This is a genomic window from Acinetobacter sp. YH12152, assembly GCF_013418285.1.
GTDB lineage: Bacteria > Pseudomonadota > Gammaproteobacteria > Pseudomonadales > Moraxellaceae > Acinetobacter > Acinetobacter amyesii.
Genome location: NZ_VPCH01000035.1, coordinates 1 through 42,367, shown reverse-complemented (window position 1 = coordinate 42,367; position 42,367 = coordinate 1). Strand labels below are relative to the sequence as shown.

The window sequence follows — 42,367 nt, the reverse complement described above, 5'->3', positions numbered from 1 at the left end:
GAGCGACAATTGATGTAATTCGAGAATACATCCAAAACCAAGAAAGACCCGACTGAAAAGGCGTGCTATCCATCTCCATCTAAATCACAGATTATAGATGGAGAATTCCGCACATTTAGTTAAAAAGTAATTATTCTGCCATTATTAAAACGAGAACAATGATGACGCAAATAATACCGTCGGACACTGCATTGACACATTTACCGCCTTGGCAACTGCGTGGCGATGCTTTTATTTTGAATTATTGGATCTCTCCGAGTTTTATCCAACAAGCGCAGATGTTCCGTTTAGCGACATCGCCTTTAGGTCGTGTGGTTCAGGTGTTATTGGTCCGATACCATGATTCACCTGTGGGCCCTTATGACGAATTGCTAATTTTAGATCACCCTTTATGGAGTAAGAAAAGGTTAAGTTCGATTCCTAAGATTTATGTTTCGACAGATATCTCTGTCATTCATGGTCAAAAACTCTGGGGTATTCCTAAAGAGTTGGCAAAGTTTGAATGGCAACAACATGACAATGAAGTGGTCTGTACTATAGAAGTTGAACAACACAAAATGCAGATCCGTTTAAAAAAATCACGTTCACAGCGTTCTTTCTATATTAATAGTCATCATATCCCTGCAGCGATGTTGCAAATCAGACAAGCGTGGGAAGGTAAGCGTTATCAATTTTCACCGAAGTTTCGTGGACGGCTCTCTAAACTGAAACAGGTAGAATGGCACAACACACAGGACATTTTTCCAAATTTTTCTGAAGCACGATTATTGCAAAGCTTTTATATCCCAGAATTTAGCCTCGTTTTTCCTGCTGCAAAAATCCAAGATAAATAACCCAATAAATAAAAACCCAGTGTTTCACGTGAAACACTGGGTTTACTTTATATAAAGGAATGATTAGCTACGTTTATCCCAAAATTTACGGAACTTCGTACTGATCTCGATCACGTATTTTTTAGCTCGGTGCGAAACCGGGGTTAAGTTAATAAAGCCATGGGTTTGATCGGTATATTCTTGATAAAACACTTTCACCCCTTGCTGACGGAGTTTATGCGAATAAATTTCACCTTCGTCATGTAAAACGTCATGCCCTGCTGTCACGATATACGCGGGTGCGATACCTGCCAATTTTCCATAGGTTGGTGAAATTAATGGATCATCTAAGGCCACTGCATGTTGTTCTGCATATAAAGCCGTTACGACATCAATATCTTTTTCAGTCAGAACTAGACCATCTTTATAAGCATAGAAAGATGGGTGGCGACTCTTGAAATCCACTACTGGGTAAATTAATAGTTGAGCTTGCGGGGCAAAAACTTTTTGAGCACTGCGCTGTGCAACCGCAGTAGCAATATTGCCGCCTGCACTATCCCCTGCCACCGCAATTCGATTTTTTAGAATTTTAAACTGACGACTATTTTGATAAGTCCAAGCCAATGCATCTTCACAACTTTGCATTAATTGAGCTGGGCTGGCTTCTGGTGTTAAAGGATAATCAATACTTAAAACTTGTGTTTTGGCATGCACAGCCAATAAACGACAAACTTCATCATGCGTGTCTAAACCACCCACCACAAAACCACCACCATGATAAAACACGATCATCGGTAATTTTTTATTTGGAGCAGGATGATAATGACGCGCAAACAGCGTTGCACTTTGTAAAGGTAGACGTATATCTTGCACTTGTTTCACAAAGGTCGGCTTGGTCTTGATCGACTCCATCTGTAAATCAAATAATTTACGAGACTTCACATAGTCTTCGGTCACAAAGCCTGACTTACCTTGCTTGAGTTGAGCCGCCATCATGCATTTCACCAGCGGATCTAATTCTGGAAAAATAAACGGATAATCGAGACGTTTTGCGAGGCTTTCTTTGGCAAAGTTAGGAAGACGATCAAGTAACCAAGCAGCCGTACCTTGGCCTTTATCTTTCATATTTTTAAGTGATTCATTCAATGCAAACATGCTCTATCCTTCGAATTATGCTCTTCATACTTTCTACATGATCTAGGTCAAATGTGACCATATTCACATATAAGTCTCAACATCGACATACATAGTACAGACCTAGTTAAGCTAATCTTCTTTTATAGAGTTGTCATTGACAATTTACCCAAGTTTTATGGGTTGATTATGCTAACCCATTCTCGATAAAGGATACTCACCATGGCTAAAAAGATCATCCTTCTGTCTTTTGCGACTGCTTTTTTGGCTGTAGGCTGCGTAGCATTCCCTGAAGATGGTTACTACGATGGACGTTATGACCGCCGTTATGATAATAATGATCGACGCTATGACAATCGTTATGATCGCCGTTATGACAGTCGTTATGAACAAGACCGCCGTACATGGGAACGTCAGCAACAACAACGTAATCGTTTAGAGCTCGAACGTAGAAAGCAGCAACTTGACCAGCGTAACTGGGAACAAAATCGTAAAAATCAACAAGAGTGGGATCGTCGTAAAAACGAACTCGAACGTCAACGTCTAGAACAACAGCGTAAATACTCTGAAGCTGAACGTCGTAAACGTGCTGAACAAGATCGTCAAAAAGTCAGCAAAGAGCGTCAGCGCTTAGAAGAACAGCGCCGTAAAGCCAGTCAAGATCGTAGAAAACAAATTGAGCAAGAGCGCAAAAAAAATATTCAAGATTTAAGAAAGGCATCAGATCAACAACGTAAAGCGGCTGAAGAACGTCGTCGCGCGTGGGAAAATCGCCGTTAATTGTTGTTTTTGCAGATCGGTTAAAAGTAAAAAGCTCATCTACATGATGGGCTTTTTTTTCGTTCACTAAAAATAGAAAAGGTAAAAAAAAGCAATAGAAAAGAAAATAGACAGAAGAGGCATCCTATCTTCTGTCTATTCTTGACTGCCTGTTGTTACAGGTCAGAGAGCATGAAACAATCTTATTGCTGAACTGTAGGTTGTGGTGCAGATTGAACTTCAGCACCTTGCGCTGATGGATCTGCTTGAACCACAGCACCCGATTGTTCTGTCGTAACAGATGCTTCAGTTGCAGATGTTACTTGTGCAGTTTCTGGAGATTCTACAGTTTCTTGAGAAGTACAACCTACCGCAGCTAAACCAAAACCTAAAACTGCGACAGTGAATAAACCAATTTTTTTCATCTTCATTATTTCCTTCATTGAATCATTAAAAGCAAAGCTCAACTTTGCCCGAGTCATAATGGAAAATAATTCTGTGAAGTTCCCACCTTCTAAGTTGTACTTTGTACGAGGCACGGTACAGCTTATGAAATGTTTTATTAATCAGGCAATTTTCTTTTATTTTTAGACTTTACATCATTTATTTAACTCAAGTCCTTTGTTTTTTATTAATAAAATAAATATAAATCGTTTTGAATAAGACCTAATTTCAGATTTTTAATACAACAAAGTCCAACAAAACTTGCAGCTCAGTTACTTAAGTGGCTGTTTTTATAAATTTCATGCAAAAAAAAGCCTGCTTATGAGAGAAGCAGGCCATGAAAAACACATTTGAAATAAATTAAGAAACTACAGCGATAGAATCTGAAACAAAGAATACTGTGCTGATCATTTTTTGTGAAATATTTAATAAAACTGATACTAAGAGTTTTTATGTATAAATATTAACCAGCATTTTTGAGGCAAAAAAAATGCTGATTCTTGGGAAATCAGCATGGAAAAGTGTTTCTAAAATCTAGAGGTAGTCACCATATCCCTCTCTCCAGTGGATATGGTCACTTCCGATAGATAAATTATGCAAATTTTCAGGTACAAAGAGAAACCGTTAAAATTTATGATAAAAATCTATAAATCCGATCAAAACATGATTATACATTCAAATCAATAATTTATATTTTTACAGAATATAATTTTGCAGTCGATATTTGGCTGAAAAACCGTTTTTTTGAATAAAAAACTGCATTTAATCGCTGACTTCGCTTGAATTTTTATCCCCCGCCCCGATTTCTTCTATTAATCATGAATTCAAAACGCATGGCAGTTACGCATCGATGTCGTTTGAACGCACAGCTATAAGGACTGAACATGTTTAAGAACCCATTTAAACGGAGTAAATCAATGGCGACTGAGCAAAACCAAGACGCTCAAGATCTTCAACAAGAGCAAGCAGAACAGCAAACTCAAGCTGAAAACGAGCAAGCTGAAGTTTCAGTTGAAGATTTACAAGCACAAATCACCAATTTAGAAGAAAGCTTAAAACTTGAAAAAGCACGTACTGCAAATGCCGTATATGAAGCGCAAAAAAGTGTAGAGCGTATTCAACGCGAATCTGAAAAACATAAAGATACTGTGCTGGAAAAATTTGCAAAACAATTGCTTGAGTCAGTTGATAACCTTGAACGCGCGATTGCTGCGGCAGGTGATGAAAAATCAGGTTTATCTGAAGGTGTAGAACTTACACTGAAATCATTGCTCAGCACTTTAGAAAAATTTGGTGTGGTTGCTGTGGATACTGCAAATGGTTTCAATGCAGATCTTCACCAAGCTGTGGGCATCGATCCAAATGCCAAATCGAATGAAATCGGGACAGTATTGCAAAAAGGCTATAGCTTAAACGGTCGTCTATTACGTCCAGCTATGGTTATGGTTGGTGCATAAACCCAAATTTTCTGAGACGAATTAAAAATTTTAACCAATATTACTTGAAAATTTTTGATTGGCTCTCATATCGGATAACAAGTAAATCCCTTTTTATTTCCCTTTGAGAAAGGGAAGAGTTTGGGAATAAAAGAATTTTAGAGGAAACATCCAAATGGCGAAAATCATTGGTATTGACTTAGGTACTACAAACTCTTGCGTAGCAGTACTTGAAGGCGACAAAGTAAAAGTAATCGACAACGCTGAAGGCGCTCGTACAACTCCATCTATTATTGCGTATAAAGATGGCGAGATCCTTGTCGGTCAATCTGCTAAACGTCAAGCAGTGACTAACCCTAAAAACACTTTATTTGCAATCAAACGTTTGATCGGTCGTAAGTACCAAGACCAAGCTGTGCAAAAAGATATCGGTCTTGTACCTTACAAAATCATCAAAGCTGACAATGGCGATGCTTGGGTTGATGTAAACGACAAGAAACTTGCACCACAACAAATCTCTGCTGAAATCTTGAAAAAGATGAAAAAAACAGCTGAAGACTACCTTGGTGAAACAGTAACTGAAGCGGTAATTACTGTTCCTGCGTACTTTAACGATGCTCAACGTCAAGCGACTAAAGATGCAGGTAAAATTGCTGGTTTAGATGTTAAACGTATCATCAACGAACCAACGGCTGCTGCACTTGCGTTCGGTATGGACAAAAAAGAAGGTGACCGTAAAGTTGCGGTTTACGACTTAGGTGGTGGTACTTTCGACGTATCAATCATTGAAATCGCTGACCTTGATGGCGACCAACAAATCGAAGTATTGTCTACAAACGGTGATACATTCCTTGGTGGTGAAGACTTCGATAATGCATTAATTGAATACTTGGTTGAAGAGTTCAAGAAAGAACAAAGCGTAAACTTGAAACAAGATCCGCTTGCACTTCAACGTTTAAAAGAAGCTGCTGAAAAAGCAAAAATCGAGCTTTCTTCTTCGAATGCAACAGAAATCAACCTTCCATACATCACAGCAGATGCGACTGGTCCTAAACACTTAGTGATCAACGTGACTCGCTCTAAACTTGAAGGTTTAGTTGCTGAATTGGTTGCTCGTACGATTGAGCCATGTAAGATTGCACTTAAAGATGCAGGTCTTTCAACCTCTGACATCTCTGACGTAATCTTGGTGGGTGGTCAGTCTCGTATGCCACTTGTACAACAAAAAGTACAAGAGTTCTTCGGCCGTGAGCCACGTAAAGACGTGAACCCAGATGAAGCTGTAGCGATGGGTGCTGCGATTCAAGGTGCAGTACTTTCAGGTGATAAAACTGACGTACTTCTTCTTGACGTAACTCCATTGACTCTTGGTATCGAAACAATGGGTGGCGTGTTAACAGCAATCATCGAGAAAAACACCACGATTCCTGCGAAGAAATCTCAAGTGTTCTCAACTGCTGCTGACAACCAACCTGCTGTAGACATTTCAGTTTACCAAGGTGAACGTAAAATGGCTCAACAAAACAAATTGTTAGGTAACTTCCAATTAGGCGATATCCCACCTGCTCCACGTGGTGTGCCACAAATTGAAGTATCTTTCGACATCAACGCTGATGGTATCTTGAAAGTATCTGCGAAAGACAAGAGCACTGGTAAAGAGCAATCAATTCAAATTAAAGCAAACTCAGGTTTGAGCGATGCTGAAATTGAAGCGATGATCAAAGATGCTGAAGCGAATGCTGAAGAAGACCGTAAATTTGAAGAATTAGCGAAAGCACGTAACGAAGCTGATGCACTTGTTTCTTCTGCCCAAAAAGCAGTAAAAGATCTTGGTGAACAGGTAACTGCTGATGAGAAATCTGCAATCGATGCTGCTGTAGCTGAGCTCGAAGCAGCGACTAAAGAAAACGATGTAGATGCAATCAAAGCGAAAACTGAAGCACTTCAAAACATCATTATGCCGATCACTCAACGTGCTTATGAAGCTGCACAAGGTCAAGGCGGTGCTGAAGGTTTTGATCCTAACGCTTTCCAAGGCGCTGAAGGTCAAGCTCAAAAAGCAGATGACGGCGTTGTAGATGCTGAGTTCACTGAAGTTAAAGATGACAAAAAATAATTTGCCGCTTTAACCGAGTTTTTCAAAGCTCAAAAAGACCGCGCGAAAGCGCGGTTTTTTTTGCAGATGATTTTATCTGCATCAGGCGATATTCAAATAACACACTAACGTTCAAACAGCCACATTCATCTCGACTCACCATCAATCTAAACTTAGATTTGCATAGCGCTAAATTTCAGTTAAATTAATGCAAAATAATCAAGTTTTGCGACGCTATGCGTTTGATTTTAATTATTGTTGTCATCGTTTTGAGTACTTGGTGGATCTATCAAACCAAGCAGCATCCTCAACTGAAATTTAATTCAATTTCAGATCGACTTTTACACCCTCTCGATACCCGATTGCGTTATCGGGTTGCTGATGTCGATCCGCGTTTTGGATTAAGCCAACAACAAGTCATTCAACTTAGCCAAGAGGCTGCAGAGATATGGCATAAAGGGACGCTCAAACCGTTATTTATCTATGACCCAGATGCACAACTGGCGATCCATCTCATTTATGATGATCGCCAAAAACAATACAACGCCTATAAGCAAGTCCAAAAGACCTTAGCCGCAGATAAAGCTCGTAATGATTTATATGCCGAGAACTTAGCAAATTCGAGAAAAGGTCTGGAGATGAATGAGCAACAGCTCCGATCAAAACAAGCCATGATCCGTGTGGAAATCGCACAGCTGTCGCAAGAACGTATGAGTTGGAGCCGAATCGAGCATGCGCAAGGCCCCAATATGCAACGCGTTGAAAGAGAACTTGCGCAAGTCAAAGCACAAGCGATGCAATTAGACCAAGAAATAGATCGATTTAATCAGCAAAATGATCAATTTAACCAACAAGTCTCAAGCTATAACCAGCAAATTGATCAATATAATGCAGGCGTGATACAAGCCAGTCAGCGCTTTCCTGCACGAGAGTTTCATAAAGGTGTCTTTATGGGCGATCAGATTCAGATTTATCAATTTGATGCGGATGATGATTTACGCCTCACCCTTGCCCATGAACTCGGACATGCTCTCGGCTTATCTCACCATAATGACCCTACTGCATTAATGTACCCAATCTTGGGCGCGCAACAATTAGAAAACTTTAAACTGATGCCAGCAGACCAAAGCTTACTGTATTATCGCTAGTGTGCCCTGAGCATAAAAAACCATACAATTTATAAGGATATTGTAGGATTCACCAACAAAAATCAGCATTTCATGTTATTGTTGATCTGCAATAATCCCCTTATATCAATGACATCTTCCGTGGAGAGCAATGTGAGTTACTACCATATCTTAATTGAAGTGAATGACCACATCAGCACGATTGAACAAACCCGTGATATTGAGCTTTTTGATATTACCGAAATTCAACCTTATCTCCATGCGGTACTTTTACCATTTTTTAATGAGCAATTAATTGAACTCGAAGACGAAAATCTTGAGTTTAAAGATGTCTTGCATTTACAAGTCAAACAAACCCTTTTGCCGATCCGTGACCTCATCGAAGAAGAACAACGCCTGCTTCCGAGTGATACCGATATCACCATTACGGCTTATGAAATTTTTAATAATTATCAATTGAGTCAAGACGTGACCACAGTGATTTTAGATCTGTTAGAAGCGCTAAAATTTGAAGCCTAATATCGATTTTAAACATTAAAAAAGCCCTCAAAATGAGGGCTTTTTTATGGCTCAATTCATCATCGTGATTAGATCGAGAATGAAGATCCACATCCACACGTGGTTGTCGCATTCGGGTTTTGTACCACAAAACGAGAACCCTCTAAACCTTCAATATAGTCGACTGTTGAACCAACTAAATATTGATAACTAAGTGAATCCACCAACATTTTCACGTCTTCATTGATAAATTCAGCATCATCTTCGTTTTGGCTTTCTGCAAAATTAAATCCATATGAGAAACCTGAACAACCACCACCAGTCACATATACACGTAACATGAGGTCTTGATTACCTTCACTGTCACGCAATTGGCGTACTTTATTGGCAGCATTGTCAGTCAGCACAAGTGCTTGAGCATTCATGATGGATTCCTCTGAGTCATTGGGGTGTCTTTAAAAAGAAAAGACCATATTTCAAGTATAACATACTCAATATATGGTCAGTCTTCACAGTTTAAAGTTAAATCAGAGTATTTTTCTCAAGATTCATTTAAAACTTATTTATAGTTTTCTTCCTGTAATGCGCATTCGAAGTTTTTAGGGTCTTGTTTACAGCGGAATTGCCATAATAGTTTCATCATTCGCTTGTCGTAGATACCACGTTTAGTCAAATCGATACGCGCTTCACGCATCATTTTTTGATAACCAGCTTTGTCTGCTGTTGGAACATCCATCCAATATTTGGCTGGAATTTCTGACTTCATTTTGCCTAATATCGTGAATGCACGCGGTAATTGTGTTTTGACCCAATCACGTGATTTTTGCCCATACCCCGCTGGGAATTTATCTGGGCGAATAATAATATTTCCCGTCACTTGTAAAATTGGATAATTAACAATTGCACCTTTACTACCTAAACCTTTATGTAACTCCAAGGGTTTAAACACCGCTGCAGGTGCACCAATAATATCCACCTGACCATTGTTAAATTTAGAGCCAAAATTGGTCACGTCAGCACTGACCGCTTGAGCCCCCACCTGTTGCACCATAATTTTCTGCGCTTCATCATAATCAAGCACCGCAATTTTTTTACCTGCTGCTTTAGCGACAGTATTGATACTACGGTCATTCACCAACAGGTAGGCATCACCTACAGGAATCACACCTACCACTTCATATTTACTATTGACCATGCTCTTTGCAAACGTTGGACTCGCAAGGCCTTGCATCACTTTAACCGCAAGTTTCAAATCTGGAATTGCACCAATCGCATCTAAAGAACCGGTAAAATTATTAAATTGACGACCACGCATACCTGTGACACTGATCCCATCACATTTACCGGCTTTAAAATCTTCCGCAATCACCGCTTCATTTTGACTGACGCGGAGCTCAATGTCTGCGCCCCAGTTTTTTGCCGCCAATTGGTAATCTCTCATCAGGGTAAAAACATCACCATTTTTACCCACCAAATCAAATACACACACCACTTGCTTTGCTTGAGCTACGCCATTCACCGCCATTAACGCAGCAGCAATACTCAATGCCTTTGTCCATTGTTTCATACTGACTTTCCTTGTTTTTTACTGTTTTTGTTTTAACCATTTTTTGATTTTTGGGTCATGCGGAGTATGATTAAATATACTCACAGCCCTCGATTTCAATTTAGATTACCTGAATATTTTGCTGACTCAATGGCGAAAATGACCTGTGCATTTGCGAAAAAAAGCCCGGATAAATCCAGGCTTTTTTCTTTAAATATCAGTTTATTCGCCGCTAAGTGAACATTCAAAATTGGCTTTATCGACAGAACAACGTGCCTTTTTCAATACTGACATCATGCCCGCATCATAAATGCCACGTTTCGTCATATCCATACGACCTTCACGCAATAATTTTTGATATTTGGTTTTATCTTCTGCACTTAAGTTAAGTTTATATTTCGCAGGAATACCCGCCTCTAAACGGTTAATCATCGCAATACTCTTCGGTAAATGTTTCACAAACCAATCACGAGATTTTTGACCAAAGCCTGCTGGGAACTGATCAGGACGAATAATAAAGTCCGCGGTCACTTGTAAAACTGGGAAGTTAAACATCGCACCATTGGTACCTAACCCCTTATAAATCTCTAATGGTTTGTAGGCATACGCAGGCGCACCCACCATATCGACCTGACCATTATTAAACTTCGCCACAAAGTTAGATACATCTGAAACCACAGCTTGAGCGCCGACACGTTGCACCATAATTTTTTGTGCTTCGTCATAGCCTAATACTGCAAACTTTTTACCTGCTGCTTTTTCAATTGAGTCAATTTTTTTGTCTTTGACAAAGATGAATGCTGAACCCAGTGGAGCAATACCCGCCACTTCGTATTTCTTACCACCTAGGTTGCTGACCATTTTTGCAGCATTACGTTGGTCTAATGCAAAGGTAATCGCACGTTGCGCAATTGCATTGCTCGGTGCGCCACCAAGCGCATCAATCGAACCTGCAAATTTATTGTATTGACGAGCACGCATTGCCGTCATAAATACGCCATCACATTTACCCGCTTTAAAATCATTGTCGGCTACTGCTTCATCTTGACGCGGAATTAAGTTAATTTCAGCACCCCAGCCTTTTGCTGCAAGCGCCCATTCCTGAGCCATTTGGTATGACTCACCTGACTTACCCAGTAAGTCAAATACACAGATATCTACTTTTGCTGCCTGAGCTGAACCAGCAAAGCCAATTGCAGCAAATGTAGCCAATGATAGGAGCGTTTTTTTCATTCTATTTTCCTTTCAAATCTTTTTATGGTTCAGAGGTGTCCTTACACAACGCCGATATTAAGCAAGTTAATTTAAAAAAAATAGAGCATTTACTCCATTTATTTATGTCATTTTGGCACATTCTGTTTTTTTGTGATTAATATCACTTTTTTATTTAAGGCAAAATTATAAATATAATCATCATGTTGTATGCAAAAAAGGCTTTTTGCATTTACAGCCTTTTTATGAAACTTTACAAAGAAATACAGAAAAAAGCTTATTCACCCGCCACTGAACACTCAAAATTGGTTCGCTCAATCGTACAACGTGCTTTTTTCAGTACCGTCATCATGGTGGAGTCGTAGATTCCTTGTTTGGTTAAATCCATCCGTCCTTCACGCAAAATTTTCTGATATTTCAACTGATCATCTTTGCTGAGATTCATCTTATATTTGGCAGGAATTTCAGCTTCCATGCGTTTTACCATGGCAAAACTTTTCGGTAATTGTTTAACGAACCATTGCCGAGAGGGTTCAGCAAAACCATCTGGGAATTTATTGTTACGAATAATCAGGTCTGCCGTGACATTCACCACAGGAAAATTCACCATCGCTCCAGTAGTGCCTAAGCCTTTTGAAATTTCGAGTGGCTTAAAGGCATAAGCCGGCGCAGCCACAATTTCAACTTCGGCCTGATTAAATTTGCGAATAAAATTGGAAATTTCCGACATGACTGGCACAGCGCCGACACGGTCGACCATCTCTTTTTGCGCATAGTCATAATGCAAAATGGCAAATTTTTTACCTTCAGCTTTTTCTAAATTATTGATATTGCGATCACGGACAAAAATATAGGCTGAACCAATTTGCCCAATCCCTGCCACTTCATAACTATCTTTACCTGAATTGGTAATCAGTCGCTTACTGTTCCGCTTATCTAAGACATAGGTAATGGCTTTTTGTGCGATGGTATTGTTCGGTACACCGCCAATGGCATCAATCGAACCAGCAAATTTGTTATACGCACGTGCCCGCATCGAGGTCATATAAAATGCGTCACATTTCCCTTCTTTAAAATCTTTATCGACTTTGGATTCATCTTGATATGAAATCAGTTGAACTTGTGCTCCCCATGCCTTACTGGCTAGAGACCACTCTTCCATTAGCTTATAAGATTCCCCTGCTTTTCCAAGTAAATCGAACACACAGACCTTCTGATTGGCATAGCTTTGTGCAGACATCACACCTGAAAGAAGCGATAAAATTAAAATTCCTTTTCTCATTTCTTATATTCCCAATATGTTTTATTAATCCATTTAAAACAACAACTTGAAATATTTTTTTAATACTAAAGCCAGTTCAATATACCTAAATACGTGGAATCTGTCACATTTTTTCAGATGGTTGCGATGCTTTGTTTTTTCTTTTGCAAAGCCATCCATTAGAATAGCCTCACATTCTTCTTGTTTAGTTAGTTCCATGATTCAGTTAGACCAACTTTCCATTCGTCGCGGTGGGCGTGTTTTATTTCAAAAAGCATCTATGCAATTGCATCCAGGCTGGAAAATCGGCTTAACCGGTGTAAATGGTGCGGGTAAATCGACTCTTTTTTCTGCACTTTTAGGTGGAATGGAATCTGATGGTGGTTCATTAACTCGTCCTGCGGTATGGACCGTCGCGCATATGGCGCAAGAAATCAAAGCACTCGATATGAAAGCGATTGATTTCGTTCTATCAGGCGATGAAGAATATTGGGATATACAACATAAACTTGAACATCCAGAGCAATTAGACAATGAAGCGTTGGCACACTTATATGGCCGATTTGATGAAATCCATGGCTATACAGCACCATCCAAAGCCTCACAGCTGATGGCTGGCCTGGGTTTCTTTGAACACCAGTCCCAGCTCAATGTTTCAAGCTTTTCAGGTGGTTGGCGTATGCGTTTAAACCTTGCGCGTACCCTGATGAGCCGTTCTGACCTTTTATTACTCGATGAACCAACCAACCACTTAGACTTAGATGCGATTTTGTGGTTAGAAGATTGGTTAAAAGCTTATGAAGGCACACTGATCTTGATTTCACATGACCGTGATTTCTTAGATGCGGTGACTGATCATATTTTACACATCGAAAATCAAGAGCTGACGCTTTACACCGGTAACTATTCAACCTTTGAACGCACCCGTTCTGAGCGCTTGGCACAACAACAACAAGCCTATGAAAAACAACTCGAAACTCGTGCGCATCTCCAAAAATTTATTGACCGTTTTAAAGCCAAAGCGACTAAAGCTAAGCAGGCTCAAAGCCGTATTAAACAATTAGAACGTATGCAGGAACTTTCTGCCGCGCATGTCGATACGCCATTTACCTTTAGTTTCCGTGAGCCAACCAAAATGAGCTCGCCGCTGTTACAAATGGAACATGTCGATATTGGCTATGGTGACAAACTGATTGCCACCAATGTGAATTTACAGATTACCCCAAACAGTCGCATTGGTTTACTCGGGATGAATGGTGCGGGTAAATCAACCTTAATTAAATCCTTGGTTGGTGACCTTCCCTTATTACAAGGGACGCGCAAAGCCTCGGAACTGTTAAATATTGGCTATTTTGCACAGCATCAAATGGATGCTCTAGATGGCAATGCCAGCCCAATGTTGCAATTATCTCGAATCGCTGACAAAAAAATCAGTGAAGCGGTATTACGTTCATTCTTAGGTAGCTTTGGTTTTAGTGGCGAACGCATGGATACGCCAAGTGAAGGATTTTCAGGCGGTGAACGAGCACGATTGGCTTTAGCTTTGATTGTTTGGCAGCGCCCCAATGTTTTAATTCTAGATGAACCGACCAACCATTTAGACCTTGATATGCGTCATGCGCTAACTATGGCATTACAAGACTTTGAAGGCGCTGTGGTTTTGGTTTCGCATGAACGTCAATTGATTGCCAGTGTTTGTGACGAATTATTATTGGTACATCATGGGAAATGTCGCGAATTTGATGGTGACCTCGTGGCTTATGCCGATTGGCTGCGTCAAGCACGGATCGACATGATGAAAAATAGTCAACAAGCCCCGACTCCCATCAAATCTCAAGTTGAAACTAAACCGACGATTTCCAAAGTCGATAAAGAAGCGCAACGTAAAGAAGCTGCACGTCAGCGTGAATTGACCCGCCCGATTCGTAAAAACATTGAAAAAAATGAAGCGCAAATCAGCAAAATTCAGCCACGCTTAAACGAAATCGAGGAATTATTAGCAGACAGTGCTTTATATGAAGCCAGTCGTAAAGATGACTTACTCAAACTAATGAATGAGCAAACAGAATTAAAAGCCAAACTTGAATCTGTCGAAGAGCAAATGCTTGAATTAATGATGGAATTAGAAGAAATGGAAAGTAGTTTTGAAGCTTAATTTAAAAAGCAAAACCCTAGATTTGCATTATTAAGAAAACCTAACTTAAGCTCAAAAAATCAATCGCCGTGAAATTTAAATGTTCCACGGCGATTTTTTATTTAAACTTCACAATAATAATCGCACTATAAATCTAAAAAATATTTAAAAAATCGAATGTTCATATCCAACTGGTTATTGCATCGTTAAGGCATTTCTATTCGGAAAGAATCTAAAAATTCAGCGATCGCTTTTACCCTAATTTTGTAAATGAATTCAAAAAAATATACTTCACATCAAACTCATTACCACAGTTATCCACAAAAGCCATTTTTAAATTCAAATCTTAGTTTTAAATTCATTTTTTATTTTTTAAATTCAAAATATCGAACCACCTTTTTTATGGATAAATATTTTTAAATGATGTTATCCACAATTATAAATGACTTTGATGTTGAACACTATTAAATGTGAAAATTCACAAAACTTATCCACATTTATAAGATGGATGCATTTTATCTCCACTGACTACATCAATTTAAACTTTTTATTGTTTAAGATAAGGCAGAAGGATGGACTTTTTTTGCCTTTAAAAAGCGTAATTCTTGTATTTTCCAGGTTTGATCAAAATGCCAGATTTCCTGTATTTGCTGCTGTGTTTCAGCTAAACCAATTAAAATTTTGCACTCAGTTTGGTCACGATTAAACTCATATTCTTCAAATTCTACGTCTGGTTTTTGTGGTTTCCAAACCCCATTTTTCACTGCATGTGCAATACGTTCATAGCGGATATAATTACTTTCGACACGCCCGTCTTGCTCATAAACCACCTTAAAGTGCTCATCTTCGTATTCGGCAAGAACGGTATAATTTCCGGTAAAAAATGCATTTACCCAGATGTCACGAATGTGTTCAAGTTGATTGTCCATCATATATAGACCTCTTATTTTTAGCTGCTAAGTTCAATTTGATTTGAGCTTAGCATCAGAATAAGTCAATTTTATAAAACACAAATTGGCGATTTAATATTCAATTTTATTTAAGATAGCACAAAAAAAAGCACTCCGAAGAGTGCTTTTTTAAATGATTCTGTAATCAGAATTTAGGCATCAATATCCGCATTTAACGCATTTTCTTCAATGAAAGCACGACGTGGTTCCACATCATCACCCATCAAACAAGAGAACATACGATCAGCTTCAATCGCATCCTGTACCGTTACTTGCAGCATGTTACGGTTCTCAGGATCCATTGTGGTTTCCCAAAGCTGTTCAGCATTCATCTCACCCAAACCTTTATAGCGCTGAATCATCATGCCACGGCGTGAGTCTTGTAGGATGTTTTGCCAAACCCGATGGAAGCTATTTACTGGAATTTTGCGCTCACCTTTTTGTAGGTAAGCACCTTCTTCCAATAAGGTGAACCAACTCTTCGAATTTTTGAGTAAACGTGCATATTCACCTGAACCCAATAGACCTGAATCTAACAAGTATTGGTGCGGTAAGTTATGAACATAGATGGTAATACGCGGGAAATAGGTCGCTGACTTATTGCCTTCGGTATCTTCATGCTCAAAAGTTTCTAAGCTTAATTCAGGACGTAAGCTAGGTTGAGTTTTCTCAATATTGGCACGTAGTTGCTCACCCCAAGTCTGTACATAGTCTTGGTTATTTGCGTGATCTAACTTAAAGCCTTCTACTGCCAATAAACCATCCAACACACTTGCAGGATAACGTACAGTCAGACGATGCAAGCTCTTTTGAGAGGTTTGATAATCCGCAATCACACCCGCTAAAGCCTCACCACGAATGGCTGGTGCTTCTGCACTGATGTGTAATTCAAGCTCATCAATTGCATTTGAAATCAGGTAAGTCTCAAGCGCATCATTATCTTTGATGTACTGTTCTTGCTTGCCTTTTTTCAGCTTATACAACGGTGGCTGTGCAATATAAATATATCCACGTTCCACAAGTTCTGGCATTTGACGGAAGAAGAAGGTCAACAGTAGCGTACGAATGTGCGAACCATCGACGTCGGCATCGGTCATGATGATGATTTTGTGATAACGCAGTTTATCTGGGTTATATTCCTCACGGCCAATACCACAACCCAAAGCAGTAATCAGTGTTCCCACTTCTTGTGAAGAAATCATCTTGTCAAAACGTGCACGTTCCACGTTGAGGATTTTACCTTTCAGCGGCAAAATCGCTTGCATCTTACGGTTACGGCCCTGTTTTGCAGAACCGCCCGCAGAGTCACCTTCGACTAAGTAAAGTTCAGACAATGCAGGATCTTTTTCCTGACAATCGGCCAATTTACCTGGCAGGCCTGCAATATCAAGCGCACTCTTACGACGAGTCATTTCACGTGCTTTACGTGCTGCATCACGCGCACGTGCTGCATCAATAATCTTGCCTGCAATCGATTTAGCGGCTTGTGGGTTCTCTAAAAGATATTCAGCAAATGATTTATTCATCGCTTGCTCAACCGCAGTTTTCACTTCGCTCGACACCAATTTTTCTTTGGTTTGCGAAGAGAATTTTGGATCAGGCACTTTCACCGAAACAATCGCAGTTAAACCTTCACGTGCATCATCACCAGAAACTGCTACTTTCTCTTTTTTGAGTAAGTTTTCGCTTTCCATGTAGCTGTTTAAGCCACGAGTTAATGCAGCACGGAAACCCGCTAAATGCGTGCCACCATCTTTTTGTGGAATGTTGTTGGTAAAGCAACGAACATTTTCCTGATAAGAATCATTCCACTGCAATGCAACTTCTACACCAATGCCATTATCCGCTTGAGTAGTAAAGTGGAAGATATCATTCAGATGGGTTTTGCCTTGGTTAATATATTTTACAAACTCAGACAAACCACCTTCATAGTCATAAACGTGCTCTAAATTGATACGTTCGTCACGTAGCACAATTCTCACACCTGCATTCAAGAAAGATAATTCACGTAAACGACGCGCCAAAATATCGACATTAAAAATCGTTTGACTGAAGGTTTCAGCACTTGGCCAGAAACGTATACGTGTACCTGTACGATCTGTCTCACCCACCACCTTTAATGGATACACGGAATCACCGTGTTTATATTCTTGCTGGTGGATTTGACCCGCACGATGAATAGTTAATTCGAGCTTGCTTGAAAGCGCATTCACCACGGATACGCCTACACCATGTAGACCGCCTGAAACTTTATAGCTGTTATCATCAAATTTACCGCCCGCATGCAGAATCGTTAAAATCACTTCTGCTGCAGAAACACCTTCTTCTGGGTGAATGTCGGTAGGAATACCACGACCGTTATCCGATACGCTTACAGATTCATCTTCATGAATGGTGACTTGAATTTCGTCACAATGACCTGCCAACGCTTCATCAATTGAGTTATCGACAACTTCAAACACCATGTGGTGTAGGCCAGTACCATCGTCAGTATCACCAATATACATGCCCGGACGCTTACGTACAGCGTCTAGACCACGTAATACTTTGATGCTAGAGGAATCATAAGCTTTTTCTATGGTTTGTTCTGTTTGAGAAGCAGCTTGATCTTCTGAACTCATGGTTTCTCCCTAGTGAAAAATAGGTCTATCCAAAGGTGGTATTTCATTGCACAACAGCCTGCACCGTACCATTTTCAACTTTGAATAATTGATAAGAAATAGATAAATCATGTAAGTGTTTTTGCACTGAATCATGGTCTAAAGTGGTAATAAAAACTTGACTACCAAGATGGCTTAAACGCTCAATTAAACGCTGTTGTGCGGTTAAATCTAATTCTGCTGTCAGATCATCTAATAATACCACAGTTTCCTTATTACAAGCATGTAGCATTGCAATCTGTGACAGTTTTAACGCCATGATCAATAACTTTTTTTGCCCACGAGAGAGCACAACATCTGCATCACCCATAGCGGTTTTCAACCTTAAATCTGCACGGTGCGGACCATACTCAGTATAGCCACGTTCGCAGTCTTTAAAGTGCTGATTGGTCAGATCATTCAGCAGTCCTGTTTCAGCATGAAAGCCTGCACTATATTCCAATGTCACTGTTAAATGCGGCAATAATGCTTGGAGATCTTGTTGGAAATATCGCGTCCACTGTTCCACCACATTACTGCGCAGACTATGTAATATCTCACCATAATCACTGAGCATTTTGTTCCACGGTTCTAGGTCAGACAAACTCAAATGACGTCGTGATTTCAGCAAACTATTCCGCTGTTTTAATGCCCGCGCATAATATTGCCATGCATGGTAAAACTCCGGTTCCACGTGGAACATCAACCAATCTAAAAGTTGACGTCGTGGCTTCGCACCATGATCAATAATATCGGTACTTTGTGGGTCGATGAGTTGTAGTGGTAAAATCTTAGCCAACTGCCCTTGTGTCCCCACAAGGTCGCCATTGACTTTAATCACTTGCTCGCCCGACTGCATTTTTTGCATACCAATGCGGTCTGTTGCAGACTGCGCAAAGACAACAGCGTCAGGGCTATTATTTTGAATATAGTTTTTCGGAATATGGGTTCGAAAAGAACGGCCGGTTGCCAGCAAATGTACTGCTTCTAATACAGAAGTTTTGCCAGAACCATTTTGCCCATAAAAGACATTAAACGGCTGCAACCCAGAGAGTGCAACCGTCTTTAAATTTCGAACACGTTCTACATGTAAACGCGTGATATGCATAATAATTGAGACGTCAGTCCGAATTAAACACGCATTGGCATCACAACATAGGTTTGATCTTGTTGCTGTGGATCTTGTACCAATACCGACTGGTTCGCTTCTGTCATGGTCATTGCAACATCATCACCATCCAATACATTCAGAACTTCCAATAAGTACTGTGCATTAAACGACATTTCCATCGGTGCATCTACATATTGAATCGCAAGATCTTCGATCGCTTCATCTTGCTCAGGGTTATTGGCACGAAGTTGTAAAGTGTCCGCATCAAACTTCAAGAATACGCCGCGCAATTTTTCATTACTTAAAATCGCTACACGTTGTAGTGATTGTTTAAATACATCATGTGCAATGCGCACGTTTTTATCGCCACCACGTGGAATCACACGGCGGTAGTCAGGGAATTTACCATCAATCAATTTTGTGGTGAAACGTACGGTAATATCACCCTGCTCTTTATCACGGCTGGCAATGGTAATTGTTACATTTAATAATTCACGACCAATCAACAACGATAATTGCTCATCTTCAACACTCAATAAACGCTGCAATTCACCTACGGCTTTACGTGGAACAATCGCTTGCATTGCTTGTGTCGCATTCGAGCTTGCCGCTGTTTCACACATCGCCAAACGGTGACCATCGGTCGTTACTGCACGCAATTGATTTTCATCAATTTCAAGCAAAGTACCCGTCAAATAAAAACGTACATCTTGAACCGCCATGGCAAAAGATGTTTTTTCAAATAAACGCTTTAACTCACGCTGAGTCACACCAACTTGAGTGCCGTGAGTATTTTCAGTGGTTAATAATGGATAGTCTTCAGCAGGCAAAGTACCCAATACAAAACGACTGTTTCCAGATTTTAAAATACAACGTTGGTCTTCAGTAATTTGCAAATCAATCAATGCCGCTGACGGTAATGATTTACAGATATCCATCAGTTTACGCGCAGGAACTGTCGTCACCCCTGCTTGTAAACATGCACCTTCAGTAAGTGGTGTACTTGCAACCAGTTCAACTTCAAGATCTGAACCGGTAATGGTCAAAGCTTGCTCTGTTACCTGTACTTTTACATTAGATAAAATATTTAAGGTATGGCGACGCTCAACCGCTCCTACGACATGTGATAGAACATTCAGTAAGCTTTCTTTCGCGATTTTTAAACGCACAATACATTCCTCTAAAAACTGAAGACAGACAAAATTAATTAATTTTTTAGCAGTGTACTATGCGGCAGAATATACCGCATTGCAAGAACAGAATTTGAACAAAAAGACTTAACTTTGCAGCAGACGTTGCAAGTTTTTATAGTCCTCATTGAAGATTGGATCTTCTTCTCGCAGGCTTTGTACTTTTTCACACGCATGCATCACCGTACTGTGATCACGATTACCAAAAGCCATACCAATTTCAGGGAAACTATCCCCTGTCAGCTCACGTGCTAGCCCCATAGCCAACTGACGTGGACGTGCATAAATGCGTGTACGTTTTGGACCAACCAATTCTTTCAGTGGAATACGGAAATATTCACTCACCACACGCTGAATATTTTCAGTACTAATGGTGCGCGCACGAATCGCCAACACATCTTTTAACGATTCACGCACTACATCTAGATCGATTGGGGTACCTTTAAAACGAGAAATGGCTACAACTTTATTCAGCGCACCTTCTAGTTCACGAACATTGGCAACCACCTGTTGAGCAATAAACAGCGCACAATTACGTGGAAGTTCCACGCCATTGCTTTCCGCTTTTTTCAGTAAAATTTCAATACGAGTTTCGATATCTGGTGGTTCCACACCCACCGATAAGCCCCACGAAAAACGTGAAACCAAACGTGGATCCAACTCAGTCAGTTCTTTTGGATAACGATCCGAAGTTAAAATGATTTGCTTAGATTCATCTAATAACGCGTTGAAGGTATAGAAAAACTCAACCAAGCTGGCCTCTTTACCCGCCAACAAATGAATATCATCCACCAATAACAAATCTAGCGAACGACAATTTTTCTTAAATTCTTCGACCTTACCTTGCTGTAACGAGCTCACAAAGTCTTGTACAAAACTTTCAGCCGTCATGTACATCACACGTGCATTCGGCTTCGCTTGTAATAATGCATTACCTACGGCTTGCATTAAATGGGTTTTACCTAAACCAGTCGGTCCATATAAAAATAACGGGTTATGCTGTGAAGCACCGGGCTGCGTCAAAACTTTACGACAGGTTTCTGCCGCCATCTGATTGGAACGGCCTTCAACAAACAAGGAAAAGGTAAATAATGGGTTAAGCTGACGCTTACGGTTATTTTTTGAAGACGTCTCTTCTTTTTCTTTTTTAGGACGATTCGGTGCAGACACTTGCGGCGTTGACTCTAATGCTGCGGTGGTTGTTGCAGGTTGTTCAGCTGCAGATAAAATTGCACCAGGCCGTGAATCAACCAAAATCTCGACTTTACGTACCCGACCTTCAGACAACTGTTCCGCTAAAATAGAGATCAGTTCTAAATGGTGCTCTTGAATATAGCGTGTCCAATACGGATTCGGTGCATAGAGTTTTAAAGTATCACCTGCATCTTCTGCCACTAGTGGGCGTATCCACATTGTATAGACATTTCCTGAAAGCTCTTGTCGCAAGCGAGTTAAGCAGTCTGTCCAAAGCATGTGAAACCCCTATTTCAGTCCATTGTACGAAAAAAATAATTCAACCCCGCCTAAGCGGGCAGCCATTCTAACCATCTTATCCACATCTGTCATGAACAAATCAGTCGAAATCGATCAAAAAAACGCAAATTGAGTTTAAATTTAAATTTAAATCACGTGTGGATAAGTTTATCCGCAAGCTGTGGATAAATTGTAGCACAAAGTTATCCACAAACTATCAAAATTATAAAAACATCGTTATCCACAATTTAATTATTTGTTTTTTAAATCTAAAAATGCGTTTTCCACAGAAAATATCAACACTAATAGTAATAAATTTAAATTTTAAAATTTGAATTTATTTATAAGATCGACCCATTCTGGGGATAACTTGATGGTTGGTTTAAATTCAAATTTAAATTCATAAAAACCAATTCACAAATTTGGGATTGTGGATAAATCTGTGAGTAAACTTGAAGATAACTTAAATAATTAACATATACAATGATTTAGTTTGTGAGTATTTTAATTTAAACCTTTATAACTGATTTCTAATCCTTATATTATCTTGATATATCACAGCCTAGATTTTGAAAGAAAGCGTGTTTTTCATTGACAGCTCAAGCAATGAGCACTAAAATCGCGAACCTTTACTGAAAGATCATTTTTGGAGTTTCGATATGAAACGTACTTTCCAACCTTCTGAGTTGAAACGTAAACGCGTTCATGGTTTCCGTGCTCGCATGGCTACTAAAGCTGGCCGTCAAGTATTAGCGCGTCGTCGTGCGAAAGGTCGTCACAGCTTAACTGTTTAATTTCAGTTAAGACTGTCAAGACTTGGGTGTTATGACAACACTTTACGGCTTTAGCACAGATGTGCGAATACACTGTGCTGCCGATTATAAAAGTGTGTTCGATGGTGCGCTTTTTAAAGTGCATCAACCCCATTTCTTATTTCTAGCAAAAATCTCCGAACAGCCGAATAGCCGTTTGGGTATTGTTGTTGCTAAGAAAAAAGTGCGCCGCGCACATGAAAGAAATCGAGTAAAGCGACTTGCACGCGAAAGTTTTCGCCTGCATCAACAGCAGTCTAATGTATTAGATATTGTCGTTATGCCAAAAATGGGCATAGAGGCGGTACCGAATGCAGAGTTGCATCAGCAATTACAATTTGCTTGGCAAAAATTGCAGCGCCTTGCAAATAAGCATAAAAAAATAGCTACCTCCCCACAAGCGTAGAGATGACCAATGGTTCGTTTACTGCATTGGCTCATTCGTTTCTATCAGATTGCGATTAGTCCTTTATTGGGACCACGCTGTCGTTATATTCCAACATGTTCTCAATATTCTTTGGAAGCAGTCCATCAACATGGTGCTGTACGTGGAGTGTGTCTAGCTGTTCAGCGTATTTGCCGTTGTCATCCTTGGGGCGGTTCAGGCTATGATCCTGTTCCATCAAAAGCAATTCGTTTTATTTCATTTCAGCAAATAGATTCTCAAACGCTTCACGTTGCTGTACCCTTTCGTGAACGTTTATTGAACCAAAATCACTCTAACCACTTGGGGTAATACCTATGCAACAATGGGCCAGGATTGCAATTCTAGGGGCCATGTTTGTTGTCGCATATTTGCTCATTTTGGCTTGGCAGAAAGATTATGGAAATGCGGAACAAAAACCTCAGCAAAATGCTGCGGTGGTAACGCATGAAGTATCTGCCGATTTACCAAATGGCCAGACAGCTACGGCTGCTACTGATGTGCCGCAAGCAAATAATGCTGCTACACAACAAACAACAGATGCCACTGCACCTGTTAGTCAACAGTTAATTTCAGTACAAACTGACCTTTACCATCTTTGGATTAATCCAAAGGGTGGCGATATTGTTCGTATTGAATTACTCAATCATGACAAAAATAAAGACAGCGATGAACCGTTTGTAATGCTTGAAAGCGATACAAAACGGACTTATGTTGCTCAGTCTGGCTTAATTGGTCTTAATGGCCCTGACAGCAATCCGAAAGGACGTCCGACCTATGAGATTGAAAAATCTTCATATACGTTAAATGACGCAAAAGCTGTGAAGGGTAAAGATGGCCAAACAGCAAAAGTTTTGTCAGTACCAATGGTTTATAAAACAGCAGATGGTGTAGAGGTTATTAAAACCTTTAACTTCACTGAAGGTGAATACCCTGTTGTTGTGAATCATAAAATCGTGAACCGCAGTGCTCAGAACTGGCAAGGTCAGATGTTTGGTCAGCTTAAACGCGACAACTCTGAAGATCCAGGTAAATCTGATCAAGGTATTTTCACTTTAGGTACATTCCTTGGTGGTGCATGGGGTACGCCTGAAGAACATTACAACAAACTTAAATTTGCCAACTTCAATGAAGAAAAATTGAATGTTGAAGCAACTGGCGGTTGGGTTGCAATGGTTCAGCATTACTTCGTGAGTGCGTGGATTCCTGGACAGATCAAATTAACGCAAGCCAATGGTCAGCCTTATGCTGCGAAACTTGAGTCACGTAAATCTACTGATGATATGAACATTATTCAGTTCACTTCACCTGCAATCAATGTTCCTGCAGGAACTGTGGCAGAAGTAGATGCAACGTTCTATTCAGGTCCAAAAATCCAATCTGAATTAAAAGAATTGGCGGTTGGTTTAAACCAAACTGTAGACTACGGTTGGTTGTGGCCTATTGCGAAATTATTGTTTGTCGGTCTTGAGTTTTTCCACGGTTTAGTGGGTAACTGGGGTTGGTCAATTATTCTATTGACGATTCTGGTGAAACTGATCTTATGGCCATTGTCGTCGAAGAGCTACCGCTCTATGGCGAAAATGCGTGTGATTGCACCTGAAATGCAACGCATGAAAGAAGAATTCGGTGAAGACCGTATGCGCTTCTCGCAAGAAATGATGGCATTGTATAAACGTGAACAAGTGAATCCACTGTCGGGTTGCTTGCCGTTATTGCTCCAAATGCCGATCTTCCTTGCTTTGTACTGGGTATTGATGGAGTCTGTTGAACTACGTCATGCGCCGTGGTTAGGTTGGATTCAAGATTTATCTGCGATGGATCCATGGTTTATTTTGCCGCTATTAATGGGCTTGACCATGTTCATTCAGCAAAGTTTGAACCCACAACCGGCTGATCCAATGCAGGCGAAAGTCTTCAAAATCATGCCAGTGATCTTTACGGTATTTATGTTGTTCTTCCCTGCGGGCCTTGTGCTTTACTGGATCTGTAACAACAGTATTACTATTCTTCAACAAGGTTTGATTAACAAATCAGTTGAAAAAGACCGTTTAAAACGTGAAGCGGCTGACTCAGCAAACTAAGCATTGCTGATGGGCTGAATAAATCCGCTTAAGATGGTAATCTTAGGCGGATTTTTCTTTATCTGTCGTTTGAAAATTTTTAGGTGAATTTTATGTTAAACCGAACCACCATCGCAGCAATTGCCACACCGCCGGGTCGTGGTGGTGTCGGCGTGATTCGCCTGTCTGGTCCCAAATCTTATGCCATTGCAGAAGCATTAACGCAGCAATCCCTACCTCAAGCTCGTTTTGCTGGTTTCCGTAAGTTTTATGATGCATCGAATGAAATCATGGATGAAGGTTTGGTGATTTGCTTTCCAAATCCGTACTCTTTTACGGGCGAGGATGTGGTGGAGCTTCAAGGTCATGGCGGCCCCGTTATTCAAAATGCATTATTGGCACGGTTACTTGAATTGGGTGCTATTGCTGCAAAAGCGGGCGAATTTTCAATGCGCGCCTTTGAAAATGGCAAAATGGACTTGGTGCAAGCCGAGGCGATTGCCGACCTGATTGATGCCACCTCACAAGCAGCGGCACGTTCTGCGGTACGTTCATTACAAGGTGCCTTTTCGAGCAAGGTTAATACGGTGCTAGAAAAACTTATCCATTTGCGTTTGCATGTGGAAGCAGCGATTGATTTTCCTGAAGAAGAAATCGACTTTTTGGCGGATGGTAAGATTTTGGGCTTATTGGATGAAGTGGCAAGCTCGGTCCATGCTGTACAGCAGTCTGCTCGTCAAGGTCAGTTACTACGTGAGGGTTTACAAGTGGTGATTGCCGGTAAACCTAATGCAGGTAAGTCATCTCTACTCAATGCTTTGGCGGGTGTGGAACGTGCGATTGTGACGGATATTGCAGGTACGACACGTGATGTTTTACATGAAAAAATAAGCCTCAATGGTTTGCTGATTACTTTGACCGATACCGCTGGTTTACGTGAAACCGGTGATATCGTCGAAAAAGAAGGGATTCGCCGCGCAATTAAAGAAATTGAGCAAGCTGACTTGTTACTTTTGGTCTATGACTTAAGTCAGGGCGAAGATCCACTGCAATTGGCTCAAGCGTACTTCGCGGATCATATTGAACCGAAGCGTTTGATGCTGATTGGTAATAAATGCGATTTGACGGGATCTACCGCAGAAATTACCGATTTAAACGGTTTTCGACATATTCGTGTTTCGGCTAAACAAGAAACCGGCGTTCAAGCGCTTATTGATGCGATTACAGCGCATGCAGGCTTTCAACCAGAGGAAGATACCTTTATTGCTCGAACACGTCATTTAGATGCAATGAAGCGCACTCAGCGCTATCTTGCAGAAGCACGTGAGCAGTTGGTGGTTTATCATGCGGGTGAGTTGGTAGCCGAGTCTCTACGTTTGGCGCAAAATGCCTTAGGTGAAATTACGGGTGATTTCAGTGCAGATGATTTACTCGGGAAGATTTTTGGATCGTTCTGTATCGGAAAGTAATAAAACGATTGAGCTCCTCATTTCACCTATGGATAGATCCATCCAAAGCACGATGTTCGAAAACATCGTGCTTTTTTTACATCGTTTAGCGAGGGTTTGAGCCCAAAATGATTTTAAAGATCGTTCTCAGCACATCTTTCATTTTCATCCCATAAAAAGGATTGATTGCTGCTCTTTTCGATGCGGCTTCAACTTTGACTTTGAGTGTTGCATAGTCTGGAAATTGTTGCTGTTGCGAAGATTTTTCGACCGCTGACAAAATATCAATTAAAAAAGCACGATTGATTTTTGAACTTAATGGAATGGATTGATACCACTGTTTTTCAAAGCGACGATCTAAAAAGATATCGGGAATTTCGGGGCTAGTGGCATAAAACATGGCTTTGGTGCGCATACATTTGCTGCATTGACCACAATTTTTAGGTCGAGCCGTATAGTTCACACAGATCGACAGGGTTTGTAAATCTAAGTTCGATTGGCTTAAAAATGCGGTTTTTTGTGATCGCGTGACATCATCGTCGAGGGTGATTAAGACCCCAGATCGGTTCTTCATCAATCGGTTGGATGCCGTATTTGAGCCATAGGGATGAACGAATAATTGTTGATCTAAACGGTAATCGGCTGAAATTCGATATTGCTGGTAATGTTCAAAAATCGAAGCGCAGGAAAACAGCGAAAAGATATGTGTGACATGCGAACCTTTAGGGTTACAGCCATATTTACTGTACAGCGCGTAAGCATCAGTTTTTACCACGCGACTTTGCTTAAAAACTTGGCTTCTAAAACTATGGGTCTGATCCATTAAGGCCTGAAATTTTTCATGGTCATCAAATTTATAATCCATTCCATGCACAGTGAGACAATCAGAGTCTTGTCCATTTTCAAGAAAAGCTTTGTATGTACTATATGTGGAGTCAATCCCACCGCTAAAAAAGCTTAAATTTTGAGTGGGTTGGTTTGCTGGTGGTGTTTGAATGATTGATGCAGCACTGAGCATGACTGGTTGATATAAATCAGGTAACCAAGCGGCCCAGACCGTTGAAACCTCACGTGCGGAGTGGAGGGTTTGTATTGAAATAGGTCCTTCTACATGCAGCGGGATGCCAAGGCGCATAGCAATGGGTAAAAAGCCCCAAACGATAAAATCATAGGTTTCTAATTGCGGTAAGGATTCAAAGGGTAAAATATAGTGAATATTCCCGTATTCGCAGTTGGCGATGATTTGATTTTCTGCAGTGTTAATTTGACATTGAATTTTTAGCATTTTTTAAAATTTTTGAATCACATCACACAAGATCTTAATTTAATTTGATTGATTTTTATAGGGTTTCTTAATTGTTTTTGGGTTTAAGAAGCACCCAATACAAGATGCTTCTTGAATAAGTTTAGTGGTTAATTGGTGTTCAGACTGCGGTGCCAAAGCAATAAGCCGATACACAATAAACCTACGCCAATACAAAAACCTAAAACACCGACCATCAAGCCAAAATGATCAGATAAATAACCGGCCGCAATAATTGGAATAATGGTGCCTAGATATCCAATAAATAAATAGGTCGAGATCACCGCAGCACGGTTTTGATTGTTGGTCATTTGATGAACTAAGCCAAATGCGCCTAAAAGCCCCAGACCATGACCGACACCCACTAAAATATCGCTAATAAAAAACAATGCACTCCAGTGTTGGGTCATACATAGGGCAAGAAGTGCATAGCTCAGTATTAACACCATTAAGCCGGCATTGACACATTTTTCAGAAGGAATCGATTTCGCCATAAATTGCACGACAGCGGAAACCAGCAAGATACTTGCAATGGCACTACCACTGACCAAAGGGCCATGCCATGGGATCGCATCTTTGACGAAAGAGGGTGCGAGTGATGCAAATAAGCTGAAGGAGCCAAAGGCACAAAAGGCAGTCAGTCCAGCGATATAAAATCGTGAATGATCACGCTTTTCAGGCAATTCCAAATGTGGTGCCACTGAAAAAGGCTGTGGCTCAAAATTCGGTGTGCGAATAAAAAATAACCCCATTAAACACGCCAACCCCCCAAAGATCACAGGGATATAAGGGGTGACTAAAGGCTGTTCCGAAAATTGGGCAATCACTCCACCAATAAATGGGCCAAGACCAAAACCAATCACGGTAATGATTGAACTCCACTGTGGAGCATATTTTTATGCGGTTCAGGAATGGTATAGACCAAACCAAGCATGGCTGAGGTGCTGATTAAACCCGAGGCAATCCCGATAATAAAGCGCCCGATAGATAACCACAGCGCATTACTGGCAAACACCGACAAGCTTAAACCTAAGATAATGCACGCCATACCGATTTGCAGGGTTCTTAAAAAACCAAAACTATTACTGGTACGACCTAAAAACAGCAAGGTCGCTAGGCAACCAAACATGTAGGCAACAAAGATATAGGTGATATGACTCGGCAGCAGTCCCCAAAGTTGTTGATAAATGGGATACAGAGGACTAGCTAGCGCTGTACCAATAGTGCCCATACAGAGTGCAAGGCTCACCATGATAAACGGTCGCCAAGAGGGAGATGTGGTCATTTTAAAGTCGCAGAGGTACAGTCAATAGGGTCAATATTGTGCTGTATGAGAAAGACGGAAATATGGGCTCAGTTTAATGCCGATTTTTTTCCATGGTCAAATCGCAGTTGTAACTTTATCCATAGCGTTTAAGCAGTTTTACAAATTCTTCCAGTTCTGCTTCATTGATTTCAGCATCTTGAGGTAATACATGATGGCGTAAATGTGCTTCGATTAATTCATTCATTAATCCATTTACAGCACCTTTGATGGCCGCAACCTGTTGTAAAACCTCGATACACCCTGCTTCGGGTTGCTGTAAAGCCAGTTCAACCGCATTGACCTGACCTTGTAGGCGTTTAACCCGATTTAAAATCTTTTTGTCCTGATGTAAATGACTCAACACTTTCTCCCGAAAATAAATATACTATGGGGGGGTATATTTAAGCATAGAACCTAATGAAAACTTCCCCATCCATCCGAATTCATCATCATCAATTTGATGAGGGTAATCCACTCGCACAAAAACGGATCTTAATTGCCACTATTTTAACGGCAGTCATGATGTTGTTAGAAGTCATTGGCGGATGGATTTTTAATTCGATGGCATTATTGGCAGATGGCTGGCATATGAGTTCACATATGTTGGCATTAGGCTTGGCCTATTTTGCCTATCGTGCGGCACGCCACTATGCCCAAGATGCTCGTTTTAGTTTTGGGACTTGGAAAATTGAAATTTTAGCGGGCTATAGCAGCGCGATATTATTGATGGTCGTTGCTGCATTTATGGCCTTTCATTCGGTGGAACGCTTATTCAACCCGGTTCAAATTCATTATAACGAAGCAATCCCTATTGCGATTTTAGGTCTGGTGGTGAACTTGATCTGTGCTTGGTTATTGCATGATGACCATCACCATCACCATCACCATCACCATCATGAGCATAGCCATGAGGAGCAGCATGATCATCATCACGACCTCAATCAGAAAGCAGCCTTCATGCATGTGGTTGCTGATGCGGTGACTTCGGTATTGGCCATTGTGGCTTTATTTGCCGGAAAATGGATGGGTTGGGGATTTTTAGATGCGCTATTGGGGATTGTTGGTGCAGTGCTGGTCGGTAAGTGGGCCATTGGCTTGATGAAAGAAACAGGACAAACATTACTGGATGCGGAAATGGATCACCCTGTCGTTGATGAGATTCGAGAAGTTTTAATGCAATTGCCTGTCGACGTCGATGTGACCGATTTACATGTGTGGAAAGTGGGTAAAGGTCAGTTTTCGTGTATTGTGGCCTTAGAAACCAGTCAGGCATTGAGCGCAGATGAAGTGCGTCAAGCGCTGTCGATTCATGAAGAAATTGTACATGTGTCTGTTGAAATTAATTCACCTGATGCAGCTTAATATGTTCCACGTGAAACGGCATGTAGCTATTGCGTAATGAACTGAAAAAAGCCCAAGACTTTCACGTGTTAAGGCTTAGAATGCTGAATCAATTAAATGTTGAAGTTCGGTCTATGTTGAAAAAAATATGTGCGTTGGCGTTGAGTACCACCCTTTCGACTTTTGCTTTGGCAGATGCGGCACACGTTCAAAAGCTCTTGGCAGAAAAGCAACCCGGTTTAAAAATTGAGAATATTCAAAGTACCGAAATGCCGGGCATATATAGTGGCTTTGTTGAAGATCAAGTTTTGTATTTGAGTGAAAATGCGGATTATGTGATTGCAGGTTCCATGATCCGTTTAAAAGATCAAAAAAATCTGACCAAACAATTGATCCTCAGTCAGCAAAAAACTGAGTGGAATAAACTCCCATTACAAGATGCGATTAAAACAGTCAGGGGGAATGGGAAGCGCCAAATCGCGATCTTTTCTGACCCAAATTGCCCATATTGTAAGAAGCTTGAAGTAGAACTGGCAAAACTTAATGATGTGACCATTTATACTTTTGTCACAGCCATAAAACCGCAGTCGTTGGCACCATCGAAGCAGATTTTTTGTGATTCAAACCCTGCTATGGCCTGGGATAATTTAATCAATAAGGGAATTCAACCGAAGTCAGCGAAAAGCTGTGCAAACCCCATTGATCGAAATTTAAAATTAGCAAAAAGCTTAAAACTAAGTGGTACACCGGGAATCGTCTTTGCCAACGGTTCGATCTTAACCGGTGCTTACCCTGCTGCTGAATTAGAATCGATGTTAAAAGAGATCAAATAATTTCAGCTGTACGGCATGAATAAAATATAAATAAAAAAATACCCGTCTACAGGCGGGTATTTTAATGGCGCTATAAAAATTAGACGCGGTTTTTTTTCGTTACAAGGTTATAGATAAACAACACGATGATCGCACCAATGACGGAAGCGATAAATCCTGCAGCAGAATTTTCTCCATACAGACCTAATAAACGTCCGCCATAGGTCGCAAGTAAGGAACCTGCTATCCCGAGAATGGTGGTCATGATGAAACCGGCTTTGTCATCTCCAGGATGGATCGCACGTGCAATTAAACCAGCAATAAAACCAACAACAATCGCAACAATGAGTGACCACATAGTAACTCTCCTTTTGTTATCATGTATTTGTTTTTTACGACATGTTCAATCTTTATCTTTAATCAAAACTGCGCTGAGCTATAGCCTAAACATGCAAAAAACTGTTGTTTTTTTGTTCAAAACAAACCAAAAAATAAAAAAAAGTGGCCTTCGGCCACTCTTAAGTATCTGATCTTGCTTAGAGACCAATTTCGCCAATAAATGGAATATGACGATATTTTTGATCATAGTCCAAACCATAACCCACGATAAATTTATCTTCGACTTCAAAACCTAAAAATTTTACATCGAGGTCAATTTCACGACGTGAAGGCTTGCTGACCAAAGTACAAAGCTCGATTGAGTTTGGATTACGCGTCTGTAAAATTTCTAAGACTTTGCTTAAGGTATTGCCTGAGTCAATAATATCTTCAACCACCAAGACATCTTTATCTTTAATGTCGCCATCTAAATCTTTTAAGATTTTTACATCGCGAGTAGATACGGTCCCACCGCCATAACTTGAAACGGTCATGAAATCGAGTTCATGCGGTTTTGAAATCGCGCGGCAAAGGTCAGCCATAAAAATAACGGAACCACGTAATAGACCGATTAACACCAACTCTTTGTCGCTGTTAGCATAGTGTGCATCAATTTTTGCGCCAAGCTCTTTCACTTTAGCTTGAATTTCTTCAGTGGAAATCAGTACGCTCATTTGAACAGACATGGGTAGATACCTAAAAAAGCAAATCAAAAAAATAAAAAAGGTGTTGACTTGCAACACCTCTAAAGATGAACCAATTTTAATACATCTGGCTCGCAGATGCATCTTTTTTGCCGTTGAAAATGTAATCAGTTTTTCTTGGAAGTGCTGTCACGCTTGAGTAAGCACAGACAAGCGACGGCAATCAGTCCAATTTTCAACGCTGTTTTTCGTCTTGGTCGAGCCGTTTTATGCTTTGACATAAGCACATTGTCCAAACACATAGGTGGCATGGATATTACGATCATCCCCCATCAGCATCAGGGCAAATAAAGCATCTTCCAGATTTTTGGCACGTTGTTGACGTAGGGCTTGTAGCGCAGTGGCTTTTAAATCGAGTACCACAAAATCTGCTTCTTTGCCTAAATCAAAGTTTCCAAGTTTGTCCTGTAGGTCTAAGGCTTTTGCTCCCCCTAACGTGGCATGGTACAGCGCTTCAAATGCGGACAGTTTATCGCCTTGAAGTTGTTGAACTTTGTAGGCTTCATTGATGGTTTGTAGTTGGTTAAATGAAGTACCTGCACCAATGTCTGTACCTAAGCCGACTTTCACCTGTTTTTCCCATGTTTTCATTAATGGAAATAAACCACTGCCTAAGAACAAGTTCGAGGTTGGACAAAACGCAATGGCAGAGTTGGTCTGATGCATACAGTCCCATTCGGTATCTTCCAAATGCACGCAGTGCGCAAACACGGAACGTGATCCGGTCAGACCATAATGATGATAAACGTCTAAATAGCCGTTTTGCTCAGGGAATAATGATTTGACCCACGCAATTTCATTTTTATTTTCACTCAAATGCGTATGTACATAAACATCAGGATACTCGGCTTTTAGCTCCCCTGCCCGTGCCAATTGTTCAGGCGTTGAGGTTGGGGCAAAGCGAGGCGTGATGGCATAAAGGTTACGGCCCTTGCCATGCCACTTTTCGATGAGTGCTTTGGAGTCGTTATAGCCACTCTCTGCAGTGTCACATAATGCTTCAGGTGCATGTCGATCCATCATCACTTTACCGGCAATTAAGCGCATCTGATGCTGTTCTGCAGCCTTAAATAAAGCATCGACCGATTGTGAATGAACGGTACAAAAAACAAGGGCTGTTGTGGTTCCGTTTTTGAGTAACTCGTTTACGAAGAACTGTGCAATTTGCTCTGCATAAGCCGGATCTTCAAATTGGATTTCGGTTGGGAAGGTATAAGTATCAAGCCATTCCAGCAGTTGTTCACCATAAGCCCCCATCATTTCCGTTTGTGGATAATGAATGTGGGTATCGATGAAACCCGGAACAATCAATTGATCGGAATAATGCTGTACGTCAACCTGATCTGGGAGATGGTGTTGGCCCTCAGACCATGGACCGAACCATTGAATTTTTCCGGCTTGCGTAATCAGCAAACCATCTTCGAAATAGCGCACTTGGTCGTGAATTTCACGTGCTTGGGCAACTGTATTCTGAATATCTAGAAAGCGACCACGGATCGCTGTAGATGCGATAACAGAAGACATGACATACCTGCAGTTTAGAATTTTTTCGGTTGATTGTAGCCCAATTTGGTTCAAAATACCGTTAGAGTAATTGTGAAAATGTGTTCTATAAAATAGAACAGTTGTTTATAAGTGGTTCTGTTTTTTTTTGTTCATTGTATTTAATTTGAATAATACAAAAGCATTGAGCTGTATACATTGCACGATGTATGTATAAAGACTAACAGGTGCAGCGCTTGCTATATTGACCTCAAGAGCGCCCTTTAAAAAACGACAATGAACCCTTTAATGCACATGCGTTATTCAGACCAATTAAAACATGACCTATTTCAGCATCAAGGCATCATGCAGATTTTACATGCCCTGTATGCCATAGATACACAAGCTTATTTAGCTGCAGGCGTGGTTCGTATTTTGATTTGGTCACAGCGACATCAACAACACTATGCACTGGAAGGCACAGAAGTGGATGTGATTTATTATGCGGAACATGATGATGGAACACAGGGTCAAAGGATTCAACAGCAGATGCAGTTGGATTTTCCTCACATTCATTGGGATGTTACCAACCAAGCGACAGTACACCAGTGGTATCGTTTGGAAAATGGCGGAGCCGATACAGGCGCTCAAGTCGATTGAGCATGCCCTATCGTTGTGGCCAGAAACTGCTACTGCCATCGCTGTTAAATTGGATGATAAACAGCAAATACAGCTGATTGCTCCTTTGGGCTTAGATGATTTATTTGAATTAAATGTCCGCTGGAACCCACGTTTAGTCAGTCAGGCGACATTTTTGCAGCGTGTGCAGCAAAAACAATTTTTACAACGCTGGCCGAAACTCAAACTCTTGATGATGCCTGAAGCTTAGTCCAAGTTTTCGTTGCAGAATAAAAAAGCCTTCTCGAAAGAAGGCTTTTATTCATCTAAGTGTTTTAAAGCGTGGTTTCATGGTACTTCTTGCTGTGTCGGATCGATAACCACGCGGTGATGGTTAAGGTCACCACAATAAAGCCGAGTGAAATCCAAATTGGCATGTGGAACACATCAAGCAACAGCATCTTAGCGCCAATAAATACCAGGATAATGCCCAGACCATATGGTAAGTAATGCATTTTCGATGCAGCACCAGACAAGAGGAAGAACATGGCACGTAGACCCAAAATCGCCATCAAGTTTGCAGTCAGTACAATAAACGGGTCAGAGGTAACCGCAAAGATTGCTGGGATTGAGTCCACCGCAAAAATCACGTCCGATGCTTCAACCAAGATCAACACTAAAAAGAGCGGCGTTGCCCACAAGACACCATTTTGACGAACGAAGAATTTATCTTCATGCATTTGAGGGGTAATACGCATGTGTTTACGTAGCCACTTCAAAATTGCCATATCTTCGATATCTTTGTCGTCTTCGTCTGAACCCTTAAGGAATTTAAAGCCGGTATACACCAAGAACGCACCGAAGAAGTACAGCACCCAAGAGAATTCTTGAACGAACCATGCCCCAATAAAAATAAAGATGGTACGCAGTACAATTGCACCGAGGACACCGTAGAGCAACAGTTTGCGCTGCAAAGCAGGTGGAATGGCAAAAGCAGCAAAAATCATGAGCCAGACAAAAACGTTATCAATTGCGAGCGATTTTTCGAGCAGATAACCAGCGAAATATTCCATGACTTTGGTGTTTGCAATAGCGACACCAGCGGTTTGCTGTAAGTAGAGCCACAATGCACCACCGAATAAGGTAGCCACAGAGACCCATGCAATACTCCAATAGGCAGCGGTTTTGACTTTGATTTCTTGGCCTTTGTTATTTTTAAAGCCTAAAAAGTCGATGAGTAGCATGATGGTGACTAAACCGAAAAATGCCAGATATAGCCATAAAGAGCCAATCGTTTCCATGTGTATTCTCCACATCTAACAACCAGCCATAAAAAAACCTCGACCAGTTGCCAGACGAAATAAAACGCCTGAGACAACATGATCAAGGTCTTGCCTACATCGTACTGTAATGATTTTCAGCAGCGATGCTCAGATACCGACTTTTTGCAAAGTGTAATGACGATATTCTGACACGTAAAACAAGGTTTACGTTTGGAGGAGGCTACTCCCCTTGTTCAAATTTTGTTTTGGACACTGTCCAAATATGCGGCAAAGCATGACAGTTTTTAGTTCAAAGTGCAATCAGCAATTTACGAATTCATTTAATGTGCCACAGGAGGGTTAAAATCACCACGGTGTACCAACGCTAAGGCTAAAAGTGTGCCGATCACGGCGATGATTCCTCCGATCACGCCGATATAACTTAAACCGAAATGCATGCTGACGATACCGCCCAAGAGTGCACCACCGCCAATCCCGACATTATAAAGTCCTGAATAAATGGCCATGGCGACATCTGTGGCGTCGGATGCGAGATGCAGCGTCTTTGACTGTAATGCGAGACTAAATCCAATGATACTCATCCCCCACAATAAGCACACCGCACTCACACCTGCAAAACTCAAAGAAACAGGCAGCAACAGCAGCATGGATAAAGCCAGTATGCCCGTACTCAAAGGAATCGTAACTTTAGGATATTTTCCACCAAATTTCCCGAACAGATAAGAACCTAGAAAGCCTGCTGCACCAAAGATTAATAGCAACGTGGTGGTTTGCATGGAACTGAATGCAGCAATGTTGAGTGAGAACGGTTCGATATAGCTATATGCGGTAAATTGCGCGCTAATGACGATAATGGTTAATGCAAAGACCATCATTAAGCTTGGACGGCGAATAAACTGTTTTAGGCTGCTCAGCGAGTCAGAGTTCAAACTCGGCAGTATTGGCAGCGTTTTGGCTAAAATCAGGCAAACGATACTGGCGCCAATGCCAATCAGAGCAAAGGTATTTCGCCAACCATAGGCTTCTCCAACCATCCGCCCAAACGGAATACCGAGAACCATCGCCAAAGCTGTGCCTGTGGCCAAAAGCCCCAAGGCTTGAAATTCTTTGCCTTTCGGTGTAACACGAACGGCCAGCGATGCAGTAATTGACCAAAAAAGTGCATGCGAGAAGGCAATGCCGATTCGACTGAGCAATAAGGTGTTAAAGCTCCATGCGAAATACGACAGAATATGGCTGACAATAAACACTATAAATAAACAAATCAGGAGTGAACGACGTTCAATATTTTTGGTCAATAACATGATCGGTAAAGAAATCGGCGCAACCACCCATGCATACAGCGTAATCATGATGCCGACATCGGTCGCGGCTAAGCTAAAGGTTTTGCCAATATCGCTGAGTAAAGCGACAGGTACAAATTCAGTGGTATTAAAAATAAATGCTGCGAAAGCTAAAGCAATCACAGCTGTCCAAGAGCCAGAAGAAGCCATTTCGGAGGGAGAGGCAGACATGAGTGTCTTCAAATAAAAAAAGTGGCATATTTTACTATGCTCTATACACAAGCAGGAACCGATTTAAGCCCTGTACATGCGGTTTAAATTAATACAAAAACAACAGAGTTGACCTGCATTACATGCCAATTTATAAAAAAATGGAGGAAATTTAAGATGTTTGTACAACAAGATGATGATCAAAAAAAAGGAGCTTTCTTTGTTGAGCAAGATGGGGAGCGTTTGGCAGAGATGACTTACTCATGGCCAGGCGATGATAAATTTATTATTGATCATACCGATGTCAGTGATAGCTTGCGAGGACAAGGTGTTGGACGACATCTCCTCGATGCAGCAGTGAATTTTGCTCGGGAAAAGAACGTGAAAATTATTCCGCTCTGCCCTTTTGCAAAATCTGTATTTGATAAAGATGAATCGATTCGTGATGTTCTGCGCTAATACGCTAAATTGTATAGCGTGATGTGAATTAATCATTTGGATAAATAAAAAAAACAGCCTGATGGTATTGCAATCAGGCTGTTTTATTTGAAATCTAGTTGTGAAGTTGAATTAAGATCGTGATTTATACAGCGATACAACCAAGCATGCTGCAGCAATGAGCAATACAAAGATAGCGACAAGATAAAGGTCCATAATAAAAATATCCGGCAAGTGTGATTTAATTGTTTTTTAATTAATGTGAAAGGTGTACGGATTTATTATCACCTACAGTTGAATATAGGTCGTTTAAGTTCTGTACCAATCACTTTCTCGTTTGTTACACGGTGTATTTTTTCATAAAAAGGAAGAAAAAACAGTGACTATGCAACATCAAGATAATGGTCAAAAAGGTGAATTTTTTCAGTTAAATGCTGAGGGTGTACGCCTCGCAGAAATGAGTTATCTATGGCGTGATGAACACAGCATTGTGGCAAATCACACGTGGGTAGATGATTCCTTACGTGGGCAAGGGGTTGCTCGTGTACTATTGGATCATTTGGTGGAATTCGCTCGTGATAAACACTTAATAATTATTCCAACCTGTTCTTATGTAGAGGTGATGTTTCGCCGAGACAAGACATTAGCCGATGTTCAAGCCTAAAAAAGCCCGCGATGCGGGCGTTTTATCAGTATGAAAATTTAAAAACTGCTTTGTGCTCAATTGAGCTTGAGTTTCAACACCGTTGATGGTGTTTTGACGATATGTGGCCACAATTGTAACAAAATCGAGCAGATCAATATTCCTAAAACCAAGCTTAAACACATGATATTTAATAAAGCAAAATCATTCAGCACGAAATAAATACTGCCAATGGTCATCATCATTAGTAAATAAATAAGATAGTGAGGAATCACGGTGCGCAGTGTTATTCCTAAAATAAATGAGCAAATAACGACATTAAAAAAATCTGAAACGCCAAAATTATTCAGTATGATCAAGGCAGCAAAATATACACAAGTGATCGATAAAAAAATGAGTAAATTTTTAAGCATGGTCGGCCTCTTTATTCATCTTCAAATGGAAATAATTTCATTGTTTTAATATGTATAAGTTTAAAAAAATGAAGGTGATATCGGTATACGTGATCTTGGTTTTGTGTTGTAAGTTAAAAAGCACATTTGATTAAAAAATATACAAATATTTACTCATCCTGTAGCGCTTTCTACGTTAAAATCGTGCAAATACTTTAAGAATAAACACAATGATACAACTCTGTTATGCCAGTACACGTGTAGAACAACAATTTGATTTAATACAAGATTTAAGTGATATTTTGGTGAGAGCCCGCAGCTTCAATAACGAACAGCGTATTTTTGGCGTGCTGTACTATGCCGAAGGCCGGTTCTTCCAATGCCTGCAAGGTGAGCAAGCGGCTCTCGAACAGCTTTTTCAGCATATTGCGAAAGATACTCGCCATAGGGATATTGTGCGTTATCCTGATCAAAATATTGATCAAATCGATTTTTCAAAATGGTCGATGAAATATGTCAACCGACATAGTGAAATTGCTAGTTTGTTTCAGCGCTTTGGATATTCAAGCTTTCAACCCGACGTGCTCAATCTAGAACAAATTCAGGCGTTTTTAACGACATTGTTAAGATTAGAGAATGTTGAACAGCCGGTTAAGCTGGATTTAGGCTATAAAAACCGAGGCTATCAGCATTATTTTTAAGCTGAGTGTGAATAAAAAAAAAGCCCGCGCAGCGGGCTTTTTTTTATTTTATCTAGTGGGTTTAGGCTTTTAATGCACTGATCAACTTCTGATGTAAACCACCAAAACCGCCATTCGACATAATCACCACAGCATCGCCCTCGCCTGCCTCGCTTACGATGGTTTGAATGATCTCATCCAGTGAACGAGCCACCACAGCTTTATTCGCAGCAGCTTCAATCACAGGTTGTAAATCCCAATCCAAACCTTCAGGTTGATACCAAATCACTTCATCTGCTAAGCGTGCAGAATGTGCAAGCCCATCTTTATGGCTACCCATGCGCATGGTATTAGAACGTGGCTCGATTACCGCCCAAAGCTTACGTTCACCCAAGCGCTTACGTGCACCTTCCAGTGTGGTATCAATTGCAGTTGGGTGATGTGCAAAGTCGTCATAAACTTCAACGCCACGTACGGTACCCAAAAGTTCCATACGACGTTTTACACCACCAAAGTTCGAAAGCGCCTCACACGCCGTTTCAATCGAAACACCGACATGTTCAGCCGCAGCAATGGTTGCCAAAGCATTGGCTACACTGTGTTGCCCAGTCATATTCCATTTGACTTCGCCTTTCACGACACCATGCTGAAGCACTTTGAAATGTGAACCGTCAGCAGACAATTGCTCTGCATACAGCTCAGATTTGTCATTGGCATCTAAAGATGTACGCACTACAGGTGTCCAGCAGCCCATTTCCAAGACTTCATCAATATTTGTCTCTGTGATGGGCGCAATGATACGGCCTTCACTTGGAATAGTACGAACCAGATGATGGAATTGCTTTTGAATCGCCGCCAAGTCATCGAAGATATCGGCATGGTCAAATTCAAGGTTATTTAAAATCGCCGTTTTTGGATGATAATGCACGAACTTCGAACGTTTGTCGAAGAATGCAGAATCGTATTCATCGGCTTCTACACAGAAGTATTTTCCACCGCCTAAACGTGCACTCTCAGTGAAACCCAATGGCACACCGCCAATCAAAAAGCCTGGTTCTAAACCTGCTTGATCGAGGACCCAAGCGAGCATGGTCGTTGTTGTCGTTTTACCATGGGTGCCTGCAACACCTAAGACATGTTTACCTTGTAGCACGTGGTCTGCAAGGAACTGTGGGCCAGAAATATAAGGCAGGCCTTCGTTCAGCATGTATTCCACTGCATCAATGCCACGTTTCATTGCATTGCCGACAATCACGAGATCTGGGTGTGGTTGAAGGTGGCTACGGTCATAGCCTTGCATTAAGGTAATGCCTGCATTTTCCAATTGGGTAGACATTGGTGGGTAAACGTTTTGGTCTGAACCCGTCACCTTATGTCCTAAATCACGCGCCAAGAGCGCCAATGAACCCATAAAGGTGCCACAAATACCCAAGATATGCAGATGCATTCGTTCTAACTCCACTGCTTTTATCGACACATCACTTTGTTATTGTGGTGTTGTCATTATAGATTTGGTTGAAAAGGTTAATTTCATTTGAGAGCAACCATAGCAAGGGTCTTAGCGAAAAGATAGATTTTTTTGTATGAGATCGTGCAAAAAGATTGAGCACGTAACTGATCAAATGTACGCAATTTTCTTGAGGATAAAAACACGGAAAATAGGCGCGAAATCATGATGAAAAACGTACAATAAGCGCAATTTTTTGCGATCTTGATTGCTTATGTCACTTGCCCTATTTTTATTGATTATCTCCAACTGTTTTATGACTTTGGCCTGGTATGGACATCTGAAATTTCTACATGATGCGCCGCTCTGGCAAGCGATTTTATTTGGATGGGCTATAGCATTACTCGAATATAGTTTTATGATCCCAGCAACGCGACTGTTGGCCAAACATGGGTGGTCTTTGGGTCAAATGAAAATCACACAAGAAGTCGTGACGCTATTGGTCTTCGTTCCATTTATGATTTTCCTTTTTAAACAACCCTTTAAGTTGGACTATTTGTGGGCAGGTTTATGCCTTTTTGGATGTGTCTATTTCGTGTTTCGCAGTGCTTAACTGATCCAATGCTGCATGGCTCTGATCATTTAAGTGAGGCGTGTTTGCAGGCATTTTTGAGGACTTTACTAAACTCACGGTCTCGTGGAGTGGGATCTTCATAGTCAAAGGCATAATCACTCTCATTGGTTAGTACAGTCTTTGACCGTCTGCTTCAAAGTCCATGAGTGCAAAACCAAAGCTTTGGTCATCACAATACACACGATATTCTGAAATTGAATACATGTTATCACGGCCATCATCTGCTTTGTAATAGCCTGTCATCTTGAACGACTCACGTTCATCAATGATCGATTTGCCAGTGACTAAAAATTTTTCGTGGATGTAGCCATTACTCTTAATCTGGCTGTTATAGCCTTTTTGTTTCTGTAAGAGGTTAAATTCTATTTCAAATTGGCTGGTATTGAGTTGAACCAGTTGGGCAAAACTCTGAGAGCTTAAGGCTAAAGTGAGCAGGATGAAGATCTGTTTCATCTTTAAAGTGTCTTATAAATATTGATTTAATAAAAGTTTTTATAAAATTGAAAAAAATAAAAATAATTTTATAAAAATATTATGGAGTTTTCTCTTTAAAGACAACCGTTAAATTTTATCAAATGGAGCTTAAAACTCAGTCCTTCAGGTCAGAGATATAAGCGACACGACATGAAGTGTCGTTTGATTTAACTAAGGACTATTTTCCTTGAGTTTTGATTGTTAATATAAGTACATGAAAACCCTTAAATTACGTATAAAAGATAAACATTGCAAGGTGTTAGACCAACTAGCATCAGAAGTGAACTTCGTCTGGAATTATGTCAATGATTTAGGGTTTAGGCATTTGAAGCGGAAAGGTGAATTTCTCTCTGCTTTTGATATTGCCAAAT

41 protein-coding genes and 2 pseudogenes are annotated in these 42,367 nt (G+C 40.6%); 22 read left to right on the top strand and 21 right to left on the bottom strand.

The genetic code is table 11. The features are described from left to right. Positions 1 to 161 precede the first annotated feature (161 nt). Positions 162 to 833, top strand: a complete 672-nt coding sequence (locus FTU83_RS11700) for an acetoacetate decarboxylase family protein (protein ID WP_180027167.1) — start codon at positions 162 to 164, stop codon at positions 831 to 833. Between the two features lie 63 nt (positions 834 to 896). Here the strand turns inward: FTU83_RS11700 and FTU83_RS11695 are convergent, their stop codons facing one another. Continuing rightward, positions 897 to 1,967 (bottom strand): alpha/beta hydrolase, encoded by a 1,071-nt coding sequence (locus FTU83_RS11695; RefSeq protein WP_180106578.1) that lies wholly within the window; start codon positions 1,965 to 1,967, stop codon positions 897 to 899. A gap of 201 nt (positions 1,968 to 2,168) precedes the next feature. On the opposite strand from FTU83_RS11695, the gene FTU83_RS11690 reads away from it, so the two are divergent. Then, positions 2,169 to 2,726 carry a hypothetical protein gene (locus tag FTU83_RS11690; protein ID WP_180022965.1) on the top strand — a complete coding sequence of 186 codons (558 nt, stop codon included), beginning with the start codon at positions 2,169 to 2,171 and terminating at the stop codon, positions 2,724 to 2,726. A gap of 182 nt (positions 2,727 to 2,908) precedes the next feature. Here FTU83_RS11690 and FTU83_RS11685 read toward each other — a convergent pair whose 3' ends face one another. Next, entirely contained in the window at positions 2,909 to 3,130 is a 222-nt protein-coding gene (locus FTU83_RS11685; protein ID WP_257222600.1) for a hypothetical protein, read from the bottom strand. 936 nt (positions 3,131 to 4,066) lie between these two features. Between FTU83_RS11685 and grpE the strand changes: the two genes are divergently transcribed. The 4 genes from grpE to FTU83_RS11665 all read left to right on the top strand — a co-directional run bounded on the left by grpE (position 4,067) and on the right by FTU83_RS11665 (position 8,326). Next, entirely contained in the window at positions 4,067 to 4,606 is a 540-nt protein-coding gene (gene grpE / locus FTU83_RS11680) for a nucleotide exchange factor GrpE (protein WP_111885723.1), read from the top strand. Positions 4,607 to 4,760: 154 nt separating this feature from the next. Next, a complete protein-coding gene (dnaK, locus tag FTU83_RS11675) occupies positions 4,761 to 6,701 on the top strand; it encodes a molecular chaperone DnaK (protein WP_078194438.1) in 1,941 nt (646 codons plus the stop codon). A gap of 215 nt (positions 6,702 to 6,916) precedes the next feature. Further along, positions 6,917 to 7,828: a matrixin family metalloprotease gene (locus tag FTU83_RS11670; protein WP_180106584.1), complete on the top strand. Its 912-nt coding sequence runs from the start codon at positions 6,917 to 6,919 to the stop codon at positions 7,826 to 7,828. Positions 7,829 to 7,948: 120 nt separating this feature from the next. Then, complete coding sequence (locus FTU83_RS11665; RefSeq protein WP_180005534.1) at positions 7,949 to 8,326, top strand: hypothetical protein; 378 nt, start codon at positions 7,949 to 7,951, stop codon at positions 8,324 to 8,326. Between the two features lie 68 nt (positions 8,327 to 8,394). On the opposite strand, the gene erpA is transcribed toward FTU83_RS11665, so the two are convergent. From erpA to FTU83_RS11645, 4 genes are all read right to left on the bottom strand, one after another. Further along, on the bottom strand, positions 8,395 to 8,730 hold the full coding sequence (erpA, locus tag FTU83_RS11660) for an iron-sulfur cluster insertion protein ErpA (RefSeq protein ID WP_078189499.1): 336 nt from the start codon (positions 8,728 to 8,730) through the stop codon (positions 8,395 to 8,397). Between the two features lie 134 nt (positions 8,731 to 8,864). Then, a complete protein-coding gene (locus FTU83_RS11655) occupies positions 8,865 to 9,872 on the bottom strand; it encodes a putative solute-binding protein (RefSeq protein WP_180074173.1) in 1,008 nt (335 codons plus the stop codon). A gap of 201 nt (positions 9,873 to 10,073) precedes the next feature. Next, positions 10,074 to 11,084, bottom strand: coding sequence for a putative solute-binding protein (locus FTU83_RS11650; protein WP_180005536.1), 1,011 nt, complete (start codon positions 11,082 to 11,084; stop codon positions 10,074 to 10,076). Positions 11,085 to 11,340: 256 nt separating this feature from the next. Then, a complete protein-coding gene (locus tag FTU83_RS11645) occupies positions 11,341 to 12,345 on the bottom strand; it encodes a putative solute-binding protein (RefSeq protein WP_180022815.1) in 1,005 nt (334 codons plus the stop codon). Between the two features lie 196 nt (positions 12,346 to 12,541). Here FTU83_RS11645 and FTU83_RS11640 point away from each other — a divergent pair, with 196 nt between their 5' ends. Beyond that, entirely contained in the window at positions 12,542 to 14,479 is a 1,938-nt protein-coding gene (locus tag FTU83_RS11640) for an ATP-binding cassette domain-containing protein (protein WP_180050916.1), read from the top strand. Positions 14,480 to 15,012: 533 nt separating this feature from the next. Here FTU83_RS11640 and FTU83_RS11635 read toward each other — a convergent pair. The 5 genes from FTU83_RS11635 to dnaA form a co-directional block, all read right to left on the bottom strand. After that, entirely contained in the window at positions 15,013 to 15,390 is a 378-nt protein-coding gene (locus tag FTU83_RS11635) for a hypothetical protein (RefSeq protein WP_180064144.1), read from the bottom strand. A 170-nt stretch (positions 15,391 to 15,560) separates the two neighbouring features. Further along, a complete protein-coding gene (gyrB, locus tag FTU83_RS11630; protein ID WP_180106586.1) occupies positions 15,561 to 18,029 on the bottom strand; it encodes a DNA topoisomerase (ATP-hydrolyzing) subunit B in 2,469 nt (822 codons plus the stop codon). Positions 18,030 to 18,072: 43 nt separating this feature from the next. Continuing rightward, entirely contained in the window at positions 18,073 to 19,155 is a 1,083-nt protein-coding gene (recF, locus tag FTU83_RS11625) for a DNA replication/repair protein RecF (protein ID WP_180009130.1), read from the bottom strand. Positions 19,156 to 19,178: 23 nt separating this feature from the next. After that, positions 19,179 to 20,327 (bottom strand): DNA polymerase III subunit beta, encoded by a 1,149-nt coding sequence (gene dnaN / locus FTU83_RS11620; protein ID WP_180106588.1) that lies wholly within the window; start codon positions 20,325 to 20,327, stop codon positions 19,179 to 19,181. Positions 20,328 to 20,435: 108 nt separating this feature from the next. Beyond that, on the bottom strand, positions 20,436 to 21,821 hold the full coding sequence (gene dnaA, locus FTU83_RS11615) for a chromosomal replication initiator protein DnaA (protein ID WP_180074178.1): 1,386 nt from the start codon (positions 21,819 to 21,821) through the stop codon (positions 20,436 to 20,438). 659 nt (positions 21,822 to 22,480) lie between these two features. On the opposite strand from dnaA, the gene rpmH reads away from it, so the two are divergent. The 5 genes from rpmH to mnmE all read left to right on the top strand — a co-directional run bounded on the left by rpmH (position 22,481) and on the right by mnmE (position 26,589). Further along, positions 22,481 to 22,615 carry a 50S ribosomal protein L34 gene (gene rpmH / locus FTU83_RS11610; protein ID WP_000831329.1) on the top strand — a complete coding sequence of 45 codons (135 nt, stop codon included), beginning with the start codon at positions 22,481 to 22,483 and terminating at the stop codon, positions 22,613 to 22,615. A gap of 31 nt (positions 22,616 to 22,646) precedes the next feature. Continuing rightward, complete coding sequence (gene rnpA / locus FTU83_RS11605; protein ID WP_078189509.1) at positions 22,647 to 23,039, top strand: ribonuclease P protein component; 393 nt, start codon at positions 22,647 to 22,649, stop codon at positions 23,037 to 23,039. Between the two features lie 9 nt (positions 23,040 to 23,048). Continuing rightward, positions 23,049 to 23,369: a membrane protein insertion efficiency factor YidD gene (yidD, locus tag FTU83_RS11600; protein ID WP_078189510.1), complete on the top strand. Its 321-nt coding sequence runs from the start codon at positions 23,049 to 23,051 to the stop codon at positions 23,367 to 23,369. A 5-nt stretch (positions 23,370 to 23,374) separates the two neighbouring features. Next, positions 23,375 to 25,141: a membrane protein insertase YidC gene (yidC, locus tag FTU83_RS11595; protein WP_180106590.1), complete on the top strand. Its 1,767-nt coding sequence runs from the start codon at positions 23,375 to 23,377 to the stop codon at positions 25,139 to 25,141. 92 nt (positions 25,142 to 25,233) lie between these two features. Further along, positions 25,234 to 26,589: a tRNA uridine-5-carboxymethylaminomethyl(34) synthesis GTPase MnmE gene (gene mnmE / locus FTU83_RS11590; RefSeq protein WP_180106592.1), complete on the top strand. Its 1,356-nt coding sequence runs from the start codon at positions 25,234 to 25,236 to the stop codon at positions 26,587 to 26,589. Positions 26,590 to 26,674: 85 nt separating this feature from the next. On the opposite strand, the gene FTU83_RS11585 is transcribed toward mnmE, so the two are convergent. From FTU83_RS11585 to FTU83_RS11575, 3 genes and pseudogenes are all read right to left on the bottom strand, one after another. Then, positions 26,675 to 27,853, bottom strand: coding sequence for a hypothetical protein (locus FTU83_RS11585; RefSeq protein ID WP_180106594.1), 1,179 nt, complete (start codon positions 27,851 to 27,853; stop codon positions 26,675 to 26,677). 128 nt (positions 27,854 to 27,981) lie between these two features. Continuing rightward, a pseudogene (locus FTU83_RS11580) lies at positions 27,982 to 29,123 on the bottom strand (MFS transporter). A 148-nt stretch (positions 29,124 to 29,271) separates the two neighbouring features. Continuing rightward, the gene (locus tag FTU83_RS11575; RefSeq protein ID WP_078194474.1) at positions 29,272 to 29,538 is read right to left on the bottom strand and encodes a metal/formaldehyde-sensitive transcriptional repressor; all 267 of its coding nucleotides are present in this window, start codon (positions 29,536 to 29,538) and stop codon (positions 29,272 to 29,274) included. A gap of 56 nt (positions 29,539 to 29,594) precedes the next feature. Between FTU83_RS11575 and dmeF the strand changes: the two genes are divergently transcribed. Together dmeF and FTU83_RS11565 are read left to right on the top strand one after the other, a co-directional pair. Further along, positions 29,595 to 30,539, top strand: a complete 945-nt coding sequence (gene dmeF, locus FTU83_RS11570) for a CDF family Co(II)/Ni(II) efflux transporter DmeF (protein WP_180106601.1) — start codon at positions 29,595 to 29,597, stop codon at positions 30,537 to 30,539. Positions 30,540 to 30,652: 113 nt separating this feature from the next. Beyond that, positions 30,653 to 31,351, top strand: coding sequence for a DsbC family protein (locus FTU83_RS11565; protein WP_180106603.1), 699 nt, complete (start codon positions 30,653 to 30,655; stop codon positions 31,349 to 31,351). A 79-nt stretch (positions 31,352 to 31,430) separates the two neighbouring features. Here FTU83_RS11565 and FTU83_RS11560 read toward each other — a convergent pair whose 3' ends face one another. The 3 genes from FTU83_RS11560 to guaD form a co-directional block, all read right to left on the bottom strand. Continuing rightward, positions 31,431 to 31,688 (bottom strand): GlsB/YeaQ/YmgE family stress response membrane protein, encoded by a 258-nt coding sequence (locus FTU83_RS11560; protein WP_180005556.1) that lies wholly within the window; start codon positions 31,686 to 31,688, stop codon positions 31,431 to 31,433. 178 nt (positions 31,689 to 31,866) lie between these two features. After that, on the bottom strand, positions 31,867 to 32,394 hold the full coding sequence (gene hpt / locus FTU83_RS11555) for a hypoxanthine phosphoribosyltransferase (RefSeq protein WP_078189517.1): 528 nt from the start codon (positions 32,392 to 32,394) through the stop codon (positions 31,867 to 31,869). A 225-nt stretch (positions 32,395 to 32,619) separates the two neighbouring features. Continuing rightward, complete coding sequence (guaD, locus tag FTU83_RS11550; RefSeq protein ID WP_180106605.1) at positions 32,620 to 33,936, bottom strand: guanine deaminase; 1,317 nt, start codon at positions 33,934 to 33,936, stop codon at positions 32,620 to 32,622. A 267-nt stretch (positions 33,937 to 34,203) separates the two neighbouring features. On the opposite strand from guaD, the gene FTU83_RS17465 reads away from it, so the two are divergent. Both FTU83_RS17465 and FTU83_RS17460 read left to right on the top strand, forming a co-directional pair. After that, positions 34,204 to 34,554 (top strand): nucleotidyltransferase family protein, encoded by a 351-nt coding sequence (locus FTU83_RS17465; protein ID WP_257222603.1) that lies wholly within the window; start codon positions 34,204 to 34,206, stop codon positions 34,552 to 34,554. After that, complete coding sequence (locus FTU83_RS17460) at positions 34,520 to 34,783, top strand: nucleotidyltransferase family protein (protein ID WP_257222604.1); 264 nt, start codon at positions 34,520 to 34,522, stop codon at positions 34,781 to 34,783. Before FTU83_RS17465 ends, FTU83_RS17460 begins: the two co-directional genes overlap by 35 nt. Positions 34,784 to 34,847: 64 nt before the next feature. Here the strand turns inward: FTU83_RS17460 and FTU83_RS11540 are convergent, their stop codons facing one another. Together FTU83_RS11540 and FTU83_RS11535 are read right to left on the bottom strand one after the other, a co-directional pair. Then, positions 34,848 to 35,813 (bottom strand): TerC family protein, encoded by a 966-nt coding sequence (locus tag FTU83_RS11540; protein WP_168379508.1) that lies wholly within the window; start codon positions 35,811 to 35,813, stop codon positions 34,848 to 34,850. A gap of 302 nt (positions 35,814 to 36,115) precedes the next feature. Then, the gene (locus tag FTU83_RS11535) at positions 36,116 to 37,309 is read right to left on the bottom strand and encodes a sugar transporter (protein WP_180106607.1); all 1,194 of its coding nucleotides are present in this window, start codon (positions 37,307 to 37,309) and stop codon (positions 36,116 to 36,118) included. Between the two features lie 132 nt (positions 37,310 to 37,441). Between FTU83_RS11535 and FTU83_RS11530 the strand changes: the two genes are divergently transcribed. The 4 genes from FTU83_RS11530 to FTU83_RS11515 all read left to right on the top strand — a co-directional run bounded on the left by FTU83_RS11530 (position 37,442) and on the right by FTU83_RS11515 (position 39,462). Beyond that, positions 37,442 to 37,747, top strand: a complete 306-nt coding sequence (locus FTU83_RS11530) for a GNAT family N-acetyltransferase (RefSeq protein ID WP_373685368.1) — start codon at positions 37,442 to 37,444, stop codon at positions 37,745 to 37,747. A 316-nt stretch (positions 37,748 to 38,063) separates the two neighbouring features. Beyond that, entirely contained in the window at positions 38,064 to 38,390 is a 327-nt protein-coding gene (locus FTU83_RS11525; RefSeq protein WP_257222606.1) for a GNAT family N-acetyltransferase, read from the top strand. A gap of 255 nt (positions 38,391 to 38,645) precedes the next feature. Continuing rightward, positions 38,646 to 38,831, top strand: a complete 186-nt coding sequence (locus tag FTU83_RS11520; protein ID WP_180005551.1) for a hypothetical protein — start codon at positions 38,646 to 38,648, stop codon at positions 38,829 to 38,831. 160 nt (positions 38,832 to 38,991) lie between these two features. Then, positions 38,992 to 39,462, top strand: coding sequence for a BLUF domain-containing protein (locus tag FTU83_RS11515; RefSeq protein WP_180050952.1), 471 nt, complete (start codon positions 38,992 to 38,994; stop codon positions 39,460 to 39,462). A gap of 61 nt (positions 39,463 to 39,523) precedes the next feature. Here the strand turns inward: FTU83_RS11515 and mpl are convergent, their stop codons facing one another. Further along, entirely contained in the window at positions 39,524 to 40,888 is a 1,365-nt protein-coding gene (mpl, locus tag FTU83_RS11510) for a UDP-N-acetylmuramate:L-alanyl-gamma-D-glutamyl-meso-diaminopimelate ligase (protein WP_180106614.1), read from the bottom strand. A 274-nt stretch (positions 40,889 to 41,162) separates the two neighbouring features. On the opposite strand from mpl, the gene FTU83_RS11505 reads away from it, so the two are divergent. After that, a complete protein-coding gene (locus tag FTU83_RS11505) occupies positions 41,163 to 41,501 on the top strand; it encodes a DMT family protein (RefSeq protein ID WP_078189529.1) in 339 nt (112 codons plus the stop codon). Between the two features lie 129 nt (positions 41,502 to 41,630). Here the strand turns inward: FTU83_RS11505 and FTU83_RS11500 are convergent, their stop codons facing one another. Beyond that, entirely contained in the window at positions 41,631 to 41,975 is a 345-nt protein-coding gene (locus tag FTU83_RS11500; RefSeq protein WP_228157220.1) for a hypothetical protein, read from the bottom strand. 235 nt (positions 41,976 to 42,210) lie between these two features. Here FTU83_RS11500 and FTU83_RS11495 point away from each other — a divergent pair. Beyond that, a pseudogene (locus FTU83_RS11495) lies at positions 42,211 to 42,367 on the top strand (RNA-guided endonuclease TnpB family protein); the annotation flags it as partial.

Coding starts and splice junctions, on each gene's coding strand:
- FTU83_RS11500 (WP_228157220.1), bottom strand. CDS start 41,975: ATGAAACAGATCTTCATCCTGCTCACTTTAGCCTTAAGCTCTCAGAGT.
- FTU83_RS11645 (WP_180022815.1), bottom strand. CDS start 12,345: ATGAGAAAAGGAATTTTAATTTTATCGCTTCTTTCAGGTGTGATGTCT.
- FTU83_RS11635 (WP_180064144.1), bottom strand. CDS start 15,390: ATGATGGACAATCAACTTGAACACATTCGTGACATCTGGGTAAATGCA.
- hpt (WP_078189517.1), bottom strand. CDS start 32,394: ATGTCTGTTCAAATGAGCGTACTGATTTCCACTGAAGAAATTCAAGCT.
- grpE (WP_111885723.1), top strand. CDS start 4,067: ATGGCGACTGAGCAAAACCAAGACGCTCAAGATCTTCAACAAGAGCAA.
- FTU83_RS11505 (WP_078189529.1), top strand. CDS start 41,163: ATGTCACTTGCCCTATTTTTATTGATTATCTCCAACTGTTTTATGACT.
- FTU83_RS11685 (WP_257222600.1), bottom strand. CDS start 3,130: ATGAAAAAAATTGGTTTATTCACTGTCGCAGTTTTAGGTTTTGGTTTA.
- FTU83_RS11585 (WP_180106594.1), bottom strand. CDS start 27,853: ATGCTAAAAATTCAATGTCAAATTAACACTGCAGAAAATCAAATCATC.
- rnpA (WP_078189509.1), top strand. CDS start 22,647: ATGACAACACTTTACGGCTTTAGCACAGATGTGCGAATACACTGTGCT.
- FTU83_RS11695 (WP_180106578.1), bottom strand. CDS start 1,967: ATGTTTGCATTGAATGAATCACTTAAAAATATGAAAGATAAAGGCCAA.
- FTU83_RS17460 (WP_257222604.1), top strand. CDS start 34,520: ATGGCGGAGCCGATACAGGCGCTCAAGTCGATTGAGCATGCCCTATCG.
- FTU83_RS11670 (WP_180106584.1), top strand. CDS start 6,917: ATGCGTTTGATTTTAATTATTGTTGTCATCGTTTTGAGTACTTGGTGG.
- FTU83_RS11690 (WP_180022965.1), top strand. CDS start 2,169: ATGGCTAAAAAGATCATCCTTCTGTCTTTTGCGACTGCTTTTTTGGCT.
- FTU83_RS11560 (WP_180005556.1), bottom strand. CDS start 31,688: ATGTGGTCACTCATTGTTGCGATTGTTGTTGGTTTTATTGCTGGTTTA.
- FTU83_RS17465 (WP_257222603.1), top strand. CDS start 34,204: ATGCACATGCGTTATTCAGACCAATTAAAACATGACCTATTTCAGCAT.
- dnaA (WP_180074178.1), bottom strand. CDS start 21,821: ATGCTTTGGACAGACTGCTTAACTCGCTTGCGACAAGAGCTTTCAGGA.
- yidD (WP_078189510.1), top strand. CDS start 23,049: ATGGTTCGTTTACTGCATTGGCTCATTCGTTTCTATCAGATTGCGATT.
- FTU83_RS11565 (WP_180106603.1), top strand. CDS start 30,653: ATGTTGAAAAAAATATGTGCGTTGGCGTTGAGTACCACCCTTTCGACT.
- yidC (WP_180106590.1), top strand. CDS start 23,375: ATGCAACAATGGGCCAGGATTGCAATTCTAGGGGCCATGTTTGTTGTC.
- recF (WP_180009130.1), bottom strand. CDS start 19,155: ATGCATATCACGCGTTTACATGTAGAACGTGTTCGAAATTTAAAGACG.
- guaD (WP_180106605.1), bottom strand. CDS start 33,936: ATGTCTTCTGTTATCGCATCTACAGCGATCCGTGGTCGCTTTCTAGAT.
- mpl (WP_180106614.1), bottom strand. CDS start 40,888: ATGCATCTGCATATCTTGGGTATTTGTGGCACCTTTATGGGTTCATTG.
- erpA (WP_078189499.1), bottom strand. CDS start 8,730: ATGAATGCTCAAGCACTTGTGCTGACTGACAATGCTGCCAATAAAGTA.
- mnmE (WP_180106592.1), top strand. CDS start 25,234: ATGTTAAACCGAACCACCATCGCAGCAATTGCCACACCGCCGGGTCGT.
- FTU83_RS11700 (WP_180027167.1), top strand. CDS start 162: ATGACGCAAATAATACCGTCGGACACTGCATTGACACATTTACCGCCT.
- dnaK (WP_078194438.1), top strand. CDS start 4,761: ATGGCGAAAATCATTGGTATTGACTTAGGTACTACAAACTCTTGCGTA.
- dmeF (WP_180106601.1), top strand. CDS start 29,595: ATGAAAACTTCCCCATCCATCCGAATTCATCATCATCAATTTGATGAG.
- FTU83_RS11540 (WP_168379508.1), bottom strand. CDS start 35,813: ATGGAAACGATTGGCTCTTTATGGCTATATCTGGCATTTTTCGGTTTA.
- FTU83_RS11650 (WP_180005536.1), bottom strand. CDS start 11,084: ATGAAAAAAACGCTCCTATCATTGGCTACATTTGCTGCAATTGGCTTT.
- FTU83_RS11515 (WP_180050952.1), top strand. CDS start 38,992: ATGATACAACTCTGTTATGCCAGTACACGTGTAGAACAACAATTTGAT.
- FTU83_RS11655 (WP_180074173.1), bottom strand. CDS start 9,872: ATGAAACAATGGACAAAGGCATTGAGTATTGCTGCTGCGTTAATGGCG.
- gyrB (WP_180106586.1), bottom strand. CDS start 18,029: ATGAGTTCAGAAGATCAAGCTGCTTCTCAAACAGAACAAACCATAGAA.
- FTU83_RS11640 (WP_180050916.1), top strand. CDS start 12,542: ATGATTCAGTTAGACCAACTTTCCATTCGTCGCGGTGGGCGTGTTTTA.
- FTU83_RS11535 (WP_180106607.1), bottom strand. CDS start 37,309: ATGTCTGCCTCTCCCTCCGAAATGGCTTCTTCTGGCTCTTGGACAGCT.
- rpmH (WP_000831329.1), top strand. CDS start 22,481: ATGAAACGTACTTTCCAACCTTCTGAGTTGAAACGTAAACGCGTTCAT.